Source organism: Flavobacterium sp. RSSB_23 (genome assembly GCF_051547145.1).
GTDB lineage: Bacteria > Bacteroidota > Bacteroidia > Flavobacteriales > Flavobacteriaceae > Flavobacterium.
This window is the reverse complement of record NZ_JBPTTO010000009.1, coordinates 57,672-110,603: the sequence shown is the minus strand read 5'-3', so window position 1 is coordinate 110,603 and position 52,932 is coordinate 57,672. Positions and strand designations below refer to the sequence as shown.

General features: G+C 34.7%; 41 protein-coding genes and 4 tRNA genes (1 of these 45 cut by a window edge). 10 read left to right on the top strand and 35 right to left on the bottom strand.

Annotated features, from left to right (window positions below; genetic code table 11):
• On the top strand, positions 1 to 3,550 hold a 3,550-nt coding region (locus ACSVH9_RS13515), incomplete at its 5' end, for an MBG domain-containing protein (protein ID WP_438064165.1).
• A 158-nt stretch (positions 3,551 to 3,708) separates the two neighbouring features.
• A complete protein-coding gene (locus ACSVH9_RS13510; protein WP_438064164.1) occupies positions 3,709 to 4,542 on the top strand; it encodes an outer membrane beta-barrel protein in 834 nt (277 codons plus the stop codon).
• A 340-nt stretch (positions 4,543 to 4,882) separates the two neighbouring features.
• On the opposite strand, the gene ACSVH9_RS13505 is transcribed toward ACSVH9_RS13510, so the two are convergent.
• The 4 genes from ACSVH9_RS13505 to ACSVH9_RS13490 all read right to left on the bottom strand — a co-directional run bounded on the left by ACSVH9_RS13505 (position 4,883) and on the right by ACSVH9_RS13490 (position 9,317).
• Complete coding sequence (locus ACSVH9_RS13505) at positions 4,883 to 6,070, bottom strand: ectonucleotide pyrophosphatase/phosphodiesterase (RefSeq protein WP_438064163.1); 1,188 nt, start codon at positions 6,068 to 6,070, stop codon at positions 4,883 to 4,885.
• A 235-nt stretch (positions 6,071 to 6,305) separates the two neighbouring features.
• The gene (locus ACSVH9_RS13500; protein WP_438064162.1) at positions 6,306 to 7,817 is read right to left on the bottom strand and encodes a hypothetical protein; all 1,512 of its coding nucleotides are present in this window, start codon (positions 7,815 to 7,817) and stop codon (positions 6,306 to 6,308) included.
• Positions 7,814 to 8,293, bottom strand: a complete 480-nt coding sequence (locus tag ACSVH9_RS13495) for a sigma-70 family RNA polymerase sigma factor (RefSeq protein WP_315159829.1) — start codon at positions 8,291 to 8,293, stop codon at positions 7,814 to 7,816. Before ACSVH9_RS13495 ends, ACSVH9_RS13500 begins: the two co-directional genes overlap by 4 nt.
• 163 nt (positions 8,294 to 8,456) lie before the next feature.
• The gene (locus ACSVH9_RS13490; protein ID WP_438064161.1) at positions 8,457 to 9,317 is read right to left on the bottom strand and encodes a protease complex subunit PrcB family protein; all 861 of its coding nucleotides are present in this window, start codon (positions 9,315 to 9,317) and stop codon (positions 8,457 to 8,459) included.
• Between the two features lie 142 nt (positions 9,318 to 9,459).
• Between ACSVH9_RS13490 and rmuC the strand changes: the two genes are divergently transcribed.
• The 6 genes from rmuC to ACSVH9_RS13460 all read left to right on the top strand — a co-directional run bounded on the left by rmuC (position 9,460) and on the right by ACSVH9_RS13460 (position 14,320).
• Positions 9,460 to 10,830, top strand: coding sequence for a DNA recombination protein RmuC (gene rmuC / locus ACSVH9_RS13485; RefSeq protein WP_438064160.1), 1,371 nt, complete (start codon positions 9,460 to 9,462; stop codon positions 10,828 to 10,830).
• A 5-nt stretch (positions 10,831 to 10,835) separates the two neighbouring features.
• Complete coding sequence (locus tag ACSVH9_RS13480; protein WP_159682357.1) at positions 10,836 to 11,201, top strand: 6-phosphogluconate dehydrogenase; 366 nt, start codon at positions 10,836 to 10,838, stop codon at positions 11,199 to 11,201.
• A 3-nt stretch (positions 11,202 to 11,204) separates the two neighbouring features.
• Entirely contained in the window at positions 11,205 to 11,753 is a 549-nt protein-coding gene (locus ACSVH9_RS13475; RefSeq protein WP_438064159.1) for an acyl-CoA thioesterase, read from the top strand.
• 69 nt (positions 11,754 to 11,822) lie between these two features.
• Positions 11,823 to 12,365 carry a YceI family protein gene (locus ACSVH9_RS13470; protein ID WP_438064158.1) on the top strand — a complete coding sequence of 181 codons (543 nt, stop codon included), beginning with the start codon at positions 11,823 to 11,825 and terminating at the stop codon, positions 12,363 to 12,365.
• 74 nt (positions 12,366 to 12,439) lie between these two features.
• On the top strand, positions 12,440 to 12,910 hold the full coding sequence (locus tag ACSVH9_RS13465) for a hypothetical protein (RefSeq protein ID WP_438064157.1): 471 nt from the start codon (positions 12,440 to 12,442) through the stop codon (positions 12,908 to 12,910).
• 108 nt (positions 12,911 to 13,018) lie between these two features.
• Positions 13,019 to 14,320, top strand: a complete 1,302-nt coding sequence (locus ACSVH9_RS13460; RefSeq protein ID WP_438064156.1) for a TIGR00341 family protein — start codon at positions 13,019 to 13,021, stop codon at positions 14,318 to 14,320.
• A gap of 1 nt (position 14,321) precedes the next feature.
• On the opposite strand, the gene ACSVH9_RS13455 is transcribed toward ACSVH9_RS13460, so the two are convergent.
• From ACSVH9_RS13455 to ACSVH9_RS13435, 5 genes are all read right to left on the bottom strand, one after another.
• Positions 14,322 to 15,773, bottom strand: a complete 1,452-nt coding sequence (locus ACSVH9_RS13455) for a LysM peptidoglycan-binding domain-containing protein (protein WP_438064155.1) — start codon at positions 15,771 to 15,773, stop codon at positions 14,322 to 14,324.
• A gap of 244 nt (positions 15,774 to 16,017) precedes the next feature.
• Positions 16,018 to 18,282 (bottom strand): aconitate hydratase, encoded by a 2,265-nt coding sequence (locus tag ACSVH9_RS13450; protein ID WP_438064154.1) that lies wholly within the window; start codon positions 18,280 to 18,282, stop codon positions 16,018 to 16,020.
• Between the two features lie 117 nt (positions 18,283 to 18,399).
• On the bottom strand, positions 18,400 to 21,174 hold the full coding sequence (locus ACSVH9_RS13445) for a bifunctional aconitate hydratase 2/2-methylisocitrate dehydratase (protein ID WP_438064153.1): 2,775 nt from the start codon (positions 21,172 to 21,174) through the stop codon (positions 18,400 to 18,402).
• Positions 21,175 to 21,502: 328 nt separating this feature from the next.
• Positions 21,503 to 22,456, bottom strand: coding sequence for an AAA family ATPase (locus tag ACSVH9_RS13440; RefSeq protein WP_438064152.1), 954 nt, complete (start codon positions 22,454 to 22,456; stop codon positions 21,503 to 21,505).
• 75 nt (positions 22,457 to 22,531) lie between these two features.
• On the bottom strand, positions 22,532 to 23,935 hold the full coding sequence (locus tag ACSVH9_RS13435) for a peptidylprolyl isomerase (RefSeq protein WP_438064151.1): 1,404 nt from the start codon (positions 23,933 to 23,935) through the stop codon (positions 22,532 to 22,534).
• Positions 23,936 to 24,247: 312 nt separating this feature from the next.
• Between ACSVH9_RS13435 and ACSVH9_RS13430 the strand changes: the two genes are divergently transcribed.
• Positions 24,248 to 25,837, top strand: coding sequence for a peptide chain release factor 3 (locus tag ACSVH9_RS13430; protein ID WP_159682335.1), 1,590 nt, complete (start codon positions 24,248 to 24,250; stop codon positions 25,835 to 25,837).
• 87 nt (positions 25,838 to 25,924) lie between these two features.
• On the opposite strand, the gene ACSVH9_RS13425 is transcribed toward ACSVH9_RS13430, so the two are convergent.
• The 19 genes from ACSVH9_RS13425 to ACSVH9_RS13335 all read right to left on the bottom strand — a co-directional run bounded on the left by ACSVH9_RS13425 (position 25,925) and on the right by ACSVH9_RS13335 (position 43,405).
• Positions 25,925 to 26,227 carry a DUF3467 domain-containing protein gene (locus ACSVH9_RS13425; protein WP_064716542.1) on the bottom strand — a complete coding sequence of 101 codons (303 nt, stop codon included), beginning with the start codon at positions 26,225 to 26,227 and terminating at the stop codon, positions 25,925 to 25,927.
• 96 nt (positions 26,228 to 26,323) lie between these two features.
• The gene (rpoC, locus tag ACSVH9_RS13420) at positions 26,324 to 30,634 is read right to left on the bottom strand and encodes a DNA-directed RNA polymerase subunit beta' (RefSeq protein WP_438064150.1); all 4,311 of its coding nucleotides are present in this window, start codon (positions 30,632 to 30,634) and stop codon (positions 26,324 to 26,326) included.
• Positions 30,635 to 30,893: 259 nt separating this feature from the next.
• Positions 30,894 to 34,706 (bottom strand): DNA-directed RNA polymerase subunit beta, encoded by a 3,813-nt coding sequence (gene rpoB, locus ACSVH9_RS13415; RefSeq protein WP_159682331.1) that lies wholly within the window; start codon positions 34,704 to 34,706, stop codon positions 30,894 to 30,896.
• A gap of 278 nt (positions 34,707 to 34,984) precedes the next feature.
• The gene (gene rplL / locus ACSVH9_RS13410; protein WP_300977835.1) at positions 34,985 to 35,356 is read right to left on the bottom strand and encodes a 50S ribosomal protein L7/L12; all 372 of its coding nucleotides are present in this window, start codon (positions 35,354 to 35,356) and stop codon (positions 34,985 to 34,987) included.
• A 92-nt stretch (positions 35,357 to 35,448) separates the two neighbouring features.
• Positions 35,449 to 35,949, bottom strand: coding sequence for a 50S ribosomal protein L10 (gene rplJ, locus ACSVH9_RS13405; RefSeq protein ID WP_438064149.1), 501 nt, complete (start codon positions 35,947 to 35,949; stop codon positions 35,449 to 35,451).
• Between the two features lie 22 nt (positions 35,950 to 35,971).
• The gene (gene rplA, locus ACSVH9_RS13400) at positions 35,972 to 36,661 is read right to left on the bottom strand and encodes a 50S ribosomal protein L1 (protein WP_298296292.1); all 690 of its coding nucleotides are present in this window, start codon (positions 36,659 to 36,661) and stop codon (positions 35,972 to 35,974) included.
• A gap of 13 nt (positions 36,662 to 36,674) precedes the next feature.
• Complete coding sequence (rplK, locus tag ACSVH9_RS13395) at positions 36,675 to 37,112, bottom strand: 50S ribosomal protein L11 (RefSeq protein ID WP_064716536.1); 438 nt, start codon at positions 37,110 to 37,112, stop codon at positions 36,675 to 36,677.
• 65 nt (positions 37,113 to 37,177) lie between these two features.
• Positions 37,178 to 37,729 (bottom strand): transcription termination/antitermination protein NusG, encoded by a 552-nt coding sequence (gene nusG, locus ACSVH9_RS13390; RefSeq protein WP_159682325.1) that lies wholly within the window; start codon positions 37,727 to 37,729, stop codon positions 37,178 to 37,180.
• A gap of 10 nt (positions 37,730 to 37,739) precedes the next feature.
• Entirely contained in the window at positions 37,740 to 37,937 is a 198-nt protein-coding gene (gene secE / locus ACSVH9_RS13385; protein ID WP_024982058.1) for a preprotein translocase subunit SecE, read from the bottom strand.
• Between the two features lie 24 nt (positions 37,938 to 37,961).
• Positions 37,962 to 38,032 (bottom strand) — tRNA-Trp (locus tag ACSVH9_RS13380).
• A 56-nt stretch (positions 38,033 to 38,088) separates the two neighbouring features.
• Positions 38,089 to 39,273: an elongation factor Tu gene (gene tuf, locus ACSVH9_RS13375; protein WP_438064148.1), complete on the bottom strand. Its 1,185-nt coding sequence runs from the start codon at positions 39,271 to 39,273 to the stop codon at positions 38,089 to 38,091.
• Between the two features lie 54 nt (positions 39,274 to 39,327).
• Positions 39,328 to 39,399 (bottom strand) — tRNA-Thr (locus ACSVH9_RS13370).
• Positions 39,400 to 39,462: 63 nt separating this feature from the next.
• A tRNA-Tyr gene (locus ACSVH9_RS13365) sits at positions 39,463 to 39,543 on the bottom strand.
• A gap of 52 nt (positions 39,544 to 39,595) precedes the next feature.
• Positions 39,596 to 39,669: transfer RNA gene (locus ACSVH9_RS13360), tRNA-Thr, on the bottom strand.
• Between the two features lie 91 nt (positions 39,670 to 39,760).
• The gene (hpf, locus tag ACSVH9_RS13355; RefSeq protein ID WP_159682321.1) at positions 39,761 to 40,063 is read right to left on the bottom strand and encodes a ribosome hibernation-promoting factor, HPF/YfiA family; all 303 of its coding nucleotides are present in this window, start codon (positions 40,061 to 40,063) and stop codon (positions 39,761 to 39,763) included.
• A gap of 36 nt (positions 40,064 to 40,099) precedes the next feature.
• The gene (locus ACSVH9_RS13350; protein ID WP_438064147.1) at positions 40,100 to 40,996 is read right to left on the bottom strand and encodes a tyrosine-type recombinase/integrase; all 897 of its coding nucleotides are present in this window, start codon (positions 40,994 to 40,996) and stop codon (positions 40,100 to 40,102) included.
• Between the two features lie 69 nt (positions 40,997 to 41,065).
• Positions 41,066 to 41,263: a 30S ribosomal protein S21 gene (gene rpsU, locus ACSVH9_RS13345; protein ID WP_064716531.1), complete on the bottom strand. Its 198-nt coding sequence runs from the start codon at positions 41,261 to 41,263 to the stop codon at positions 41,066 to 41,068.
• Between the two features lie 73 nt (positions 41,264 to 41,336).
• Positions 41,337 to 42,506, bottom strand: a complete 1,170-nt coding sequence (locus ACSVH9_RS13340; protein ID WP_438064146.1) for an acyl-CoA dehydrogenase family protein — start codon at positions 42,504 to 42,506, stop codon at positions 41,337 to 41,339.
• A 23-nt stretch (positions 42,507 to 42,529) separates the two neighbouring features.
• Positions 42,530 to 43,405 (bottom strand): ComEA family DNA-binding protein, encoded by an 876-nt coding sequence (locus ACSVH9_RS13335; RefSeq protein WP_438064166.1) that lies wholly within the window; start codon positions 43,403 to 43,405, stop codon positions 42,530 to 42,532.
• 225 nt (positions 43,406 to 43,630) lie between these two features.
• Here ACSVH9_RS13335 and ACSVH9_RS13330 point away from each other — a divergent pair, with 225 nt between their 5' ends.
• A complete protein-coding gene (locus ACSVH9_RS13330) occupies positions 43,631 to 45,100 on the top strand; it encodes an APC family permease (protein WP_438064145.1) in 1,470 nt (489 codons plus the stop codon).
• A 54-nt stretch (positions 45,101 to 45,154) separates the two neighbouring features.
• Here ACSVH9_RS13330 and ACSVH9_RS13325 read toward each other — a convergent pair whose 3' ends face one another.
• The 7 genes from ACSVH9_RS13325 to ACSVH9_RS13295 all read right to left on the bottom strand — a co-directional run.
• Positions 45,155 to 45,382 (bottom strand): hypothetical protein, encoded by a 228-nt coding sequence (locus tag ACSVH9_RS13325; RefSeq protein ID WP_064716527.1) that lies wholly within the window; start codon positions 45,380 to 45,382, stop codon positions 45,155 to 45,157.
• Positions 45,383 to 45,600: 218 nt separating this feature from the next.
• A complete protein-coding gene (locus ACSVH9_RS13320) occupies positions 45,601 to 46,869 on the bottom strand; it encodes a DUF2851 family protein (protein ID WP_438064144.1) in 1,269 nt (422 codons plus the stop codon).
• Between the two features lie 61 nt (positions 46,870 to 46,930).
• Positions 46,931 to 47,416 (bottom strand): 3'-5' exonuclease, encoded by a 486-nt coding sequence (locus ACSVH9_RS13315; protein ID WP_438064143.1) that lies wholly within the window; start codon positions 47,414 to 47,416, stop codon positions 46,931 to 46,933.
• A 1-nt stretch (position 47,417) separates the two neighbouring features.
• Positions 47,418 to 48,779: a pyridoxal-phosphate dependent enzyme gene (locus ACSVH9_RS13310; protein WP_438064142.1), complete on the bottom strand. Its 1,362-nt coding sequence runs from the start codon at positions 48,777 to 48,779 to the stop codon at positions 47,418 to 47,420.
• Positions 48,780 to 48,790: 11 nt separating this feature from the next.
• Positions 48,791 to 50,668 carry a putative porin gene (locus tag ACSVH9_RS13305; RefSeq protein WP_438064141.1) on the bottom strand — a complete coding sequence of 626 codons (1,878 nt, stop codon included), beginning with the start codon at positions 50,666 to 50,668 and terminating at the stop codon, positions 48,791 to 48,793.
• A gap of 229 nt (positions 50,669 to 50,897) precedes the next feature.
• Complete coding sequence (locus ACSVH9_RS13300; RefSeq protein WP_438064140.1) at positions 50,898 to 52,754, bottom strand: S8 family serine peptidase; 1,857 nt, start codon at positions 52,752 to 52,754, stop codon at positions 50,898 to 50,900.
• A gap of 73 nt (positions 52,755 to 52,827) precedes the next feature.
• A protein-coding gene (locus ACSVH9_RS13295) for a RagB/SusD family nutrient uptake outer membrane protein (RefSeq protein ID WP_438064139.1) crosses the window boundary here: on the bottom strand, positions 52,828 to 52,932 show its 3' portion. The gene runs 1,329 nt beyond the window's last position; only the last 105 of its 1,434 coding nucleotides appear in the window; its start codon lies beyond the right edge, outside the window — the gene reads right to left on this strand; the stop codon is at positions 52,828 to 52,830.

The following is a 52,932-nucleotide window of genomic DNA, read 5'->3' as shown; positions in this document are numbered from 1 at the left end:
TACTTCAACGGATTTCGATTCAGGAAATACATTTACTTATTCTCTTGTAAATGGACTTGGAGATGTAGACAATGCTTCATTTAGTATTAGTGGTGCTACTTTACTTATTGCTACTAGCCCTGATTTTGAAACGAAAGCTTCCTATTCCATTCGTGTTAAAGCTACGGATCAAAATGGTCTGTTTTTTGAAAAACAATTTACCATTACCATTAATGATGTATGTGAACTTGACGGTTCTCTAACATTGGCTAATGATACTCTAAATCCTACGCAAACCAATGTGTCTTGTAACGGTGGAACTAATGGTTCAGCTTCCGTTACTCCTCCGGCAGATGCTAGTGGATATACTTATTCTTGGTCGCCATCGGGTGGAACGGCTGCAACAGCTACTGGTCTTGCAGCTGGAAGTTATACCGTAACGATTACAGGTGCCAATTCTTGTACGACTACTCGAAACTTTACCATCACAGAACCAACGGCAATTAATTTCACAACAACCGTTTTATCTGGTTATGATTACAATACTGGATATAGTCAAACTATAGTAGCTTCTGGAGGAACAGGATCTAAAACGTATGCAGTTACAGCGGGAAGTTTGCCTTCTGGTTTTTCCCTATCATCAGCTGGGCAGATAACGGGTATTTCAACTCAAATTGCTGATAGTAATTTTACAGTTACTGCTACTGATGCTAATAATTGTACTGCTATCTATGATTATGTGCTGAAATTAAATCAAATCCCAATTACCGTAACTGCAACACCTTCTCAAACTAAAGTATATGGGGAGAGTGATCCTGTATTAACTTATACAGTGTCACCAAGTTTGCTTCCCGGAGACTCATTTACAGGGTCTTTAATAAGAGTTAATGGTGAAGATATTGGTAATTATGCTATTAATCAAGGTACTCTTTCAGCTGGGTCTAAATATCTAATTACTTATGCTGGTACTAACTTTACCATTACCGCAAAACCAATTACAGTAACTGCAACTCCATCACAAACGAAAGTATACGGAACAACAGATCCTATTTTTGATTATACTGTTTCACCAAGTTTAGTGGGTAGTGATGCCTTTACTGGGGCTTTAACTAGAGTTACGGGGGAAAACATAGGAACTTATACTATTAACCAAGGAAGTTTGAGTGCCGGATCTAATTATACGATTAGCTACGCAGATGCTAACTTTACTATTACGGCAAAACCAATTACAGTAACAGCAACTCCATCGCAAACTAAAGTTTATGGAACAACAGATCCTGCTTTTACTTATACAGTTTCACCAAACTTGGTAGGTAGTGATGCCTTTACAGGAGCTTTAACTAGAGTTGCAGGAGAAAACATTGGAAACTATGCCATTACACAAGGAAACTTAAGTGCAGGTTCTAATTATACCATTAGTTATATAAGTAAGGATTTTGTTATAACCGCCAAACCTATTACAGTAACGGCAGATCCTTCACAAACCAAAGTATATGGAACTGCAAATCCTGTTTACTCGTATACTGTCTCGCCAAGTTTAGTAAGTGGCGATTCTTTCACTGGAACTTTAACAAGAACAAGTGGAGAGAACATTGGAAACTATGCTATCACACAAGGAAGTTTAAGTGCTGGATCAAATTATGTCATTACTTATGTAAGCAAAGATTTTACTATTACGGCAAAACCGATCACAGTAACAGCAGATGCTTCACAAACCAAAGTATATGGAACAACAGATCCTGTTTTTGCTTATACGGTTTCTCCGAGTTTAGTAAGTGGTGATTCCTTTACTGGAGCTTTAACACGAGCTGCTGGAGAGAACGTGGGCGTTTATGCTATAACGCAAGGAAGTTTGAGTTCTGGATCTAATTATACCATTACTTATGTAAGCAAAGATTTTACTATTACGGCAAAACCGATCACAGTAACGGCAAATGCTTCACAAACCAAAGTTTACGGAGCAACAGATCCTATTTTTGATTATACTGTTTCGCCAAGTTTAGTAGGTAGTGATGCCTTTACTGGGGCTTTAACTAGAGTTGCGGGGGAAAACATAGGAACTTATACTATTAACCAAGGAAGTTTGAGTGCCGGATCTAATTATACGATTAGTTACGCAGATGCTAACTTTACTATTACTGCAAAACCAATTACGGTAACAGCAACTCCATCGCAAACTAAAGTTTATGGAACAACAGATTCTGCTTTTACTTATACAGTTTCACCAAATTTGGTAGGTAGTGATGCCTTTACAGGAGCTTTAACTAGAGTTGCAGGGGAAAACATTGGAAACTATGCCATTACACAAGGAAACTTAAGTGCAGGTTCTAATTATACCATTACTTATGTAAGTAAGGATTTTGTTATCACCGCCAAACCTATTACTGTAACGGTAGATCCTTCACAAACCAAAGTATATGGAACTGCAAATCCTGTTTACTCGTATACTGTCTCGCCAAGTTTAGTAAGTGGTGATTCTTTCACTGGAACTTTAACAAGAACAAGTGGAGAGAACATTGGAAACTATGCTATCATACAAGGAAGTTTGAGTGCTGGATCTAATTATACCGTTACTTATGTAAGCAAAGACTTTACTATTACAGCAAAACCTATCACAGTAACAGCAGATGCTTTACAAACCAAAGTATATGGAACAACAGATCCTGTTTTTGCTTATACGGTTTCTCCGAGTTTAGTAAGTGGTGATTCTTTCACTGGAACTTTAACAAGAGCTGCTGGAGAGAACGTGGGCGTTTATGCTATAACGCAAGGAAGTTTGAGTGCAGGTGGAAATTATACCATTATGTACAATGGCTCCAATTTCACTATTACAAAAGCAGATCAGGTAATTACTTGGAATCAGACTTTGGGATTAGGTTGTGATGGAGCAACTAGTCTTGTTATGACTGCTGTTGCTAATAGTGGTTTAGCGGTAAATTATACCTCATCAAATGCTACTATTGCTAGCGTATCAAATAATTCATTACTTTTCCAAAATTATGGGTCAGCAACTATAACAGCATCGCAACCAGGTAATATGAATTACAATGCAGCTCCAACTGTAGTTTTACCAGTAGTAACTAGTCAACCTAACCTGATTAGAAAACAATTTGAAGATATTATCTTCTTTGACAATAGTTCGAAGAGTTTTAAATCGTATAGCTGGTATAAAAATGGGGTTTTAGTTCCGGGCCAAACGTCACAATATTTCAAAGAAAGTGGTGCCTTGAATGGAACGTATTATGCTGTAGCAACAAAATTAGACGGAACATTAATTACAACCTGTCCATTGACTTTATCTCCATCAGTGGAAGATGAATACATAAGAATTGTTCCAAACCCTGTTAGAAGTAATGCGAATTTCCAATTGATTACTAACGTTAGCTCAAGCAAATTACAAAATGCGCGTGTTGAACTTTATAATTTGACAGGAAGCTTGTTGACTACTATTACAAACCCAAGTCAAAACACTATTGACATGATAGCTCCAAGTGCTGGGGGAATTTATATCGTAAAAATGACCTTAGCAAATGGCAAATATTTCACTAAAAACCTTTTAGTGAGAAATTAACATAATTTACCGAATAGGACATCCTCATTTGTAATGAATGAGGATAGATTATTCTAATAAAAAAATGAAATCGCCATTACAATCAGGTTTGTTGCAAACAAACACGAATAAGAAAAGGCGACAGCATAAATGACCACAAACAAATAACTTTTACATCTATGAAATTCAATAGTAAAAATATAATTGGAACCATCGCATTCTTAATTTCGCAAGGAATAGCTGCACAGTTTTATGTAGGTATACAGTCAGGAATAGGGGCTATTCAGAGTGATGTTGATGGTATAAAAACGAGTAATCGGCTTGGTGGAGCTGTAAAAGCAGGTTATATCTACTCTTTAAATACTCATTTTGGGATTGGTTCAGGGGTAGAGTTCTCCCAATACAAACAAGAAGTTTCTTTGTATCCGTCTTCTGCGACACTTACTAATTTTGAAGTTGATATTTCGACTTCAGCATTTGCTTATAATGTTACCACTAAGAATTATAGAGAAAAACAAACTTTACATGCTGTTCAAATCCCTCTTTTTGTGCAGTATAAAACAACTATTAACAAGGGTATTGATTTTAATTTTAGAGCAGGAGCTAAATATTTTTTACCTGTAAACTATAAAATCAAAGCAACAGCCGATTACGTTAATGGTACCGCTTATTATCCAGATGTAAACCTAACTATTGATAATTTACCAGAATATGGTTTTGGTCGTCAGGATAATTATTCCTCATCAGGAGAGTATAAAACTAAAGGAATTATAATGAGTTCTTTTGAGTTAGGATTTACATTTGATATGGGAAGTAAGCATTCGTTATATGCGGCTATGTTTCTAGAAAATGGATATGGTACAATTTTAGACCAAAACAAGAATGAATCCTATATTGGTTACAACCCAACATCAACTGCTGACAGGAAACCCAATGGCTTGTACAGTACTGATAAAGATGCTAAAATTAGACCTGTTGCTTTTGGTGTAACAGTAGGATGGAACTTTAAATAAGTTCATTTTCAAAATAATACGAAAGGTCTTGACTCAAAAAATCAAGGCCTTTTTTTCAAAATATTCTCCTTGAAGGATATCAATAACTCTACATTAAAAATATCAATAGAAAATAGTTTTACTCCTTAAAACAAAAAGCTGTTCGGATATTACTTTCGAACAGCTCTTTGTTTTAACCGAGATTGATTGGACTTGATTCAGTTGTAGCATTTTTATACCAATAAATTATATAAAATAGTCCATTTTGTCAGTTCGAGCGCAGTCGAGAACCATCGTTACATCTCGACTGCGCTCGATATGACAAGCATATAATTGGATTATATTGAAATAGTATTTGGTATTAGTTTAACATCGCTTTTACCTCATCGAAATCGCCATCTATAGCTTCTGTTTTTAATCCTAGGATTGCTGCGATAAGTGGATATACACTTACATTACGAAAAGACTTTACTTTTTTATCCGTTTTGAAATTAGGGCCTTTGGCATAAAAAATAGCTTGCATGTCTTTCATTTTATTATCGTAGCCGTGAGTGCCTCCAGTGATTTTTTGGTCCTTTTTGTTGACTAAACTGTACCCTTTTTGGGCTTCAATTACAAAATCGAGTGCTCTGCGATTTGTACCAAAATGCAGTCGTTTAGGTACTTTATTTGAAGGATACCATTTAATATGAGGTACTTTTTTTAAGGCTTTCGCAATCGAGTCTTTATAAGCTGGTTTGGCTTCAATACTCATAATTGGATTGATGACTGCAGCATATCCTAGCCATTCTGGTTTTAGATAGTCTAAAATCGCGACTTTTTTGTCATTGCTAATGGCTGCCATTCCGTGGTCTGAAACTACAATTAGATTGATTTCTTTTCCGATTGGAAGTGCGTCTAATTTTTGCATGAGTTGACCAATAACGGCATCAACTTTGGGTACCATTTTTTTGTTTTCTTCGGACAAAGGTCCGTGATTATGCCCTGTTTCATCGGGTTGGTCAAAATAGAGTGTGATTAAATGCGGTCGGTCGGTTTCTGGCAGATTAAGCCACTCGATTACGGTATTGATTCTGTTTTCGTAACTAACCGATTCGTCGTATTCTTTGAATATGCTTGCGCTTTTAACTCCTGTGTCTGAACCAGGCCAATAGAAACAGGCCGCTTTAACCCCTTGCTCTTCGGCGAGATTCCAAATAGGATTCCCTCCATAAAATTCGCTGTTTTTCTTGGATTCGTTTTTTAGGGTAAATATCTTTTGAGAAGTAGGGTCGTAAAAATTATTATTTACAATTCCGTGATGGTCTGGATATAATCCTGTAGCAATTGAGTAATGATTGGGAAAAGTCTTGGTAGGATAACTGGGTTGCATCGACTTGGCTTTTACTCCATTCTTTGCCATTTTATCAAGATTTGGTGTTTCAAAATAGTTGGGATAATCCCATCTAAATCCGTCTAAGGACACCAAAATTACATACGGTTTTTTTTGTTCTTGAGCTGTAATTCCTATCCAGAAGAAAAGGAATAAGCCTACCACTATTTTTTTCATACTCTTATTTTGAGGCGCAAAGATACGATAAGAAATGACAGGGAAAAGTTGGACTTGATTGCAGCGCGTTAAGAATAAATTAATTGTTTGGGAGTTGCTCACAAAAAAACACAATTGCTTCTCCCTAGCCCCGGTAGGAGCGGCATCCTTTGCCTTTTTTCTTTAAAAAGGCAAAGATATAGCGGATGACGGGTGTATGCTAACTGATATTCCCGATGTGACTGCTCCTAAATAATTAAAAATCAAAATGTACTCCAAAGTTTAATGACCATTGGAACTGATTGAAGCTTTGTTCTTTTAATGGGCTGCTAAAAAGATTCATTCCTGGTTCTACAAACAAATGAGTAGCCGGGAAGACTTTGTACTGAACGGTGCTGGTTAATAATGTCCCGTAAACCATATCGTTGACTTGGTTGTTTGCCCCAATGGATTGCCCATTGAGCAGGAATTGATTGGCTACTAATTTCCCAACAAAACCTCCTGTGTTAAGATGGATATTGGTTTTGTTTTTTTGAAACAGGACATAAGAAACGGTAAGCGGTAGTTCTACATACTTTAGATTTTGTGTTATATCTCCAGATGAAAACGCCATTGGATTGAATGCCATTGACTTGGTTTGAGCTAGGAAAACATAGTCTGAATTGGTAGAAATAGTGTTAACATTTGCTTTTTCTGCTACAATTACACCATTGATTCCGGCTCCTTGTACCATTTGGTTGTTGTAATACGATACTCCTTTTAGTTGTTGTCCTAACTCGTTAAGTTTTAAACCTGAACCTACAGCCCATTTTTTATTCAACTTATAATGGGTAGTTACACCATAGGTTTTTCCTTGTTGTGCTTGCCCTTTAGCTCCTAGAGTCTGCTGATTGCTATAATTTTGAGACGTATTTAGTCCCGCTACTACTTGCATGGACCATTTTGATAGTGCTTCTTGTTTTTTATCTTTTTTCTCTTTTGGCTCTTTGTCTTCTCCTTTTGCTTTTTGTTCTAAAATTGCGAGCTCTTGTTGGATTTGCAATTGCTCTTTAGTTTTGGTCTCAGTATTTGTTATCGCTGTCGTTTTGTCTATGAACTTGTTATCTAAGACAATTTCGTTTGATTTTTTAGTACTTGGTTGTTCATTTTTAGTTGCATTACCCACTTTGTTTTCTTGGCTGGATGCATTAAAAATGTCCGTTGCATTACTATGAGTCGCATTTACAGTAGCTGCAATTGCAGCGCTGTTTCCTTGCAATTGGGTGATGTTTGTATTTGTATTACTTTTTGGTTGCTTATTAGCAAAAAGAGAAAGATTCTCTTCCTTGCCTGCATTCGCAACACTATTGGATGCTTGTTTGAGTCCTTTGTCTTTGTATCCATTGTTCGTTGGTACTCCAATCGCTTTAGAATAAGTGCTTGATGGAAGTGTTGGCAACGAATCATTGGTTACTGTAACAACGGCATTGTCTGTATTTGCATTTTTGGATGAATGGATTGGTGATGGTGCTGCTTTGTACACTGTTTTTGTAGCTTCTCCAGCTCCTACGCTATTTGGTAAAATATCTGGGCTGGTTTGAAAAAACAAATAGGCAGGAATCCCCATTCCTACCAACAAACTGGCCGCAGCAAACCACCACACCAAAGCTCTTTTTTTCTTTTTGGGTTTTTCCAATTCTTTTTCTATAGCATCCCAAAGTTCTGGTGGTGGGACACTAGAGAAGTCTTCCATTGAAGAAAATAAATTTTCTATCTTTTCTTTTTTCATGCTGTTTTAGAATTAAATGCGGCTAAAATTCTTCTTTTCAGATGTGTTTTAGCACGATTCAAGTTTGATTTCGAGGTGCTTTCAGTAATATTAAGCATAACCGAAATCTCTCTATGTTTTAGTTTTTCGAAAACATAAAGGTTAAAAACCAATCGGTATTGATCCGGTAAATCTTGTATGTATTCTAGTAATTTTTCTTCGCTAAGTGAAAGTTTATCTATTTCCTCTTCTTCAAAACTTTCATCAATGGGGTCATCATATCCGTCTAATAAAAAAAGGTTTTTTCTGTTCTTTTTTAAGGTTTCGATGCATTTATAAATAAAAATTCTCTTTAACCACCCTTCAAAACTCCCTTCAAATTTAAACTGATACATTTTTTGATAAGCAATTACAAAAGCTTCTTGAAATACATCTTTGGCATCGTCTTCATTTTTCATGTACTTCAAACAAAGACCATAGAGAACAGGAGCGAACAACTGATAGATTTTCTGTTGCCCGACCCTGTCGTTTTCTACACACTTTTTAATAAGTATTTCTAAATTGTCTTTCAAATCGTCTTAAATAATACCTTTTGGAGGCAATACAGTTATACAAAAGTAACGTTATTCTTTTTTGCTAAGCAATACAACTATAAAACGATTAATTCTTAGTTTTCAATAATGCGATTTTGTCTTGAAGTCTTTTCTTAAAACTAATAACTGATGTGCTTTGATCTGAAGTGTCATCATTATCCAAATATATTTTGGTCACTACACTTCCTTGATGCCATTCGAAATAAATTCCTCCTTGATCGTGTGAATCTGGTGTGCCAAAGGTTTTAGTTTGCCCTTTTAGACTCACAATTTCAGTAGGTATTCCACCAACAAAAGTTGAATACTCTTCTTTGTAAACCAAAGCGTTAAAACCATATTTAGCCATATCATAATCATTATACACAACGTCCTTAAAGCGAAGCACTTTTTGTACATCCAAACGATAAAATTCTTGACACGCGCTTCCTGTACAAGCACCTCTAAAGCTTCCTATAATTGCGTATTCATTATTTTGTGCTACACGTTGTAAATACACTGGTTTTGATGTTTTAGGAATAGCAATAATGTCTTTAGGATAAGTTGCTCCTGGAGTTACAGGATCACCTGCCTTTGGTGCAATTTCATAAAACGAAACTACAACTTCACAATTTGTCTCTACCACAGACTGTATTTTTATCTCATAACCATTTGATGGTTTTTGTCCAGCAAAAAGGCCTACCAAACTTGTGGTAGTAAAATCAATGACAGCGGGAGGTGTACAAGGTTTGAAAGTAGCATTGAACTTTTCTTGAGAATTGATTATAATGGCTTTTGATTCTACTGTTTCAGTAATCAATGTGTTACAAGTAGTAAAACTCTTAAAAGCTACATTTTGGGTATCCCCACAAGAAATTGAATCCGATTCAGAATTTAAGGAACAAGAGGTAAGCCCTAATGCTATCGCGATAAAAAGAACTATTTTTTTCATTGTAAATGTGTTTTGTTTGTTTCTTTCATAGAGTAGGTTTGGAACAAAAGGTTGCGTTGAAAAACAAAAAATAAATTAATTAATTCTCGAAAAAAGGAATTGATATTAATTCTTACTTTTACTTTTCAAAAAACTATCCTCCATGTCTGAATTATTTTCTTTTTTATTGGTTTTTATCGTTGCGCTTGGTCTTGGTCTTTTTATTGGTAAACTGCTGTTTTCAGCTCGTTTTGAGTCACAAAAAATAAGCTTAGAAGAGAAAATCAATGCTGCTCAACATTTGTTACAACAACAAAAAGAACAAGCTACAATTGATAAAGCTTCGTTCGAAAAACAACTACAAAGTAGCCTTCAAGAAAAAGAAGCCATTCGAAATGAAAAAGATAGTTTGGCCATTCAGCTTTCTAAAAAAGAAGTAGATTTTGATAATTTACTGGAACGACATAAAGAACAAAAAAATGAAGTGGAACAACTTCAAGAAAAATTCACCAAAGAATTCGAAAATTTAGCCAACAAAATTCTAGACGAAAAATCGAATAAATTCACCGAACAGAATAAGGAAAACATGAAGAATATCTTGAGTCCCCTTCAAGATAAGATTCAGTTATTCGAGAAAAAAGTAGAAGATACCCATAAAGAAAGTATTGATTATCACGCGGCATTGCGTCAGCAAATTGTTGGTTTGCAACAGATGAATCTTCAAATGAGTAAAGAAACCTTAAACCTTACCAAAGCATTAAAAGGAGATAGTAAAATGCAAGGAAATTGGGGTGAACTCATATTGGAAAGGGTTTTGGAAAAATCGGGATTGGAAAAAGACCGCGAATATTTTGTACAACAATCGCATACTACTTCTGAAGGAAGCAGAGTATTTCCCGATGTCGTTATCAATTTACCCGATGGCAAAAAAATGATTGTCGACTCTAAAGTTTCTTTGAAGGCCTACGAAAAATACATTAATGAAGAAGACGACAATTTAAAAGCTGGATTTTTAAAAGAACACATTCAATCTATAAAGCGCCATGTAGAGCAATTGGGTGATAAAAATTACCATGATTTGTACCAAATAGAAAGTCCCGATTTTGTGTTGCTTTTCATTCCTATGGAACCTGCTTTTGCCTTAGCATTAAATGACGACACTACCTTGTACAGCAAAGCCTTTGAGAAAAATATCGTAATCGTAACTCCTTCTACGCTATTGGCTACTTTACGCACTATTGACAGTATGTGGACCAACCAAAAACAACAAGAAAATGCCTTTGAAATTGCACGACAAGCTGGGGCACTTTATGATAAATTTGAAGGTTTTGTGGCCGATTTGATTAAAATAGGAAAGAAAATTGACGAAAGCAAAGTTGAATACGGAGCTGCTATGAATAAGCTAGTGGATGGCAAAGGCAACCTAATAGTTAGTGTAGAAAAATTAAAAAAGATGGGGGCGAAAGCCAAAAAAGCACTACCTGAAAATGTTCTAAAAAGAGCTGAAAATGATACAAACAACCTTATAAACTAAAACAAATGAAAAAAATTGCTGCTTTATTGCTACTCGCTGGAGTGCTAATCGTTTCTATTTATATGGCGTTTATTTATTACATTCCCGTTAGCGATGGTGTTCGCTCTGGGGAGTTAATCCGTTTAAGCCATAAAGGTGTCCTCATCAAAACTTGGGAAGGTGAATTGAGCCAAGGAATTTCGGGAGCACAAATTTTTCGCTTTTCAGTTTTAGACAAAGACAAAGCAGTTATCGATAGTTTGAAAATACTACAAGGTCATTATGTTCGCTTAACCTATGAAGAAAAAAAGCGCACCTTTATGTGGTGGGGCGAAACTCGTTTTTTTATAACCTCAGTTCAAAAAGAAGCCTCCCCTTTTAATAATCGATAAATTATGACCAACGTATTCAAACCTGTTTCCGCATCGCATGTTACTATTTCTGAACTAATGCTGCCTTCACATACAAATTTTAGTGGTAAAATTCATGGCGGTTATATCTTATCCTTACTCGATCAAATTGCCTTTGCAAGTGCTTCTAAGTTTTCTGGAAACTATTGCGTAACTGCTTCTGTTGATACTGTAAACTTTTTACAGCCTATTGAAGTGGGCGAATTGGTTACTATGAAAGCCTCTGTGAATTATGTTGGAAGAAGTTCAATGATTGTTGGCATTCGAGTAGAAGCAGAAAACATTCAAACTGGAGCCATAAAACATTGTAATTCCTCTTATTTTACGATGGTTGCCAAAGATGCTAGCGGAAAAAGCGTTGCCGTTCCAGGCTTACAATTAAAAACCCTAAATGATGTGCGACGCTTTAGCAATTGTTTAAAACAAATAGAACTCAAAAAAGAACACGAAGAACACGAAGAAGAATTTGATTATTGTTCAACAGAAAACTTAGCCAATATCACCAAGTACAACATTCAGTTGCAACTACAATAAAAACCTAATAAACAATCGTTTATAATAATTAAAATGTGTAACTTTAAGAGATACAATATCTCTTGACTTATGAAAAAAATAGTTTCTCTTTTTTTCTTGTCGTTTACACTCATAATTCAAGCTCAAGAACAATTATCTGACTCAAAAGGGGTAATTTCATTTGAAGCTTCAGTACCTTTTTTTGAGGAAGTGAAAGCCATTAATGAGGAGGTCATTTTCTCTGTTGAAATAAAAACTGGCGAAATTAGCTGTACCGTTTTTATCAAAGATTTTAAGTTCAAAAGAGATTTGATGCGCACTCATTTTAATGAAAACTATTTAGAGAGCGATCGTTATCCCAAAGCAACTTTTATTGGTAGAATTGATAAATTTGATTACAAATTTGTAACCCAAACCCCTACAGAATACCAAATAAAAGGAATTCTAAAAATACACGGAAAATCCAAACCCATCATTAGCAAAGCTTGGCTTAAAAAAATAGCCAAGGGAATTGAAATCCAATCTACCTTTGTCGTAAACACAGACGACTTCAATATTGAAATACCAACCATAGTAGCCGCTAAAATTTCTAAGCAGGTATTCATACACTTAAAAACTGTAGTTTCCGAATAAATAATTGATTTTTAACAACATACAATATATCAGATTATTTTCCGTTACCATTTAAATTTTAAATACCACATTATATGAAAACAATCCATTTTATCAACAAACAAAGCATTGTACTGCTTTTGGTTACTGTCTTTTTTCTTTCTTGTAGTTCCGATGACAGTAACTCTAACGGAACAAATTCTATAAGCAGTGTTACTTCTATAGTAGCATCTGGAACATGGAAAATCACTTATTACTTTGATACTGACAAAGAAGAAACAAGCAATTTTTCTGGTTATAACTTTACGTTTGGCAGCAATGGTGTTCTAACTGCTACTAACGGCACATTAACACAAACGGGCACTTGGTCTGTCACTGATAGCAATAGCGATGATGACAATAGCATAAGTGACTTGGATTTCAATATCGCTTTCGCTTCTCCTGCTACTTTTCTTGAACTAACAGATGACTGGGAAATCATTGAAAGAACTTCAACAGTAATTAAACTAAAAGACGTAAGCGGTGGCAATGGTGGAACTGATTATTTGACCTTTACTAAGAACTAAAACCTAATTTTTATAACAGCTCTAGGACGTTGAACTAATTTCAACGTTTTTTTTATGCCAATTTTTAATTGCTTAACTTTATTGTACCATTTTTTAATTCAGAATACTATGAATCGATTACAAAAATTCCTTGACTTACATACTGGAGAAGAAAACAAACAAAAAGTTTTAGAAAATGTAAAGGCGAATATTTCCTTTCGTGGGGCTACCGTTTGGATTTTGGCTTGTGCTATTGTAGTCGCTTCTGTAGGACTCAACGTCAACTCAACTGCTGTGATTATTGGGGCTATGCTTATCTCACCGCTAATGGGGCCTATTGTTGGCGCGGGTTTTAGCTTAGGTATTTATGATTTTGAATTATTAAAAAAAGCAGCCAAAAATCTCGTTATTGCCACTTTAGTCAGTTTGTTTGTTTCTACTATTTATTTCATACTGTCTCCATTTAAGGAAACACAATCCGAATTATTGGCTCGCACCTCGCCCAATATTTACGATATTTTGATTGCCTTTTTTGGTGGTCTTGTGGGAGTAATTACAATTACTAGAGTTGAAAAAGGAAATCCTATACCAGGTGTTGCTATTGCTACAGCCTTAATGCCTCCTTTGTGTACTGCTGGATATGGACTCGCTATCGGCAACTGGAAATATTTTTTTGGAGCCCTGTTTTTATACACTATAAATTGTGTTTTTATCTGTATTTCTACCTTTGTTATCGTAAAGTATTTACAGTATCCTGAAGTCACTCATGTAGACCCAAAATACCGCAAACAAATAAAATACACCATAACAACAATTATTGTTTTGCTAATTGTGCCAAGTGTCTATTTTGCTTATTTACTAGCACAAGAAAAAAAATACAAACAAAAAGTGGAGTTGTTTTTAAATGAAGAATTTAATGATAAAGGGTTTGCTATTTTGTATCAAAAAATCAATTACAACAAAAACCCAAGAAGTATTGAATTGGCTTTTTTGAACAAAAAAATAAACAAACAAGAGATTCAAAATTTAAGTACTGCATTAAAAAAATACAATATCGAAAACACCCAATTGGTAATTAAACAAGATACCACCGATATTAAGAAGTACATTATGGAAAACAACGCTACCGAAAAAGCGAAAGAAAATGAAAAAGACTTAATGATACTCAATTTAGAAAACAAGCTAAAGCAGAACACTTACAACAACAAAGCATTGAGAGAAGAAATCATTATTTTGTTTCCTCAAATCAAAAACATTTCCTTGGCGAATCATACTTTTAATGAAAATACGGATAGCACAATTACTAAAACTGTAGCAATTTATAACAGCACAAAAACATTAAGTACTAGCGATGAAGACAAACTTAAGATGTGGCTAAAAAAAAGAATTTCGAAAAACAACATCGAATTGTTTAAAGAAAAGAAAGAGTAACTTACTTTAAAACACGATTAACTTGGGCAAAATTTCGATGGTAATATCCTTCTTTTGTTGAAGAAATGATTACACCACTATTGGTAGAAGAATGAATAAACTTAATCTCATCCCCTACCACATCTACTACCATTCCTACATGGTTGATGCGTCCGCTGCCTCTGGTTTTAAAGAAAATCAAGTCTCCTTTTTTGGCTTCTGTAAGTGTAACTCTTATCCCAATATTGGACATTTCATTGGAAGACCTTGGAAGTTTAATATCTAAAGCACTGAATGTAGAACACATTAAACCAGAACAATCAAAACCTGCTCTTGTCGTACCACCAGACCTGTACCGAATCCCTAAATTATCAGATGCTTTGGCAATTAAATCATCTGCAATGGAATAATCCCCAAAGAACTTCTCAGAACTGGACTCCACAACTGTTGAATCCACCTTGGTTTCCGTTTCATTCACAGCTACTACTGCAGTGGTTCCCTCTTTAATTTTTAAGATTGCCCCAACTCTCAATTTTTTATGAATCGAAGGATTTAGTTTGTCCAATTCCGCAACAGTAATTCCGTACTTTTTGGCAATACCAAACTTAGTTTCTTTAGGCAAAACTTCATGAACGATAGCAGTAGTCTCAGGAGAGGCAACCGTATTTGAAACCGATGTTTCTGCTACCACTTGCTCTTTGTTTACTTCAACTGAAGTTACTTCTTTAACTTGAGATGGACTCGAAACCTCAACAGTTTGAATCACTATAGTTTCTTTATTTTGCAAAGGCACATTCAGTTTCTGACCTATTTCAAGACCTTTGGCTACAATATTGGGGTTCAATTTTTCAAGTTCTTCAACCGAAATCCCATAGCGTTTTGAGATACCATACTTTGTTTCACTTGCTATTACTTCATGGATTTGCTGTCCTTCTGTTGAAGTATTTGGAGCAACAAATTCACTAATAGCGATAGTATTTGAAGGGATAGTTGTATTTTTTTGCTCAGAATCGTTTGAGATAGCAACCGCTGGCTCTTCTTTCAACTCGAAGTTTTCAGGAACAATTACTTTTATTTTCTCTCCAATTTGTAACCCTGATTTTTCTATTGAAGGATTACTTTTTTTAATTTCTTCGACTCTAACATTGAATTTCTTAGCAATACCAAACAATGTTTCTTTGGGTAAAACAAGATAATCTATCTCTTTGGTGTTTTTCTTTTTAGCTGCTAACTCTTTTTTGGCAACTTCCTTTTTATAATTCTTATTTGGAATTTTTAATACCGAATTCAATTTTAAAATCCCTGAAGCTTTTGGATTTAAATTAAAAATTACTTTTTGACTAATATTGTATTTTTCAGCTATTGAAGAAATGGTTTCGCCCTGAGAAATTTTGTGTTTAATAAATTTTTCTTGTGAAAAAACAGTTGTCGTGGTACAAACCAAAAGCCAAAATAGTATTCCAAAGTACTTCATCCTTATTTTTTACAAATTGTGGTATTATTTTTATCTAAAAGCTTATTTCACAGAAATTAGATTAAAAAAAAGGGCATTTTTAATCTAAAAATCACATTTTTATCAAGTTTTACAAATATACTTTTTTTTAATAAATTAAAAATGTTAAAACTATTATAAAATCTACTTATAGTACTATAATGAAAAACAAAAAAGCTCCAAAGTTACCTAAGGAGCTTTCTTTATGAACGTGTATTTTATTGTACTATTGTCCTGCTGAAGCAATTAAGTTTAATGCGGAACCGGCCACAAACCAACCTATTTGACCAGCGTTATACGTATGATTCCCAAGAATAATTTCTGAAGTTCCATTGGCATGCACTAGCTCAATAGTTAAAGGTTTACCAGGAGCAAATTCTGTTAAATCTAAGAAATTAAAAGTATCATCTTCTTGAATTTTATCGTAGTCCAACTCGTTAGCAAATGTTATGGCCAACATTCCTTGTTTCTTCAAATTCGTTTCATGAATTCGGGCAAATGATTTTACCAAAACTGCTTTAACTCCTAAGAAACGAGGCTCCATTGCAGCATGCTCACGTGAAGAACCTTCTCCGTAATTATGATCACCTACTACTATCGATGGAATTCCAGCTGCCTTATAAGCTCTTTGAACCGTTGGCACAGCTTCATAGCTTCCCGTTAACTGATTTTTCACTTCGTTCGCTTTTTGATTAAAAGCATTAATTGCTCCAATCAGCATATTGTTAGATATATTATCCAAATGTCCACGAAAACGCAACCATGGACCCGCCATTGAAATATGATCTGTGGTACATTTTCCAAATGCTTTAATCAATAGCTTAGCTCCAGTAATGTTTTGTCCATCCCAAGCCTCAAACGGTGCCAATAATTGCAAACGGTCTGAAGTAGGACTGACTACGATTTGAACATTTGAGCCATCTTCGGCTGGAGCTTGAAAACCTGCATCTTCAACATCAAATCCTCTTTTGGGTAATTCATCTCCAAAAGGAGCTTTCAATTTCACTTCTTCTCCATTATCATTCAGCAAGGTATCCGTTAATGGATTAAAATCCAATCTTCCTGAAATTGCAAGAGCCGCCACCATTTCTGGAGAAGTTACAAAAGCGTGTGTATTTGGATTTCCATCAGCTCGTTTAGAAAAATTTCGATTGAAAGAATGCACGATTGTGTTTTTTTCTCCTTTATCAGCTCCTGCCCTGTCCCATTGTCCTATACATGGTCCGCAAGCATTGGTAAACACTTTCGTTCCCATTTTTTCGAAAGTTGCTATAATACCGTCTCTCTCGATGGTATATCGAATTTGTTCAGAACCAGGATTTATTCCAAATTCAGCCTTTGGTGAGATTCCGTGTTCTACTGCTTGATTTACAATAGAAGCTGCTCGAGCCATATCTTCATAAGATGAATTGGTACAAGAACCAATAAGTCCCCATTCTACTTTAATAGGCCAACCATTCGCCGCTGCTTCCTCCTTCATTTTCGAAACTGGAGTTCCTCTGTCTGGAGTGAATGGCCCATTGATATGTGGCTCTAATTCTGACAAATTAATCTCAATCAATTGATCAAAATACTTTTCAGGATTAGCATAAACTTCTGGATCAGCGGTTAAATAAGAAGCCACTTTATCCGCTGCATCTACTACTTGCTGTCTCCCTGTTGCTGCTAAATACCTGCGCATAGCATCATCATAACCAAATGTAGAGGTTGTCGCACCAATTTCGGCACCCATATTACATATCGTCCCTTTTCCTGTGCAAGACATATTTAGAGCTCCTTCACCAAAATATTCCACAACAGCTCCAGTTCCTCCTTTTACTGTAAGAATATCAGCTACTTTTAATATCACATCTTTTGGAGCAGTCCAACCGTTAAGTTTTCCCGTCAATTTAACTCCAATTAACTTAGGGAACTTTAATTCCCAAGACATTCCTGACATCACATCTACAGCATCTGCTCCACCTACACCTATGGCTAACATTCCTAATCCTCCTGCGTTGACCGTATGAGAATCTGTTCCAATCATCATTCCGCCTGGAAAAGCATAGTTTTCTAGTACAATTTGATGAATAATACCCGAGCCTGGTTTCCAAAAACCAATACCATATTTATTTGAAACAGATGAAAGAAAATCAAAAACTTCTTTGGATTGTTTGTTAGCAAAGGCTAAATCTTCTGTTGCACCAGATTTTGCTTGAATTAAGTGATCGCAGTGCACTGTTGTAGGTACTGCAACTATCTTCTTGCCAGCATGCATGAATTGCAGCAAAGCCATTTGTGCTGTAGCGTCTTGACACGCTACTCTATCTGGAGCGAAATCAACATAATCAACACCTCTTTTAAAGTGTTCTGTCGGGATTTTTTCCCATAAATGAGCGTACAAAATCTTTTCTGTTAGTGTAAGTGGACGTCCAACAAGTTCACGAGCTCTATCTACACGAGAAGGTATATTTTTATATACTTTCTCAATCATTTCAATATCGAATGCCATAAGATTTAAATAAAATTAATACTAATTTATTATCCCTCCAAGTTACAAAAAATCAAGCATAAAAAAAGCCCGAATCCATAGACTCAGGCTTTTAAATTATAGTTAAAACCAATAGGTTTAGTTATTTACTAATAATTTATGAGATGGTGCAAACTGTGTTAGATTAATCCCTTTCACTGCAGCTGTATATTCTTCGATAGTAGGAGTTCTTCCTAAAATAGTAGACAATACAACAACTGGAGTTGAAGAAAGTAATGATTCACCCTTTTTACCTTCTGCGTCTTCCACTACTCTTCCTTGGAAAAGACGAGTTGAAGTAGCCATAACAGTATCTCCTTTGGCTGCTTTTTCTTGGTTACCCATACATAAATTACAACCTGGACGTTCTAGATATAAAATGTTTTCATATCCTGTACGCGCAACCCCTTTTGGAGCATTATCATCAAATTCGAAACCAGAGTATTTTTGTAAAACTTCCCAATCTCCTTCAGCTTTCAATTCGTCAACAATGTTATAAGTTGGTGGCGCAACCACAAGAGGCGCTTTAAATTCAACTTTACCATATTGCGCTTCTACATTTTTAAGCATTTGCGCTAGAATTTTCATATCTCCTTTGTGTACCATACATGATCCAACAAAACCAAGATCAACTTTTTTCACTCCTCCATAAAAAGAAAGTGGTCTAATGGTATCGTGCGTATAACGTTTAGAAACATCAGCATTATTAACATCTGGATCAGCAATCATTGGCTCAGCAATAACATCTAGGTCAATAACAACTTCAGCATAGTATTTAGCATTTGCATCTGGAGTTAAAGCTGGTTTTTCTCCTGATTTAATTTCAGCAATTCTCTTATCCGCTTTGTTGATTAATCCTTTTAAAACTTGCTTAGCATTATCCATTCCTTTATCAATCATGATTTGGATTCTGCTTTTTGCAATTTCTAATGATTCAATTAAAGTGGCATCCTCTGAAATACAAATAGATGCTTTAGCTTTCATTTCAGCTGTCCAGTCTGTAAATGTAAAAGCTTGATCTGCGGTTAATGTTCCGATATGAACCTCAATAATTCTTCCTTGAAACACATTCTCTCCACCAAATTGTTGAAGCATTTGAGATTGTGTAGCATGAACAACATCACGGAAATCCATATAGTTTTTCATATTTCCTTTGAAAGTTACCTTCACAGATTCTGGAATTGGCATAGAAGCTTCACCAGTAGCCAACGCAAGCGCAACAGTACCCGAATCAGCACCAAAAGCTACTCCTTTTGACATTCTTGTATGTGAGTCACCACCAATAATAATTGCCCACTCATCTACAGTAATATCATTAAGAACCTTGTGAATAACGTCAGTCATAGCATGATATACTCCTTTTGGATCACGCGCTGTAATAAGACCAAAGTCATTCATAAACTTCATTAATCTTGGGATATTCGCTTTCGATTTATTATCCCAAACAGAGGCAGTATGACAACCTGATTGATAAGCACCATCAACTATTGGTGATATTACGGTAGCTGCCATAGACTCAAGTTCTTGTGAAGTCATTAAACCTGTTGTATCTTGAGAACCAACAATATTTACCTCAACACGAACATCAGAACCTGCATGTAACACTTTACCAGGTGTTGTACCTACAGCGTTTTTATTAAATATTTTTTCTACTGCAGTTAGTCCTTGTCCTTCGATAGAAACCTCTTTTGATGGAGCAAATACCGGAGTAGTATCAATCCCTAAAGTTTTTGAAGCGAATGTTTGTAATTTTTTACCAAACACAATTGCATAAGATCCACCAGCTTTGATAAATTCCATTTTCTGTGGAGTAAACGCCTTAGAAATATCTATCAATTCTTGATCTCCTTTGTATAACTTTTTGGTTTTAGTATTGATTGTTAAAACAGTACCTGTAGCAACAGAATAAACCTCTTCTAAAATAGGATCACCACTTTCATTGCGAAGAACCTCTCCATTTGCATCAACTTTTTTCACCCAATTTTTTAAATCTAAACCGATACCACCCGTAACATCAACAGTAGTAAGAAAAATTGGTGAGATTCCGTTTGTTCCTGCAACAATTGGGGCAATATTCACAAATGGAATATATGGACTTACTTGTTTTCCTGTCCAAAGCGCCACGTTATTTACACCTGACATTCTTGAAGACCCTACACCCATAGTCCCTTTTTCTGCAATTAGCATTACACTTTTATCTGGATATTGTGCTTGAAGTGCTTTAATTTCCTCCTGAGCTTGTGGAGAAATCATACATTTTCCGTGTAATTCGCGGTCAGAACGAGAATGTGCTTGATTTCCTGGAGACAATAAATCCGTAGAGATATCTCCTTCACCAGCTACATAAGTAACAACATCAATCTTTTCTTGTACATCTGGAAGTTTTGTAAAAAACTCAGCTTTAGCATAACTTTCTAAAATATCCTTTGCAATTTCGTTACCTCCTTTATATGAAGCTGCTAGACGATCTGTGTCTGCATCATATAGATATACTTGAGTTTTTAAGACATTCGCTGCTCCTTTTGCAATAGCAACATCATTACCTAATGCTAAATCTAATAACACTTCAATTGAAGGACCTCCCTTCATATGCGACAACAATTCAAGAGCAAACTCTGGTGTTATTTCAGCTACCACAGATTCACCCAAAATAATTTCCTTCAAAAATTTAGCTTTTACACCCGCTGCAGGAGTAGTACCTGGAACTGTATTGTAAATGAAAAAATTAAGAGAATCTACTCTATTAGCATTATTTAAATCTTTAATTTGAGTGATGATTTCGCTTAGTAAATCAGCCCCATCAATCGGTTTAGGATGAAGTCCTTGTACTTTACGTTCTTCAATCTCTTTGATGTAATCGTTGTAAGTGCTCATAAATGTTGTATGTTAATGACCCTTTTTATTGGATATTTCAATACCAAAAGCCATAATAATTAAGTGTTATTATTTTTTTTACGCAAATTTAGGAATTAAAGCCGAGAATTAAAAAAATTTAATAGAAGTCCCCTTTTTGAAAATTATTATCGGCAAAAACAGCACTTAAGCATGTTTTATTGATAAAATATCAATATTTTATTAAATTTTTATCTATTCAATATTTAAAAAAGATTTTTTTATCAATATGAAAATATGAGACAAAATAAAAAAAGGTCCTTTGTTGTATTTCAAACAAAGAACCTTTCTAAATAAGACAACTATAACGTTATAATAGCTTTTCTATGATCATTTCTTCCGAAATACCTTCAGCATCTGCTTTGTAATTCTTGATAATTCTATGACGCAGAATTCCTGTAGCGACCGCCTTCACATCTTCTATGTCTGGAGAAAATTTTCCGTGAAATGCTGCATTCGCCTTTGCCGCTATTATTAAGTTTTGCGAAGCTCTTGGACCTGCCCCCCAATCTAAATAGTTCTTCACGTAATCATTGGACAAAGGGTTATTAGGACGTGTTTTGCTAACCAAGGTTACCGCATACTCAATCACATTGTCTGCCACAGGTATGCGGCGAATTAAATGCTGATATTCTATAATTTCTTCCGCAGAGAATAAAGGATTGATAGTCAACTTTACATCTGAAGTTGTATTTTTCACTACTTGCACCTCTTCGAGAAATGAGGGATAATCTAACTTTATAGCAAACATAAATCGATCCAACTGCGCCTCAGGCAAAGGATAAGTTCCTTCTTGTTCGATAGGGTTTTGAGTTGCCAAAACAAAGTAAGGCAAATCCAACTTGTAGTTATGTCCAGCAATAGTAACCGCACGTTCTTGCATCGCTTCTAACAATGCCGCCTGTGTTTTTGGAGGAGTCCTATTGATCTCATCGGCCAAAATAATATTAGAAAAAATGGGTCCTTTAATAAATTTAAAGTGTCGATTTTCGTCTAAAATTTCACTTCCTAAAATATCAGAAGGCATCAAATCTGGTGTAAACTGAATTCGCTTAAAATCCAAACCAAGTGCTTGTGCTAAAGTATTTACCATTAAGGTCTTTGCTAAACCCGGCACACCAACAAGCAATGCATGACCACCAGAGAAGATAGAAAGGACAATTTGATCAATAACATCATCTTGACCTACAATAATTTTTGCAATCTCTGTTTTGAGTTGGTTTCGCTTTTGAACTAAAGCATGAATCGCATCAACATCTGACATATAAGTATGTTTTAATTAAAAAAGAGTTAGTCTATGAAATCATAAAACTAACTCTTTTTATTTATTTTATAAAAATTATTTTTTCAACCAGTTATTCGTAAAAGCGCAGTCTCTGTACTCTCCATTAATTTTGATGTAGGTTTCTTTGATTTTTTCTTCAAACCATTTTCCTACTGCTTTGATTTGTTTTTCTTTCAAAGCCAAATCTTTAATTTTAATATAATCTTTAGAATAATCAGCGGTGTGCTCATCGATTCTATTGGTAACAGTTATAATTTTAAAAGTCTTTTTCCCTTGATCCTCTTCCATAAACGGTTGAGAAATTTCTTGATCTTTAAGATTAGAAACCCTGCTATACAAACTTGGATCCATTTTGGTCAATTCAAAACGAGTATCTTGTGTTTTTGGATTAATCAAAGCACCTCCATTGGCTCTTGTTTCTTTTTCATCTGAAATTGTTCTTGCTGCTTCAGCAAAAGTGATTTCTTTATCGATGATTCTTTTTCTAATCAAGTCGATTTTCTCTTTAGCTTCTTTAATGGATGCATCCGAAACAGTTGGAGTAAGTAGGATATGACGTAATTCTAATTCTTGTCCTTTTATTTTCTCTACTAAAATGATATGAAATCCAAAATCAGTTTCAAAAGGTTCAGAGATTTCTCCTTCGGCTAATTTGAAAGCTACTTCTTTAAATTCTTTTACAAAAGGCGTCTTTCTATTCATCTTATAAAAACCTCCTGTGGATCTTGACCCTGGATCTTGTGTATACAACACTGCTTTTGTAGAAAAACTAGCGCCTGCCTCAACCTCTTTTTTAAATCCTTTTAAACGATCTATAACTTTTTGCTTGTCTTCTTGTGTTACTTTTGGTGCGACTACTATTTGTGCTACTTCCATTTCGGCTCCAAACGTAGGTAAATCTGCTTTTGGGATCGCTTTAAAGTAATTACGAACTTCTTCTGGAGTGATTTCTACACCATCAACAATTTTTTTACCCATTTCTGAACTTAGTTTTTGCTCTTTCAAAACATCGAAAAATGTAGATCTAAGTTCTTCTTCGGAACTTTTTTTGTACATCTCTACTACTTTGTCCATAGATCCTAAATTCTCAACCATATAGTTCAAACGATCTTCCATCATTCCTTTGATATCAGAGTCTGAAACTACAATACTATCCTGAATGGCTTGGTGAGCGTATAGTTTGTCTTCTAATAATTTTCCAAGCATTTGACATCTTGAAACACCACTAACAGAACCACCTCCTGCGGTAATCTCTAAAAATGACTTGTCAATATCTGAATCTAATACAATATAATCTCCAACTGTTGCTATTACTCCATCTACTTTTTGGCGTTTCGTTGGATTTTCTTTTACTGCCTCAGTTGCTTTTTCTTTTATCACTTCTTGCGCATTCATTGCAAAAGAGACCATTAAAACTAAACAAATAGGAAGTACAAAATTGTATTTTAAAAACTTCATCGAAAAAAGGTTAAATTGTATGTATTAATATTATTTACAAAAAGAGTACTCTTATCAAAACTGTAAAAGCTAATTCACCCAACAAATAGGAAGCTATTTAGCACTAAAATTACTATTGAAAAAAAGTAAACATATTGCAAACAAAAATAGCAATTCAAAGACATTATACAACTATACTACCTACTATTAACAAAAAATTATTACGCTTAGATGATTTCTAAAAAAATCAATTCTAAGTTTTACCAATAGAATTTGCATCAGATTTTTTATTCGAAATTATAAGTAGTACTTTTGCACACTATTTTTATTACTATGAGTTTTTTAGAAGAAATACAACGCAGAAGAACGTTTGGAATTATTTCGCATCCTGATGCTGGAAAAACCACACTAACGGAAAAATTATTACTTTTTGGAGGAGCTATTCAAGAGGCTGGTGCTGTAAAAAGCAATAAAATAAAAAAAGGAGCCACAAGTGATTTTATGGAAATTGAGCGTCAAAGAGGGATCTCAGTTTCAACCTCCGTTTTAGCTTTTAATTATAAGAACAAAAAAATCAACATCCTAGACACACCTGGTCACAAGGATTTTGCTGAAGATACTTTTAGAACTTTAACAGCTGTAGACAGTGTAATAGTTGTTATTGACGTTGCAAAAGGGGTCGAGGAACAAACTGAAAAATTAGTGGCCGTTTGTAGAATGAGAAACATTCCAATGATTGTTTTCATTAACAAATTAGACCGTGAGGGTAAAGACGCCTTCGATCTAATGGATGAAGTAGAACAGAAATTGGGTCTTACTGTAACTCCTTTGAGTTTCCCGATTGGTATGGGTTATGATTTTCAAGGAATCTATAACTTATGGGAACAAAACATCAATCTTTTTAGCGGTGATAGCCGAAAAAATATAGAAGAAACAATTGCTTTCTCAGATGTACAAAACCCAGAATTAGAAAAAATTATTGGAGAAAAACCAGCTACTAAACTTCGTGAAGAATTAGAATTGATTGATGAAGTCTACCCTAAATTTGAGCGTCAAGAGTATTTAGATGGAAAAATTCAACCGGTGTTTTTTGGTTCAGCTTTGAATAATTTCGGAGTAAGAGAATTGCTAGACTGTTTTGTAAGCATAGCCCCTTCTCCAAGAGCAAAAGAGTCTGAAACAAGATTGGTAGATCCTAAAGAAGAGAAAATGTCAGGTTTTGTGTTTAAAATTCATGCGAATATGGATCCAAAACACAGAGACCGTTTGGCGTTTATAAAAATTGTATCGGGAACTTTTGAAAGAAACAAGCCCTATTACCATGTTCGCCAAAAGAAAAATTTAAAGTTCTCTAGCCCAAATGCTTTTTTTGCGGAGAAAAAAGAGATTGTAGACATTTCTTATCCTGGAGATATTGTAGGATTACACGATACAGGGAATTTCAAAATTGGTGACACGCTGACCGAAGGCGAGATTATGAGTTTCAAAGGAATTCCAAGTTTCTCACCAGAACACTTTAGATACATCAATAATGCCGATCCGTTAAAAGCAAAACAACTGGATAAAGGTGTTGATCAATTAATGGACGAAGGTGTTGCCCAGTTATTCACACTCGAAATGAACAATCGTAAAGTAATCGGTACGGTTGGTGCGCTACAATATGAGGTGATTCAGTATCGCTTGGAGCATGAATATGGTGCAAAATGTACCTATGAAAACTTCCCCGTTCATAAAGCCTGTTGGGTAAAACCAGACGATGCTAAAAACGAAGAATTCAAAGAATTCAAACGTATTAAACAGAAGTTTTTGGCCAAAGACAAATACAACCAACTAGTATTTCTTGCCGATTCTGATTTTACTATTCAAATGACACAAAGCAAATTCCCGAGCGTTAAATTATTTTTTACTTCAGAATTTGATTAATACAAGAAAGCCAACTCAAAAAAGTTGGCTTTTGTTTTACTTATAAATCCAAACAAAAAAAGACTTCTTAACGAAGTCTTTTTGTATTTAAGCTTGTCCGGTCGGGCCAAAATTCAAAGGAATTGGCGCTTGCTCTGTATCTTTTATTTCACCGTGAGCTAACTCAAAACGATGAACATTATCAGCCAAGGCTTTGATTAATCGTTTCGCGTGTTGTGGGGTCAATACTATTCTGGACTTTACTTTTGCTTTTGGCAAACCAGGCATAATACTCACAAAATCCAAAACAAACTCCGAAGAAGAATGATTGATAATTGCCAAGTTAGAATATACTCCTTCTGCAATACTCTCGTCTAACTCAATATTAATTTGTTCTTGTTGATCTTTCATAGTAAAAAGTTAAAGATTCAAAGAGGTAGTGATTTAAAAAACTCAAAGACGATCGAAATCGTCTTTGAATATAGTAATCTTACATCTCTAAATACATTAGTATATGTACTCTTCTTTGTTAGCCATCATATCATTGTAGTCTTCTTTTGAACCTACAATAGTATTATCATACTCTCTCATACCCGTACCTGCAGGAATTCTATGACCTACAATTACGTTTTCTTTCAAGCCTTCTAACAAGTCAACTTTACCTGCCACAGCAGCTTCGTTTAACACTTTAGTTGTTTCTTGGAAAGAAGCAGCAGAGATAAATGATTTCGTTTGTAACGATGCTCTTGTAATACCTTGTAAAATTGGAGTAGCAGTTGCTGTAATAACATCACGAGCTACAACCAAGTTTTTATCTGTACGTTTCAATAAAGAGTTTTCGTCACGTAACTCACGTGGAGTAACGATTTGACCTGGTTTCAATACCGAAGAATCACCTGCATCTTCCACCACTTTCATTCCGTAAAGATTGTCGTTTTGAACGATGAAATCTTTAGTATGAATCAATTGGTCTTCTAAGAATAACGTATCTCCTGGATCTTGAACTCTTACTTTACGCATCATTTGACGGATTACAACCTCAAAGTGCTTGTCATTGATTTTTACCCCTTGTAAACGGTAAACCTCTTGAATTTCATTTACTAAGTATTGTTGTACCGCAGCTGGTCCTTGGATTCTCAAGATATCGTCTGGAGTAATTGCACCATCAGACAATGGTACTCCTGCTCTTACGAAGTCATTCTCTTGAACAAGAATCTGGCTTGATAATTTAACCAAGTATTTTCTAACATCACCAAATTTAGACTCGATGATAATTTCGCGGTTACCTCTTTTGATTTTCCCAAAAGAAACTACCCCGTCAATTTCAGAAACTACAGCTGGATTAGATGGATTACGAGCTTCTAACAACTCTGTAATTCTTGGTAAACCTCCCGTGATATCGCCTGATTTTGAAGAACGACGTGGGATTTTTACCAATACTTTACCTGCTTTAATTTTCTCACCATTCTCTACCATCAAGTGAGCCCCAACTGGTAAGTTGTAAGAACGGATTAGTTCGCCATCTTTACCGTAAACCAATAAAGTTGGGATTAATTTTTTGTTTCTTGACTCAGAAATTACTTTTTCTTGGAAACCAGTTTGCTCATCGATTTCAACCATGAACGATTGTCCTTGCTCTAAATCTTCGTACTCAATCTTACCAGTAAACTCAGAAACAATTACCCCGTTATATGGATCCCATTTACAGATAACTTCTCCTTTTGCAACAGATTGTCCATCTGCAACATAGATACTAGAACCGTAAGGAATATTATTTGTACTTAATAAAATACCTGTTTTTTCGTCGATTAATTTCAATTCAGTAGAACGAGATACTACGATATCAACAGAGTTTCCTTCGTTATCTTCACCTTTTACTGTTTTCAAATCCTCGATTTCTAATTTACCTGCAAAACGAGCAATAATACTAGAATCTTCAGAGATACCTCCAGCAACCCCTCCAACGTGGAATGTACGCAATGTTAACTGTGTACCTGGCTCACCAATAGACTGTGCAGCAATAACTCCAACAGCTTCTCCTTTTTGTGTCATCTTACCTGTAGCTAAGTTTCTACCGTAACATTTTGCACAAATTCCTTTTGTTGCCTCACAAGTTAATGGAGAACGAACTTCAACTTTTTCTACTGGAGAAGCTTCGATTGCTTTTACAATAGATTCTGTGATTTGTTGTCCTGCGTGAACTAAAATATCAGTAGTTAAAGGATTAATTACATCTTGCAATGCAACACGTCCTAAGATTCTTTCACCTAAAGATTCAACGATTTCCTCGTTTTTCTTCAATGCAGAAACTTCAACACCTCTTAATGTACCACAATCGTCAATATTAACAATAACATCTTGAGAAACGTCATGCAACCTACGAGTTAGGTATCCAGCATCCGCCGTTTTCAACGCCGTATCCGCAAGACCTTTACGAGCACCGTGAGTAGAAATAAAGTACTCAAGGATAGAAAGACCTTCTTTAAAGTTAGAAAGAATCGGGTTTTCAATAATTTCTCCACCACCAGCAGTAGATTTTTTAGGCTTAGCCATCAAACCACGCATACCAGTTAACTGACGAATTTGTTCTTTAGATCCCCTCGCCCCAGAATCAAGCATCATATAAACTGAGTTGAATCCTTGTTGGTCTTCTCTAATATTCTTCATTGCTAACTCCGTCAATTGAGCATTAGCAGAAGTCCATACGTCAATAACTTGGTTGTAACGCTCGTTATTGGTAATAAGACCCATGTTATAGTTAGCAGAAATTCCTTCTACTTGCTCTCTTGCATCAGCAATTAACTTTGTTTTTTGTTCTGGAATTCTAATATCACCTAAAGAGAAAGATAAACCTCCTTTGAAAGCGAACTTATAACCCATATTTTTCATATTATCTAAGAAGGCAGCTGTAGTAGGTACATCAGTCGAACTTAATACGTGACCGATAATATCTCTTAAGTTTTTCTTAGTTAATACATCATTGATATATCCTGCAGCTTCTGGTACTACTTCATTAAACAATACACGTCCAGCCGTTGTTTGAATAATTTTGTATACCAATTCGCCATTTTCATTAAAATCTTTTGCTCTGATTTTCACACGAGCATTCAACTCTAATCTTCCTTCATTCAAGGCAATATTTACCTCTTCTGCAGAATAAAAAGTCAAACCTTCACCAAGAATAGTTAATTCTGGAGTAGTTAAACGTTCTTTGGTCATATAATAAAGACCCAAAACCATATCCTGAGAAGGTACTGTAATAGGAGCACCATTCGCAGGGTTCAAGATATTGTGAGAAGCTAGCATCAATAATTGCGCTTCCAAAATAGCTTCAGGTCCTAATGGCAAGTGAACCGCCATCTGATCCCCATCAAAATCCGCGTTGAACGCCGTACATACTAATGGGTGCAATTGAATTGCTTTACCTTCAATTAATTTTGGTTGGAATGCTTGAATACCTAAACGGTGTAAAGTAGGAGCACGGTTAAGCAATACTGGATGTCCTTTGATTACATTCTCAAGAATATCCCATACAACTGGCTCTTTTTTGTCAATTATTTTTTTAGCAGATTTAACTGTTTTTACAATACCTCTTTCGATCAACTTACGAATAACGAATGGTTTGTATAATTCAGCTGCCATATCTTTTGGCAAACCACATTCAAACAATTTCATTTCTGGTCCAACAACAATTACAGAACGAGCAGAATAATCCACACGTTTTCCAAGTAAGTTTTGACGGAAACGACCTTGCTTACCTTTCAAAGAGTCAGAAAGTGACTTCAATGGACGGTTAGATTCAGTTTTAACAGCAGAAGCTTTACGAGTGTTGTCAAACAATGAATCTACAGATTCTTGCAACATACGTTTTTCATTTCTCAAGATAACTTCAGGAGCTTTAATCTCCATTAATCTTTTCAAACGGTTATTACGTATAATTACACGACGGTATAAATCATTCAAATCTGAAGTAGCAAAACGACCTCCATCAAGTGGCACTAAAGGACGTAATTCTGGTGGAATAACAGGAATCACTTTCATAATCATCCATTCAGGACGATTCTCACGATTTAAGTTAGACTCACGGAAAGATTCAACAACTTGAAGACGTTTTAATGCTTCAGTTTTTCTTTGTTTAGAAGTTTCATTATTGGCACTATGACGTAAACTATAAGAAAGCTCATCTAAATCGATACGCGCTAATAAATCCATAATACATTCTGCACCCATTTTGGCTACAAATTTATTAGGATCAAAATCATCTAAATATTGATTATCAGCAGGCAAAGTATCTAAAATATTCAAATACTCTTCTTCTGTTAAGAAATCTAAACGTTGTAAAGATTCTCCATCAGCATTTTTTGCAATACCAGCTTGAATTACAACATATCTTTCGTAGTAGATAATCATGTCTAACTTCTTAGACGGTAATCCTAAAATATAACCAATTTTATTAGGCAAAGAACGGAAATACCAGATATGAGCGATTGGCACAACCAAATTGATGTGACCTACTCTATCTCTTCTAACTTTCTTTTCAGTTACTTCTACACCACAACGGTCGCAGATAATTCCCTTGTAACGAATTCTTTTGTACTTACCACAGGCACATTCAAAATCCTTAACAGGGCCGAAAATTCTTTCACAAAAAAGCCCATCACGTTCTGGCTTATGTGTTCTGTAGTTGATAGTCTCAGGCTTTAACACCTCTCCTCTTGACTCTTTCAAGATAGATTCTGGAGAAGCTAATCCTATCGAAATTTTATTGAATCTTTTTACAGGATTCTTATCTTTATTGTTGTTTCTATTATTCATCATAGTTTTTACTATTGATTTATTTGCAATTAAAAATTGATTTTAGATTTATGAATTAAAGACAAAATAGTAATTACTATATCATCAAAATTCATTAAGCTCTATTACCACGGATTACTTCTCTAAACTTCTCTCTGAAGTGCTAGTTATGTGTTTCCTGAGAATCAACATAAAAAATCGGAACGGTTTACGGGTATAAATCCTAAAAACTTTTATAAATAGTAATCAGTCCCAAAAAATGGAACTGATTACTGTGATTTAATTATTCTTCTAAACGAATGTCAAGACCAAGACCTTTCAATTCGTGCATCAATACGTTGAATGATTCAGGTAATCCTGGTTCTGGCATAGATTCTCCCTTAACGATTGCTTCGTAAGTTTTTGCTCTACCAATAACATCATCCGATTTTACAGTTAAGATTTCACGTAATGTACTTGATGCTCCATAAGCCTCAAGTGCCCATACCTCCATCTCTCCAAAGCGCTGACCTCCAAATTGAGCTTTACCTCCAAGTGGTTGTTGAGTAATCAACGAGTATGGACCAATAGAACGAGCGTGCATCTTATCATCTACCATGTGACCTAATTTTAACATATAAATCACACCAACTGTAGCTGCTTGATGGAAACGTTCTCCAGTACCACCATCGTAAAGGTGGGTATGTCCAAAACGTGGTACACCAGCTTCATCTGTTAAAGCATTGATTTGTTCAAGAGAAGCACCATCAAAAATTGGAGTAGCAAATTTTCTACCCAAATTCATTCCAGCCCATCCTAAAACTGTTTCATATATCTGACCAATGTTCATACGTGAAGGTACACCAAGTGGGTTCAACACAATATCAACAGGAGTTCCATCTTCTAAGAAAGGCATATCTTCATGACGAACAATACGAGCAACAATACCTTTGTTACCGTGACGTCCCGCCATTTTATCCCCAACTTTCAATTTACGTTTCTTAGCAATATATACTTTAGCTAATTTCAAAATTCCAGATGGTAATTCGTCACCAACAGTAATAGTGAATTTCTCTCTACGTAAAGCTCCTTGTAAATCGTTCAATTTAATTTTATAGTTATGAATTAAATCATTAACCATTTTGTTAGTCACATCATCTGCAACCCATTGACCTTTACTTAAGTGAGCGAAATCTTCAACAGCATACAACATTTTTTGAGTGTATTTTTTACCTTTTGGTAATACTTCTTCACCCAAATCATTCATTACTCCTTGAGATGTTTTTCCGTTAACTATTAGGAAAAGCTTTTCAATCAATCTGTCTTTTAATTCAACAAATTTAACTTCAAACTCCATTTCTAAAGCGCCTAAAGCATCTTTATCCTGAGTACGTTTACGTTTATCTTTTACTGCTCTTGCAAATAATTTTTTATCTAAAACTACACCGTGTAATGAAGGAGAAGCTTTTAATGAAGCATCTTTTACATCACCAGCTTTATCACCAAAGATAGCACGTAGTAATTTTTCTTCTGGTGTTGGATCAGACTCTCCTTTTGGAGTAATTTTTCCAATCAAAATATCGCCAGGTTTTACCTCTGCACCAATTCTGATCATACCATTTTCATCCAAATCTTTGGTAGCTTCTTCAGAAACGTTAGGAATATCATTAGTCAACTCTTCGTTACCTAATTTAGTATCTCTAACTTCTAATGAATAATCATCAATATGAATAGAAGTAAATATATCATCGCGAACAACTTTTTCAGAAATTACAATCGCATCCTCAAAGTTGTATCCTTTCCATGGCATAAACGCCACTTTAAGGTTACGACCTAAAGCTAATTCACCGTTTTGAGTAGCATATCCTTCAGATAAAACTTGACCTAGAACAACTCTATCCCCTTTTCTTACGATAGGTTTCAAGTTGATACTTGTTCCTTGGTTCGTTTTTCTAAATTTAATTAGGTTATACGTTTTTTCATCAGGTTCAAAACTTACCATTCTTTCTTCCTCAGAACGATCGTATTTGATAGTAATAATGTTAGCATCAACATATTCAACAACTCCATCACCTTCAGCATTAATCAATACTCTAGAATCTGAAGCTACTTGACGCTCTAAACCAGTTCCAACAATAGGGGCTTCTGGACGAATTAAAGGTACCGCTTGACGCATCATGTTAGATCCCATCAAAGCACGGTTCGCATCATCATGCTCCAAGAAAGGAATCAATGATGCAGAAATAGATGCAATTTGATTTGGGGCAACGTCTGCATAATCTACTTGACTTGGCTCAATTACAGGAAAATCACCTTCTTGTCTTGCAATTACATTATCAGCAGTAATTTTTCCTGTCGCATCCATTTCAATGTTTGCTTGAGAAATCATCATACCTTCTTCTTCTTCTGCACTTAAGTAAACAGGAGTTGATTCTAAATCAACTACACCATTTGAAACTTTACGGTAAGGAGTCTCAATGAATCCCATTCCATTTACTTTGGCATATACACCAAGAGATGAAATCAAACCAATGTTTGGTCCCTCAGGAGTTTCAATAGGACATAAACGACCATAGTGCGTATAGTGAACGTCACGAACCTCAAAACCTGCTCTTTCACGAGAAAGTCCACCTGGTCCAAGTGCAGATAATCTTCTTTTGTGCGTAATCTCAGCTAATGGATTCGTTTGATCCATAAATTGAGATAACTGATTCGTTCCAAAGAAAGAGTTGATAACAGAAGATAATGTTTTTGCATTAATCAAATCTATCGGTGTAAACACCTCGTTATCTCTAACGTTCATACGCTCTCTAATGGTTCTAGCCATACGCGCTAAACCAACACCGAATTGTTGTGACAATTGTTCACCAACTGTTCTAACACGACGGTTTGATAAGTGATCAATATCATCAATCTCAGCTTTTGAGTTGATCAATTCAATCAAATATTTAACAATAGTTATGATATCTTCCTTGGTAAGCACTTGCTTTTCCATTGGAGTATCTAAACCTAATTTTTTATTAATTCTATAACGACCTACTTCACCTAAGTTGTAACGTTGGTCAGAGAAAAATAATTTATCTATAATGCCACGAGCAGTTTCTTCATCAGGCGGTTCTGCATTACGCAATTGTCTGTAGATATGCTCAACAGCTTCTTTTTCAGAGTTTGTTGGATCTTTTTGTAACGTATTATGAATGATAGAATAATCAACTTGATTGTTATCTTCTTTGTGCAACAAAATAGATTTAACATTCGAATCAATAATTTCTTCTACATTATCTTTGTCGATAATTGTATCTCTATCTAAAATAATCTCGTTACGCTCGATAGATACTACTTCACCAGTATCTTCATCTACGAAATCCTCATGCCATGTATTCAATACACGAGCAGCTAATTTTCTTCCAATATATTTTTTTAATCCTGTTTTAGAAACTTTAATTTCTTCGGCTAGATCAAAAATTTCAAGGATATCCTTATCTCTTTCAAATCCAATAGCACGGAATAAAGTTGTTACAGGTAATTTTTTCTTTCTATCAATATAAGCATACATTACGCTATTAATATCGGTAGAAAATTCAATCCAAGAGCCTTTAAAAGGAATAACTCTTGCAGAATATAATTTAGTTCCATTTGCATGGAATGATTGTCCAAAGAACACACCAGGAGAACGGTGCAATTGAGACACAACAACACGTTCAGCGCCATTGATTACAAAAGTACCACTTGGTGTCATGTAAGGAATTGTACCAAGGTAAACGTCTTGAACAATAGTTTCAAAATCTTCGTGTTCTGGATCTGTACAGTAAAGTTTAAGTCTAGCCTTCAAAGGAACACTATACGTCAAACCTCTTTCTATACATTCTTGAATGGTGTAACGTGGTGGATCTACGAAATAATCAAGGAATTCCAATACAAAATTGTTTCTTGTATCTGTAATAGGAAAGTTTTCCATGAAGGTATTATACAATCCTTCGTCGCCTCTTTCGTCTGATTTAGTTTCTAATTGAAAAAAATCTTTAAATGACTTCACCTGAACATCAAGAAAATCTGGATAGTCAGGAATATTTTTTGTAGAGGCAAAATTCAATCTTTCAGTCTGATTTGTTAGCATCAATGGACAAAATTTTGATTAAAAAAAGTAATTTTTGTGTTTGAAACACTGTTTAATTTATAAAACAATCTATACTTTCTTTTTTAGAATCAATACATCTTGAGAAATTAATAAAGATTGCTCTTTAGCTAATTTATTTTCTTCGTAATGATTAAAAATTCTAAGGTATTTTAAACTATTTTATAATAAAACTTAATAAATTTTATTATACGAAAAATGGTTTAGGTCTTTGAGTGATTAAACCCAAGACCTAAACCTAATTTTAAACTATGTTGAAATTATTTTAACTCAACAACAGCTCCAGCCTCTTCTAATGATTTTTTAAGACCTTCAGCCTCTTCTTTAGAAACACCTTCTTTTACGTTGCTAGGAGCACTATCAACTACATCTTTAGCTTCTTTCAAACCTAAACCTGTAAGTTCTTTTACTAATTTCACAACAGCTAATTTAGATGCACCTGCATCTTTCAATACAACTGTAAATTCTGTTTGAGCCTCTTCAGCAGCACCTTCACCACCACCAGCAGCAACTACTACAGCTGCAGCAGCTGGTTCGATACCGTACTCATCTTTCAATATTGTTGCTAATTCGTTAACTTCTTTTACAGTTAAATTAACTAATTGCTCTGCGAATTGTTTCAAATCTGCCATTTTTTCTATCGTTTTAAAATGATTTGTAAAAATATAATTTATTTATTGTGCGCTAATTCAAGCAACAAGGAACTAGTCCTTGCTTGGTTATATTAAGCTTCAGTCTCTTCGCTGTTAGCGAATTGATTTTGTAAAGCAGAAATAACTCTTTGAGCTGGAGATTGTAACAATCCAATGATTTCTCCGATAAGCTCTTCTTTAGATTTAATTGTAGCTAAAGTATCTAATTGATCATCACCAATATAAATCTCAGAATTGATGTAAGCTCCTTTTAAAATTGGCTTAGCAGCTTTTTTTCTGAAATCTTTGATAATTTTTCCAGGTGCATTTGCAACATCTGCAATAAATATAGCACTATTACCAGTCAATACTGATGGCAAATCACCATAATCATTATCAGAAGCTTCCATTGCTTTTACAAGCAAAGTGTTTTTAACTACCTCTAATTTAATACCTGCTTTAAAACAAGCTCTTCTCAAGTTTGAAGTTGTTTCTGCGTCTAACCCAGAAATATCAGATACATATACAATGTTTGTACCAGCTAACTGTGCAGTTAAATCTTCAATCGCGATTGATTTTTCTTCTCTAGTCATACTAAAAATTATTAACTACCAATTATACTGCTTTTGGGTCTAATGCAATAGCAGGACTCATAGTGCTTGTAAGGTGAATACCTTTAATATAGGTACCTTTAGCAGCAGTTGGTTTAAGTTTGATTAATGTTTGAATAATTTCATGTGCATTGTCATAAATTTGCTCAGCTCCGAAAGAAACTTTACCAATTCCTGCATGTACAATACCAGTTTTATCAACTTTGAAATCGATTTTACCAGCTTTTACCTCAGCAACAGCTTTTGCAACATCCATAGTTACAGTACCTGTTTTAGGGTTTGGCATTAAACCTCTAGGTCCTAAAATACGACCTAATGGACCTAATTTACCCATAACAGCTGGCATAGTGATGATAACATCAACATCTGTCCAACCATCTTTTATTTTTTGTAAGTAATCGTCTAGACCTACATAATCAGCTCCAGCTGCAGTAGCTTCTGCTTCTTTATCTGGAGTAACTAAAGCCAATACTTTTACATCCTTACCAGTTCCATGAGGCAATGTTACTACACCTCTCACCATTTGATTCGCTTTTCTTGGATCTACACCCAATTTAACTGCGATATCAACAGACTCATCAAATTTTGCAGAAGCAACCTCTTTAATTAATGCAGCAGCATCTTTCAAAGAGTATAATTTGTTCTTTTCAATTTTTGAAGCAGCCTCTTTTTGCTTTTTTGTCAATTTTGCCATGTCTTTCTCTTAATTAAAAAGGAGAATCTCCTGATACAGTTATACCCATAGATCTAGCTGTTCCAGCAACCATACTCATAGCAGACTCGATAGTGAATGCATTTAAGTCTGGCATTTTGTCTTCAGCAATAGCTCTAATTTGTTCCCAAGTAACACTAGCTACTTTTTTACGATTAGGCTCACCTGAACCAGATTTTAGCTTTGCAGCTTCCATTAACTGAACTGCTGCAGGAGGAGTCTTAACAACAAAATCGAATGATTTGTCTTTATACACAGTAATTTGTACTGGGCATATTTTGCCAGGTTTATCTTGTGTTCTAGCATTAAATTGCTTACAGAACTCCATGATGTTCACCCCAGCAGCTCCTAAAGCAGGTCCAACCGGTGGCGACGGATTCGCAGCACCTCCCTTAACTTGTAGTTTAACTACCTTACTAATTTCTTTAGCCATTTTTTAAAAAATTTAACACGACAATCATTGGAAGCGATTGTGTGATTATTATAGTGTAACAAAAATTATACTTTTTCCACTTGCATAAAACTCAACTCTAATGGTGTTTTTCTTCCGAAAATCTTAACCATAACTTCAAGTTTACGCTTTTCTTCATTGATTTTTTCAACAGTTCCATTAAAACCATTAAAAGGTCCATCAATAACCTTAATTGTTTCTCCCACATTAAATGGAATAGAACGAGTATCTGTATTAACTGTTAACTCATCTACTTTTCCTAACATACGGTTAACTTCAGCCATTCTCAAAGGAACTGGTTCACCACCTTTAGTTTCTCCTAAAAAACCAATAACACTTGTAATAGACTTAATAATATGAGGTATCTCACCAACCAAGTTAGCCTCTATCATTACATATCCAGGAAAATAAACTTTGTCTTTTGCAATTTTTTTTCCTTCTTTAACAGTAACTACTTTTTCTGTAGGAACCAATACTTGAGATACATAATCCTCCATCCCTAATCTAGCGATTTCAGTCTCGATATATGCTTTTACTTTATTTTCTTGCCCGCTTACTGCACGAACGACATACCACTTTTTCAAATTATTTTCAGTCATCCCAAGAAATTTATGCTTTCAACCAGTTAAAAAATCCTTCTAATGCTTTTGCAAACATTTCATCTACTCCCCATGTCGCCAAAGCGAATAGTACTGAAAAAACAGCAACAACAATTGTTAGACGTTGAACCTCAGCCCAAGCTGGCCAAGTAACATTTGACTTTAATTCTTCAAATGCCTCTGAAATGTAATTAACAACTTTTGCCATATTTATACTCTGTGTTTTATATTGCACGGGCGGAGGGATTCGAACCCCCATCAACGGTTTTGGAGACCGCTATTCTACCCTTGAACTACGCCCGTATTAAAGCCAGTAACTAAAGCGTTACTGGCTTAGTTTATTTGTTTTAGTTAAAAAACTAAAGGATTTCAGTAACTTGACCTGCACCTACAGTTCTACCACCTTCACGGATAGCAAAACGTAAACCTACGTTTAATGCAATCTCGCTCAATAATTTAACTTCAATAGTTAAGTTATCTCCAGGCATAACCATCTCTACACCAGCTGGTAAAGAAATAATACCAGTTACGTCAGTTGTACGTACATAGAATTGTGGACGGTAGTTATTGTGGAATGGAGTGTGACGTCCACCTTCTTCTTTTTTCAAGATATACACCTCAGCTTTGAAGTGATCGTGAGGCTTAACAGAACCTGGTTTACAGATTACCATTCCTCTTTTGATATCTTCTTTTTGAATACCTCTTAACAAGATACCAACGTTATCTCCAGCTTCACCTCTATCAAGGATTTTACGGAACATCTCAACTCCAGTGATTGTAGAAGTTAATTTCTCAGCTCCCATACCAATGATTTCAACTGGATCTCCAGTATTAGCAACACCAGTTTCGATACGACCTGTAGCTACAGTTCCACGACCAGTGATTGAGAATACGTCTTCAACAGGCATCAAGAAAGGTTTGTTAACATCTCTTTCTGGCTCTTCGATCCAAGCATCAACAGCTTCCATCAATTCAATGATTTTAGGAACCCATACTGGATCATTATTCAATCCACCTAAAGCAGAACCTTGAACAACTGGTCCGTTATCTCCATCATACTCGTAGAAAGATAATAAGTCTCTGATTTCCATCTCAACTAATTCTAACAACTCAGCATCATCAACCATATCCACTTTGTTCATGAATACAACGATTCTTGGAATACCAACTTGACGACCTAAAAGGATGTGCTCACGAGTTTGTGGCATTGGTCCATCAGTAGCCGCAACAACAAGAATAGCACCGTCCATTTGAGCAGCACCAGTAACCATGTTCTTAACGTAATCCGCGTGACCTGGACAGTCAACGTGAGCGTAGTGACGGTTAGAAGTTTCATACTCTACGTGAGAAGTATTAATTGTAATACCTCTTTCTTTTTCTTCTGGAGCATTATCAATTTGATCAAATGATTTTGCTTGACAGTAACCTGCATCAGACAATACTTTTGTAATTGCCGCAGTTAATGTAGTTTTTCCGTGATCCACGTGCCCAATTGTACCAATGTTCAAATGGGGCTTGTTACGGGTAAAATTTTCCTTTGCCATTTTACTTAATTTTTAATCTTAGTTATATATTTATTTCAATTTCCTACTTACTTGAGCCAACTACGGGAATTGAACCCGTGACCTCTTCCTTACCAAGGAAGCACTCTACCCCTGAGCTAAGTCGGCAGAATCCTTGATTAAGAAGCGTAGAGCATATACCCACTTATCTATAATCTTCATTCTAATTTGTGGGGAGAGCAGGATTCGAACCTGCGAAGTTTTCACAGCAGATTTACAGTCTGCCCTCGTTGGCCGCTTGAGTATCTCCCCTTTATTACCATAACCTTAAGAACGTGTTCAAAACAAAGCTTGAACCTAATAGAGCCGGCGGAGGGACTCGAACCCACGACCTGCTGATTACAAATCAGCTGCTCTAGCCGACTGAGCTACGCTGGCAAATATCAATAAAAAAGTCCGCTATTTCTAACGGACTGCAAATGTATAGATTTTATCTCTTAATCAAAACATTTTTTGAAAAAAAATTGAATTAAATATGAGATCTTATTTTTTCTTTTCTTTTAACCAGCAAACGCTCTAGTGATTCAGCAGACAAATCAATAGCTTCCTCAAAAGTTTTACATTGTTTTTTTACCAAAAAATCATCTCCAGGAACATTAATTTTAACCTCCACAATTTTATTTTCTTTATCACTTGTCTTTTCAACCTTCATAAAAACATCCGAAGAAACTACTTTATCATAATACTTTTCTAACTTATCCATTCTAACTTGGACAAAATCTACTAGCTTTCTGTCAACAGTAAAGTTAACTGCATGAACATTTACCTTCATAATCATTATTTTTTGTGGTTAAACATAGTGTAGAAATCACTTCAGACTTCTCGGATGCGCATCTTTATACACTTTTTTTAATTCAGATAAACTACTATTAGTATACACTTGTGTAGACGCCAAACTTGAATGCCCTAACAACTCCTTTATTGAATTCAAATCTGCCCCGTTATTTAACATATGAGTCGCAAAAGTATGCCTTAAAACATGTGGACTCTTTTTTACCTTCTCGGAGACATTACTAAAGTACGAATTAATTGTTCTGTAGACAAAAGATTGACTTAATTTTAACCCTTTTGAAGTAACAAAAAAATATTCAAAATCAACAAGCTCTTCTAAATTTGACCGCTCCTTTAAATACAACTCAATACGCCCAACTAACATTGACAACATCGGAACAATCCTTTCTTTATTTCTCTTACCAAGAACTTTTATTGTTGCCCCACCAACATTAACATCTCCACACCTTAAATTAATCATTTCGGCCCTACGCATTCCTGTAGCATAAAACATTTCAATCATCAACATATTCCTTAAAGAATCAAAATCAGCATCATCGTGAAAAAGCACATCAAGACTATTCATTTCTTTTTCAGAAAAAGGAATTTGTATATTTTTAGAAACCTTTAAAGCTCGATGCTTAAGCAAAGGACTGACAGAAATCTGCTTTGTCTTTAATAAAAATTTATAAAACGCTTTTAAAGAAGCAATTTTCCTATTCACCGAAACAGTATTCAATCCCGAGTCCACCAAAAAAACCACCCAACTCCTAATATGGGAATACGCTACTTTTTCCAAGACAACCTCAAAAGAAGCCTCCTGTAAAAAAATCTCAAAAGCATCCACATCATCACAGTACGCTTTTTGCGTATGCAACGAATAATTCTTCTCTAGAACAAGATAATCTCTAAAAGCTATTTTAATAGAAGTCATAAAAAAACCGTTAGGATCAAAGTTATAAAACTTTAATCACTAACGGTAATAAATTTTGAAAACAGAAATTTAGATATTCTCTAAACTATCTTTCATATTTTGAATGTAAGCTGCTTTTTGGAACTTCATTCTATTGATAACTGATGGCTTAATAAAAGCAGTACGCGCTCTTAATTGACGAACAGTTCCAGTTTTATCAAATTTTCTTTTGTAGCGCTTTAATGCTCTATCAATATTTTCTCCGTCTTTAATTGGTATAATTAACATAATTTTATCACCCCCTTTCGTTAAGTGCGCAAAAGTAGTAAAGTTTTATTAATTAGCAATTATAATTAGATATTTATTTTACAGCAGGTTGATAATTTTGTTTATCAATAATCATTTTTGACAATATTTCTTTCAATATTTCAGAGGTACCTCCCCCTATTGGCCCTAAACGACTATCTCTAAACAATCTTGCAAGTGGATATTCCTCCATATAACCATACCCTCCTAGCATTTGAAGACAGCTATAAATAGTTTCATCAGCTACTTTTGTTGATTTTAATTTAGCCATTGTCGCTTCTTTGACTACATATTCACCTTTGTCCAAACGCGCAACAGCAGCATAATTGAAGACTTTACAATGTGCTACTTCAGTTGCATGCTCAACAAGAGTATGACGTAAGGCTTGAAACTTATTAATTGTTGTTCCAAATGCTTCACGATTTGACATATAATCAATCGTATAATCAATCGCGTATTCTGCTCTCGCGTGAGCATTAATCGCCATAATCAAACGTTCTAAAGCAAAATGTTGCATAATATAAGCAAAACCTTTGTTTTCTTCCCCCATCAGGTTTTCTACTGGCACCTCTACATTATCAAATGCAATTTCTGCCGTATCTGATGCCCTCCAACCCAGCTTATCTAATTTGGTTGCCGAAACTCCCTTAGACGAAGCATCCATTAAAAAAATACTAATCCCTTTATTGCCTGATGTTGGTTCTGTTTTAGCAGCAACTATATAATAATCTGCATACACTCCATTGGTAATAAAAGTTTTGGAGCCGTTAATAATGTACTTATCACCTTTTTTCATTGCAGTTGTTCTCATTCCCGCCACATCACTACCACCAAAAGGCTCAGAAATACATAAAGCCCCTATTTTTTCACCAGCAATACTTGGAACCAAATAATCTCTCTTTATTCTTTCATCGCCCTCGGCATTTAAATGTGTCATTGCCAAATAAACGTGTGCCCAAATAGCGGCTGCAAAACCAGAAGATTTAATTTTTTGAAGTTCTTCTAACAAAATCACCATATAAAACAGATCTAAATTTAATCCTCCATATGACTCTGGATATGTTATCCCCAAAAAGCCCATATCCCCGAATTTCTTCCAAATAAAACGCTCAATAGTTCCTGTTTTTTCCCATTTCTCTATATGCGGAACAACTTCTTTCTGCAAAAAGTCTTTCAAACTCTTTCTAAACAAATCATGTTCTTCTGAAAAATATACTGAATTCATAAAATGCACTTTTTATTATTTTTTTAGAACTTCAAATATAATGCAATTATTTTTGCTTTATCAACAGGAAAACCCTTAATTTTTGATAAATCCTCAATATTTTTAAAATCGCCATTCATGCTTCTATAAATTAAGATTTGTTTAGCCAATGCATATTTGAAATAAATAAACTGCGATAATTCTTTTAAAGACGCATTATTAATATCGATTAATTCGAGTTCTGGTGCTTTTGATACACAAAACTGACTATTTATATTTTCAATAACCTCTGGAGACAAACCCCAAACCTCATTAAGCTGCTCCATTACCACAAAACCTTTCAAACTATTTCTTTGAGTGATTATTCGATTAGCGATGACCTCACCAATACCATAAACTTTTATCAAATCTTCTTTTGCTGCAAGATTTATATCTATTTTAGTACCTTTAGTCTTTTCCTTATACCCAAAGTTGGAATATTTTTTAAAACCACCTTTTTGTTTATTCTCTACCCAATCTGGAAATTTAAAAAAAGGACTTATTTTATTCAAAAGTGCATCAGAGACACCCGTCACCTTCTGAAATTCCGTTGCTGAGTTTACATAACGATTTGTTTTTCTAAAAGCATGTAGTCGATCTATTTCTTCTACCGACATACCTAATTTATATCCTTTATAATCAGAAATAAAATTTGGATTAAACGGATAAATAGAAATGCTCTTGGCTGTATTGGCTTTTAATTCATCTATTTTCGTTTGAAGCGAGAGCCAATCTTTTGCATCTAACGAATTAACATTTCTAGCATTACCGTCTACAAACCAATAAAAAAATTGCAAAATGATTATAATTCCAAACAAAACCAAAAGTCCATTTCGTTGACCTCTGGTAAATTTCAAATAAAATAAAAACCTTTTTAACATCTTCAAGCAATTAATATTTAGCTAAAAATAAAAAAAACTCAATATCTTAACAAGAAAAATACATATAAATCAAAACAACAGACAAACATAACTAATTCATAATCCTAAGCATTATCAAAATTTGAGTAGAAATACTAAAAAAAACAAGCTTAAAAGAGATAATCTTTTTTATTTTTTATAAAAAACAATACATTTGGAACTTAATAACTAAAACAACAAATAACCATGTCAATTTGGAGAGTTAAACCAATATCAGCTTTTGAAGCTGATATGAAAAAAAGTAATTTGAAAAGGGTTCTTGGAAAATGGAGCCTTACCGCTATTGGCGTTGGAGCCATTATTGGTGGTGGTATTTTCGTTCTTACAGGAACAGGAGCGTATTATCATGCCGGCCCTGCTCTAGCAATTTCATTTATTATTGCAGGTATTGCCTGTGTTTTTGCTGCTCTATGTTACTCAGAGTTTGCTTCTATTTTACCTGTTGAAGGATCTGCATATGCATATGCTTATGGAACAATTGGCGAAATTTTCGCTTGGATTATAGGCTGGGGACTTATTCTAGAATACGCTATGGGATCGATGACGGTCGCGGTGTCTTGGTCTGGATATTTCAATAAATTATTAAAAATGTTTCATATTGAACTACCTGAATACCTAACAACAGATCCTGCTAGCTACACTGGAGAAGGTTTTTCAATGAACTTGCCAGCATTTTTAATCGTAATATTTGTAATTTCTATTTTAATAAAAGGAACCAAAAGTGCTGCAACAGCTAACAATATGATTGTACTTCTAAAAGTGTCTGCTGTTTTGTTTGTGATTATTGCTGGAGCATTCTTTATAAACACTGACAATTGGCACCCTTTTATTCCTGAAGCTACTCAAATCATAGAGAAAGAAACCACTCACAATGCATATGGGTTAACAGGAATCGTTTCTGGTGCTGCCGCCATCTTTTTTGCATACGTTGGTTTTGACGCTGTTTCAACACAAGCTGGTGAAGCAATTAATCCTAAAAAAGATGTACCTTTTGCTATTATAGCTTCGTTATTAATTTGTACATTCCTTTACATTCTTGTCTCGTTAGTTTTGACTGGAATGATGAATTATCAAGACTTTAATCCACTAGGGAAATATCCAGATGCAATTAAAGCTCCTGTTGCATATGCTTTTGATATTGCTGGTCAAGGATGGGCAGGTCTTATTATCACAATTGCTGCAACTGTAGGTTTGATATCTGTATTAATGGTAATGATTATGGGACAATCTAGAATTTTCTTAGGAATGTCTAAAGACGGTTTGATCCCTCAAGTGTTTTCAAGAGTTAATCCAATTTCTGGAACTCCAAGAACCAACTTAATGATTTTGGGTGGTATCATAGCAACAGTAGCTGCTTTCACACCTATTAACAAACTTGCAGATATGACCAGTTTTGGTACCTTATTCGCCTTTACTATGGTTTGTATTGCGGTTTGGATTTTGAGAGTAAAACAACCTAACTTAACAAGAACATTTAAAGTACCTGCTTTACCTGTGATTGCTATTTGCGGTATTTTAATCAATACTTATTTAATGATTAACTTAAGTTTAGATGCACAATTACTATCATTAGGATGGCTTGCAATTGGAATCATAGTATATTTTGGATATAGTAAAACAAGATCAAAATTAAATAACGAAGAGACTGAACAATAGTCAATTTATAATATTAAAAAAAGAAGCCGTTTCAGTTTTGAAACGGCTTCTTTTTTATAAATCAAATACGGAAGATCTTTTAGCGCGGACTAAATCTTTCAAACGAATCCAAAAGGCTAAAGTTAAATACACTGCAAACCATAAACCCGCTGTAACAAATGACAAGTAAATAAAGAACAAACGAACATTTGTAACACGCATTCCTAATTTATCGGCTAAACGTGAGGATACATGAAAGCCGTGTTTTTCAAAGAAAAATTTAAGTTTGATAATTGCTGACATTACTTTGCAATTGAATTAATGAAATAGTGAGACAAAATTACATTTTTATCTTCAGTATTTAGAAGAGGATACAAAATGATTGCAAAAAAAACCAATTGCCAACTACTAGCCCCGATGGGAGTGGCATCCTTTGCCTTTTTCCTTTAAAAAGGCAAAGATATAACGGACAGCGGGAACAATGATTCCAAGAATTCTGATTGTTTATGCTCCAAAAAAGACTATTGCTTAAGTAATTCTGAACCAATAGCACAATCGAGACACCTACTTTTATTACAATATTCTGATTTTAACTGAAGTAATGTTTGAGCTTCAAAAGCATTTTTGGTGAAAATTCCAATTGATTTAAACTTGTCTAAAATTGCATTCTTTTCTGAATCTAGAGATTGCATCAAAGCCATTAATTCCTCTGTTATTTCTTTTCCCTGATTTTTTGCATACGCAAATTGAATTGGAATTATGGTATTGATTAACAACAAATCAATAAAGGATTTGGTGAGTTTCTTACTCTTTTTAGGGCTGATTTTATCGAATTGATAATGGGTTTGCCAATACTCTGAAGTTGCTACAGCAAAGCGTTCATACAATAAAGGCAACGAAAACTCGTTTGTGATTTTGGAAAAAAGATGTTTCTCTTGATGGTACAAACTCGCCAATTGAGACAACCGAATAGTTGGAAAATTATCGGGTCTGTGCTTGAAAAATTGAAGTGGCTCTATATTGACCTTCTCAATAGCATACTTTTGAAGTAAGTAATAGAACCGAAATTGTAAGTCCTTAAAATAGGTATCTTCTTTATCGTAATCTAACAAACCTGCCATTCCGAAAAATAGCGCTTCTAGATTTTGCAAATCCGAGGCTTCTTTTCGAATCACCGAAAAAGGTATGGATTGCGCAATTTTAAAAAAAGAAACCCCATTTGTATTGAGACCAAAATTCTTCGCTAACAAGAGGAATAAAACTGCTTCCCAATCATTTTGGGTAACAACTAAATTATCAAAAACATACTGAGATTTTCGTTCTAAACGTTCAAAAAATAAGCGTTCTTGCCAATTGGAAACCACAAATGAATTGACTTCTTGGATTTGGTTTTCGCAATAAATCCAAGATTTTTGAGCTATTAAATTCTTATATGAAAGCAAAAGCTCTTTATTTACATAATTTCGAAGCTCCACTACTGGAATTTCTAGATTATTGGGGGCAAAAACATCGGAATCGTGTTCCCAAACTACATGCAAAATGACATTATTGTAAGCTGTATCACGTTCATGATTATGCAAATACCAATCGGAAGATTTGACATGGATTTCGATATTGCCTGCCCATTTTTGATTAGCAATTATGATTTGAGCATTGAAAAAATCAGGACCTGCAGTTTCTAAATAATATCCAGGATGCAGTATCGAAATAGTTTCTCCTTTGACAGTTTGTAACTCAAGTGATGTTAACTTTTGGTATTGCCAAACATAATGCAAAAAATCTTCTTTCATATAGCAGACGATTCAAATGAATTGACTACTAATGTATTAAAAAATATTAAATGAAAGAAAATTATTTCAATAGATACAATTTAGCACAAGCTCTAGCATCGGATAATGCCTCATGATGATCTAATGCAATGTTCATTATTCTGCAACAGTCGCTCAATTTTGCAGGTTTAAATCCTTTGGCTTTATAAATTTTCACGGTGCATTCCCATCGGGAACCAATATTTAGATCTTCATAATTCAAACCGTGCAAAGCCATCGTTTTGGACAATACATTTCGGTCAAAACTTTCGTTATGAGCTACAACTACTCTATTTTTAAGACGCTTTTCGATCTCAGGAAAAACCTCTACGAACGTTTTAGCATTTGCGGTATCTCTGGGATAAATCCCGTGCACTTGAATGTTGAATGGATTATAAAAATTATTTGGCGGTTGAATCAAAGTAACAAACTCATCTACAATGATTCCCTCCTCGACCGTAACAATTCCAACCGAGCAGGGATGATAGGCCGTGGCCGTTTCAAAATCTATTGCAGTGAAGGTGCTCATATTATTTTATTGATCCGATAATGTCGTACTTGGTAATAATATGATGATTTCCATTCCCAAGATCAATCAAAACAGCTGCATTTTCACGAGTGAATAATTTTGACACTTCTTCAATAGGGGTTCCCATTGGTACAATTGGAAATGGTGCTCCCATAATTTCTCTCAAAGGACGATCGGCAGTATTTTTATCAGTAATATAACTTTGAAACAATAACGACTCATCTACAGACCCAACAAATCCAGTAACATCAACCACTGGAATTTGAGAGATTTTATATTTACGCATGCGCTCAATTGCGTGAGACACTAGTTCTTCTGTTCTTGCAATAACTAAAGGTTTATCTATATGATCTTTAATTACATCCTCCGCTTTTGTAATTTCATCTTCCAAGAATCCTCTTTCGCGCATCCAATCATCGTTGAACATTTTGCCAACATACCTACTTCCTGAATCATGAAACAACACTACAACAACATCTTCTGGTTTAAAGTGTTCTTTGAGTTGCAACAATCCTTTAATGGCTGCCCCAGCAGAATTCCCAACAAAAATTCCTTCTTCAAGTGCAATTTTTCTTGTATAAACTGCAGCATCTTTGTCTGTTACTTTTGTAAAACCATCAATTAGAGAAAAGTCAACATTTTTAGGCAAAATGTCTTCTCCGATTCCTTCTGTGATATAAGAGTAGATTTCGTTTTCATCAAAAATACCCGTTTCGTGGTATTTTTTAAAAACGGAACCATAGGTATCAATACCCCATATTTTTACATTTGGATTTTTCTCTTTCAAATATTTGGCAACGCCAGAAATAGTTCCTCCTGTTCCAACTCCAACCACAAAATGCGTAATTTTCCCTTCGGTTTGTTCCCAAATTTCAGGACCTGTTTGCTCATAATGCGCTATAGCATTCGATGGGTTATCATATTGATTCACATACCAAGAATTTGGTGTTTCTTCAGCTAAACGTTTGGAAACGGAATAATAAGAACGTGGATCTGTTGGCTCTACATCTGTTGGACACACGACCACTTTGGCACCAACTGCACGAAGAATATCCATCTTTTCTTTGGATTGTTTATCGGAGATTACACAGATCAACTTATACCCTTTTACGATTGCCACCAAGGCTAATCCCATACCTGTATTTCCAGATGTACCTTCAATGATTGTTCCTCCTGGTTGTAAACGACCATCGGCTTCGGCATCTTCAATCATTTTTATAGCCATTCTGTCTTTAACAGAATTTCCGGGATTGAAAGTTTCTACTTTGGCTAAAACCAAAGCATCTACTCCATTAACAATCTTGTTCAATTTTACTAATGGAGTATTACCAATAGTGCCTAATATATTTTGTGAAAAATTCATTTGTGAAAAAATTAATTAAAGAAATTCCAAACCAAACCAAAACGAACCGTAAAATCTCTATAAGGTGTATTGGGAGCTGAAAAGTAATTATTTGAAGAAAAAAGAGAATTAAAATGCTCCGCTTTTAAATAGATACGTGTTCTTTGAATTTTAGCATTTACAAAAAAGTCGAATAACGGAAAATTTCCAATTTTCTTGTCGTTTTGCACAAAAAATTCTCCAACAACTGGATTGTAGTCATTAGCATAATACGATGTAAAATAGTTCAGAACAATACCCGTTTGCAAATACAATGCTTTATTTTTGAAATAAGCATCTGAGAAATAAAAGGCACTTCTCATCGTAAAATCGGGTACGTTCAAAATTGCGTCAGATTGAGTTACTTTTTGATATAAAAAGGTATTATCAAATCCAAATTTTCCAAAATTGAATTCACGACTTGCTTTTACTGATAAATAATTGATGGTTTTATCATACTGATTAGGCGCAACAATCTGTTGTCTATCTAACTTTTGAGCAGCAGTCGTTATATCTTCAAAAAATAAAAAATCTTTCAAAACGGTATATTGAGCAGAAAAATTAACCCATTGAGTCGTAGCATTAGCTAAAATGCTATTTGTTTTTTCATTCTTAAAATTGTTCGACCAATTGTAGCTAACGAAACTTGATTGGTACAAGTTATAGTTATTATTAGCTAATTTATTTTTGTTTTGGTATTCAAAAGAAAACTGATTATCCTCGTCTAAGTCAAAAACCATTTTAGCTTCAAGATTAGACAATGATTGATTAGTTATTGATCGGGAATACAAAAATTTACCGTTCCATTTTCCTTTTGAATAATTGTATTGAGCACCAAAACTATTAATCTTTTCACTTATTACACTCGGGATTACTCCTGAAGCTAAAATTAAAATTTGGTTGTAATAATAGTTGCTTCTAAAATCATCAATGAAAAAATTAAACCTACCTAGTGTTGTATTTTCATATACAGCTCCAACTCGATTATACATTTTATTGAAATGCGTTTGGTCGTTGATATCGCTCGAAGAATAAGAATCGCCAAATCTCATAACAGAAGTGTTTCCTACTGTTGATGCTACAGTGGCTTGATTGTATTCGAAGAATTTATTCTCATAATTGAATTGATGGTTCAGTAATAAGTTATTCGCTCCCTTTTTCTTGTTGATTCTAAATTCGTGATCCAAAAACAAACGCCTTCCTTTAAGAAAAGATTTTGCATCGGTTAAGAAAACCTCCAAACGTGCTCGATTATCATAGTTTGGATCCTCACCTTCAAAATCAGAAACCGTTGTAATGCCTCCATTTTCGCCATTTAGAATATCTTGATAGGTAAAATGACCGTTGGCAATATATCTGAAATCCTTAGTATGATAACTGGTAGTAAACCTAAAATTTCCCGAACTAGACAATTGGTTGATGTATCTTCCTAAAGATCGTAACCCACGATAAGCAATAGAAAAGTTAAGATTTTCATTCACATTAACGGCGAAATAGGAATCTAAAGATTGTCCTTGTTGGATAGTCGTCTTAAAATAGAGTTCTGTTACAGGAGTAGCTACAGAGGCATACCTAATTTGATTAGCCTCCATAAAATTGAAATGCTTGGCTTTGAACCCCATTTCTGGAAAAATATCATTTTTGACTAAACCATAGTTAAGCGTATTATAGGTTTGCCCCTCATTCGGAAAAGCCAAAAGACCGAAATTATCTTTTCTTAAATAATTATGCGAATACTCTTTTCTGATTGTCAAAGAGGTATCAATATAAGTGGTGTCTCTATCCAGAGTAATGACACGATACAAATCGATTGGGGCTACTTTTGTTTTGGTTGTATCCACCGGTTTAGAACTGCCGTTTTGAGAGTTCATTCTTTTTGGGGCTTGGGGGAAAGCCATATAGGAAACAAACAAAAAAAGGATATAAAAATATATACGCATCGAAAATATAAAATGTTAGAAATTTGAAATCAAATTTAGTCAGCAAAGATAAATGATATAATCACTTTTTGCACAAACAAAATCATAAAGATTTAAAACATAAAAAAAGGATTAAAAACCATTAGGTTCTTAATCCTTTTCGATATATTCTAAATTAAGGTTACTCTTTAATAAACTTTGAAGTTACAGTAGTAGCATCACCAACAAAAGTTATTAAATAAACCCCTTTGTTAAGACTACCAATTCTCAATTGATTATTGCTAAATTCATTAGTAGACAAAACCTCCTTACCTAAAACATCATAAACTTTAATAGATTTAAGATTAAATTCTGAAGGCAAAGAAAACGAAACAAAATCTTGTGCAGGATTTGGATAAATCTGAGTAGATTTTTCAATAGAAAAATCTTTGCTTGATAATGTCAAACCATTGGCTGCATCAGCAATTAATGAAAATTCTTGACTACCATCTTTCAAAACACCTTTGTGCTTAACTTCTATTGTATAGGTTCCTGGTTCAGCATTTGAAATAAAAACTTTCTCAATATTATCTACATCATTATCTGAAACACGTGTAGCCGGATTTGTAATTACATTAGGATCAAGCTTCCATGGATAAAATATTTGTCCGTCTTTAATAACTTTTAAGTCAAGATTATTGACCAAGACTGACGCTCTATTATCTTCAACTCCTGAAGGCAAGGGAGTAGCAGAAGGATCTGTCCAAGCTATTGTAATACCAACATCTTGATTTCTGTCTATTGTAAATGTTCTGGAGAAAACAGCACCATCAATTAATAAGTTTTCAGATATATGGGTAGTTGATTTACTATTTGAAATAAGTTTGACAGAAGCCTTAGCATCAGCTAAACCCCATCCATATTCATAGTCAGGCCCTATTGACGCTCCTGTCTCTTTTGCAGTATGACAAATTAAGCCTCTTACCGTAGAAGACTTCATAAAAGTTCCTAGAACATTTTTATAATGTTGTTGCAACAAAGAAACAAGCCCTGCAATTGCAGGAGCAGCCATTGAAGTACCATTTAAAAAACCATAAGATGAATCTCCGGCAGAAGTAGTCGAATAAACATTAAGCCCTTTTGCTGAAATATCAGGTTTGATTCTTCCATCATCGGTTGGTCCCCAGTTACTAAACGAGCTGATTTGTACACTTGAAGGACCTGAATAACTTGGAACACTATTTACCGCTGCAACAACTAAAACATTCTTAGACAAAGTGCTACCTGTCAATAAATCATAACCACCTTTATCAATAATCTGTTGATGAACTAAATTTCTATCATTTCCAGCCGCTTTGACTATTTGGTAATAAGGAAAAACCTCGGCTATTTTATCAAAATCAGCTGCAGTTTGATCATAATAACCAAATCTCCACTTTTGTAAATTAGTAATTGTATAACCGTAAGAATGGTTAGAAACTAAAAACCCTTCAGAACCAAAACTTGTCATTTCTGATAAATCTTGATCCCAAAAAAAAGTTTTAGCCTGACTTTTAAATGCAATTCCTTTTGAAGCAGGATCAGAACCATTACTTAAAATAGTTCCAGTAACATGAGTACCATGTGATGATAATGAGCTAGCATCATCACCTAATGAAATACGATTACCAAATTCTTGATGTGTATTACGTACTTTACCCCCATCCCAAACACCCACTGTAATACCTGAGCCATCAAGATTTAACCCTAAGTCTCCACCATTATAAAGACTATTAGCTCCAATAGTAATTGCTGACTCAGCATTATCAATAGTATAAAAAATAGGTGTTCCATTTAAAAACCGTTGTAAAGATTTACTTTCTGATTCAACGACCCTATTCCTTTTTTTATAATCCGAAATAAGTATGTTTTCTTTAAAAACATCAGCTTTAAATCTTGCGAGAAGTAATAAAACTTCATTTTTGTTAGAAAAAGACTTTACCTTTTCCCTATCAAATATACTTTGAGAAAAACTAAAATTAAAAACTAATACTATAACATAAAAATATTTTTTTTTCATAGTCAATTATAAAAAAAACCTTCCAAAATCAATTTGAAAATGGAAGGTTAAATTAGTTAGTAATAAATTCTGATTAGTAACCAGGATTTTGTTTAAGATTAGAATTCAAATCAATCTCTGACTGAGGAATAGGCAATTGCCATTTAAAACTACCTGCAGGAATTGTTAATGCACTAGC

What these genes read in the sequence shown, in the direction of transcription:
- ACSVH9_RS13510 (WP_438064164.1), top strand. Translation starts at nt 3,709, where the DNA reads ATGAAATTCAATAGTAAAAATATAATTGGAACCATCGCATTCTTAATT.
- ACSVH9_RS13505 (WP_438064163.1), bottom strand. Translation starts at nt 6,070, where the DNA reads ATGAAAAAAATAGTGGTAGGCTTATTCCTTTTCTTCTGGATAGGAATT.
- ACSVH9_RS13500 (WP_438064162.1), bottom strand. Translation starts at nt 7,817, where the DNA reads ATGAAAAAAGAAAAGATAGAAAATTTATTTTCTTCAATGGAAGACTTC.
- ACSVH9_RS13490 (WP_438064161.1), bottom strand. Translation starts at nt 9,317, where the DNA reads ATGAAAAAAATAGTTCTTTTTATCGCGATAGCATTAGGGCTTACCTCT.
- rmuC (WP_438064160.1), top strand. Translation starts at nt 9,460, where the DNA reads ATGTCTGAATTATTTTCTTTTTTATTGGTTTTTATCGTTGCGCTTGGT.
- ACSVH9_RS13480 (WP_159682357.1), top strand. Translation starts at nt 10,836, where the DNA reads ATGAAAAAAATTGCTGCTTTATTGCTACTCGCTGGAGTGCTAATCGTT.
- ACSVH9_RS13475 (WP_438064159.1), top strand. Translation starts at nt 11,205, where the DNA reads ATGACCAACGTATTCAAACCTGTTTCCGCATCGCATGTTACTATTTCT.
- ACSVH9_RS13470 (WP_438064158.1), top strand. Translation starts at nt 11,823, where the DNA reads ATGAAAAAAATAGTTTCTCTTTTTTTCTTGTCGTTTACACTCATAATT.
- ACSVH9_RS13465 (WP_438064157.1), top strand. Translation starts at nt 12,440, where the DNA reads ATGAAAACAATCCATTTTATCAACAAACAAAGCATTGTACTGCTTTTG.
- ACSVH9_RS13460 (WP_438064156.1), top strand. Translation starts at nt 13,019, where the DNA reads ATGAATCGATTACAAAAATTCCTTGACTTACATACTGGAGAAGAAAAC.
- ACSVH9_RS13455 (WP_438064155.1), bottom strand. Translation starts at nt 15,773, where the DNA reads ATGAAGTACTTTGGAATACTATTTTGGCTTTTGGTTTGTACCACGACA.
- ACSVH9_RS13450 (WP_438064154.1), bottom strand. Translation starts at nt 18,282, where the DNA reads ATGGCATTCGATATTGAAATGATTGAGAAAGTATATAAAAATATACCT.
- ACSVH9_RS13445 (WP_438064153.1), bottom strand. Translation starts at nt 21,174, where the DNA reads ATGAGCACTTACAACGATTACATCAAAGAGATTGAAGAACGTAAAGTA.
- ACSVH9_RS13440 (WP_438064152.1), bottom strand. Translation starts at nt 22,456, where the DNA reads ATGTCAGATGTTGATGCGATTCATGCTTTAGTTCAAAAGCGAAACCAA.
- ACSVH9_RS13435 (WP_438064151.1), bottom strand. Translation starts at nt 23,935, where the DNA reads ATGAAGTTTTTAAAATACAATTTTGTACTTCCTATTTGTTTAGTTTTA.
- ACSVH9_RS13430 (WP_159682335.1), top strand. Translation starts at nt 24,248, where the DNA reads ATGAGTTTTTTAGAAGAAATACAACGCAGAAGAACGTTTGGAATTATT.
- ACSVH9_RS13425 (WP_064716542.1), bottom strand. Translation starts at nt 26,227, where the DNA reads ATGAAAGATCAACAAGAACAAATTAATATTGAGTTAGACGAGAGTATT.
- rpoC (WP_438064150.1), bottom strand. Translation starts at nt 30,634, where the DNA reads ATGATGAATAATAGAAACAACAATAAAGATAAGAATCCTGTAAAAAGA.
- rpoB (WP_159682331.1), bottom strand. Translation starts at nt 34,706, where the DNA reads ATGCTAACAAATCAGACTGAAAGATTGAATTTTGCCTCTACAAAAAAT.
- rplL (WP_300977835.1), bottom strand. Translation starts at nt 35,356, where the DNA reads ATGGCAGATTTGAAACAATTCGCAGAGCAATTAGTTAATTTAACTGTA.
- rplJ (WP_438064149.1), bottom strand. Translation starts at nt 35,949, where the DNA reads ATGACTAGAGAAGAAAAATCAATCGCGATTGAAGATTTAACTGCACAG.
- rplA (WP_298296292.1), bottom strand. Translation starts at nt 36,661, where the DNA reads ATGGCAAAATTGACAAAAAAGCAAAAAGAGGCTGCTTCAAAAATTGAA.
- rplK (WP_064716536.1), bottom strand. Translation starts at nt 37,112, where the DNA reads ATGGCTAAAGAAATTAGTAAGGTAGTTAAACTACAAGTTAAGGGAGGT.
- nusG (WP_159682325.1), bottom strand. Translation starts at nt 37,729, where the DNA reads ATGACTGAAAATAATTTGAAAAAGTGGTATGTCGTTCGTGCAGTAAGC.
- secE (WP_024982058.1), bottom strand. Translation starts at nt 37,937, where the DNA reads ATGGCAAAAGTTGTTAATTACATTTCAGAGGCATTTGAAGAATTAAAG.
- tuf (WP_438064148.1), bottom strand. Translation starts at nt 39,273, where the DNA reads ATGGCAAAGGAAAATTTTACCCGTAACAAGCCCCATTTGAACATTGGT.
- hpf (WP_159682321.1), bottom strand. Translation starts at nt 40,063, where the DNA reads ATGAAGGTAAATGTTCATGCAGTTAACTTTACTGTTGACAGAAAGCTA.
- ACSVH9_RS13350 (WP_438064147.1), bottom strand. Translation starts at nt 40,996, where the DNA reads ATGACTTCTATTAAAATAGCTTTTAGAGATTATCTTGTTCTAGAGAAG.
- rpsU (WP_064716531.1), bottom strand. Translation starts at nt 41,263, where the DNA reads ATGTTAATTATACCAATTAAAGACGGAGAAAATATTGATAGAGCATTA.
- ACSVH9_RS13340 (WP_438064146.1), bottom strand. Translation starts at nt 42,506, where the DNA reads ATGAATTCAGTATATTTTTCAGAAGAACATGATTTGTTTAGAAAGAGT.
- ACSVH9_RS13335 (WP_438064166.1), bottom strand. Translation starts at nt 43,405, where the DNA reads ATGTTAAAAAGGTTTTTATTTTATTTGAAATTTACCAGAGGTCAACGA.
- ACSVH9_RS13330 (WP_438064145.1), top strand. Translation starts at nt 43,631, where the DNA reads ATGTCAATTTGGAGAGTTAAACCAATATCAGCTTTTGAAGCTGATATG.
- ACSVH9_RS13325 (WP_064716527.1), bottom strand. Translation starts at nt 45,382, where the DNA reads ATGTCAGCAATTATCAAACTTAAATTTTTCTTTGAAAAACACGGCTTT.
- ACSVH9_RS13320 (WP_438064144.1), bottom strand. Translation starts at nt 46,869, where the DNA reads ATGAAAGAAGATTTTTTGCATTATGTTTGGCAATACCAAAAGTTAACA.
- ACSVH9_RS13315 (WP_438064143.1), bottom strand. Translation starts at nt 47,416, where the DNA reads ATGAGCACCTTCACTGCAATAGATTTTGAAACGGCCACGGCCTATCAT.
- ACSVH9_RS13310 (WP_438064142.1), bottom strand. Translation starts at nt 48,779, where the DNA reads ATGAATTTTTCACAAAATATATTAGGCACTATTGGTAATACTCCATTA.
- ACSVH9_RS13305 (WP_438064141.1), bottom strand. Translation starts at nt 50,668, where the DNA reads ATGAACTCTCAAAACGGCAGTTCTAAACCGGTGGATACAACCAAAACA.
- ACSVH9_RS13300 (WP_438064140.1), bottom strand. Translation starts at nt 52,754, where the DNA reads ATGAAAAAAAAATATTTTTATGTTATAGTATTAGTTTTTAATTTTAGT.